This window comes from Lactobacillus gigeriorum DSM 23908 = CRBIP 24.85 (assembly GCF_000296855.1).
GTDB classification, from domain to species: domain Bacteria; phylum Bacillota; class Bacilli; order Lactobacillales; family Lactobacillaceae; genus Lactobacillus; species Lactobacillus gigeriorum.
On record NZ_CAKC01000095.1, the window covers coordinates 1 to 57,671 of the forward strand.

General features: G+C 36.8%; 59 protein-coding genes, 11 tRNA genes, 1 other RNA gene and 1 other annotated feature (1 of these 72 running past the window's edge). Of the genes, 67 read left to right on the top strand and 4 right to left on the bottom strand.

Annotation, left to right across the window (positions count from 1 at the left end; genetic code table 11):
- Positions 1-59: 59 nt before the first annotated feature.
- Positions 60-209, bottom strand: a complete 150-nt coding sequence (locus BN52_RS09990; RefSeq protein WP_008474286.1) for a helix-turn-helix domain-containing protein — start codon at positions 207-209, stop codon at positions 60-62.
- A gap of 289 nt (positions 210-498) precedes the next feature.
- Here BN52_RS09990 and BN52_RS09165 point away from each other — a divergent pair.
- From BN52_RS09165 to BN52_RS09255, 19 genes are all read left to right on the top strand, one after another.
- Positions 499-570 (top strand) — tRNA-Glu (locus BN52_RS09165).
- Between the two features lie 26 nt (positions 571-596).
- A tRNA-Ser gene (locus tag BN52_RS09170) sits at positions 597-685 on the top strand.
- A 10-nt stretch (positions 686-695) separates the two neighbouring features.
- Positions 696-769 (top strand) — tRNA-Met (locus tag BN52_RS09175).
- A gap of 3 nt (positions 770-772) precedes the next feature.
- Positions 773-846, top strand: a tRNA-Asp gene (locus BN52_RS09180).
- A gap of 6 nt (positions 847-852) precedes the next feature.
- Positions 853-925: transfer RNA gene (locus tag BN52_RS09185), tRNA-Phe, on the top strand.
- 6 nt (positions 926-931) lie between these two features.
- A tRNA-Tyr gene (locus tag BN52_RS09190) sits at positions 932-1,013 on the top strand.
- Between the two features lie 5 nt (positions 1,014-1,018).
- Positions 1,019-1,089 (top strand) — tRNA-Trp (locus BN52_RS09195).
- 13 nt (positions 1,090-1,102) lie between these two features.
- Positions 1,103-1,175: transfer RNA gene (locus tag BN52_RS09200), tRNA-His, on the top strand.
- 7 nt (positions 1,176-1,182) lie between these two features.
- Positions 1,183-1,254: transfer RNA gene (locus BN52_RS09205), tRNA-Gln, on the top strand.
- A 20-nt stretch (positions 1,255-1,274) separates the two neighbouring features.
- A tRNA-Cys gene (locus BN52_RS09210) sits at positions 1,275-1,345 on the top strand.
- A gap of 42 nt (positions 1,346-1,387) precedes the next feature.
- Positions 1,388-1,472 (top strand) — tRNA-Leu (locus BN52_RS09215).
- A gap of 121 nt (positions 1,473-1,593) precedes the next feature.
- The gene (locus BN52_RS09220) at positions 1,594-2,766 is read left to right on the top strand and encodes a glycosyltransferase family 4 protein (protein WP_008474288.1); all 1,173 of its coding nucleotides are present in this window, start codon (positions 1,594-1,596) and stop codon (positions 2,764-2,766) included.
- Entirely contained in the window at positions 2,759-3,802 is a 1,044-nt protein-coding gene (locus tag BN52_RS09225; protein WP_040473535.1) for a glycosyltransferase family 4 protein, read from the top strand. The genes BN52_RS09220 and BN52_RS09225 overlap by 8 nt, the downstream gene beginning before the upstream one ends.
- A gap of 4 nt (positions 3,803-3,806) precedes the next feature.
- Positions 3,807-4,832 carry a lysylphosphatidylglycerol synthase transmembrane domain-containing protein gene (locus BN52_RS09230; protein ID WP_008474290.1) on the top strand — a complete coding sequence of 342 codons (1,026 nt, stop codon included), beginning with the start codon at positions 3,807-3,809 and terminating at the stop codon, positions 4,830-4,832.
- A 70-nt stretch (positions 4,833-4,902) separates the two neighbouring features.
- Positions 4,903-6,966, top strand: coding sequence for an LTA synthase family protein (locus BN52_RS09235; protein ID WP_008474291.1), 2,064 nt, complete (start codon positions 4,903-4,905; stop codon positions 6,964-6,966).
- Positions 6,967-7,034: 68 nt separating this feature from the next.
- On the top strand, positions 7,035-7,268 hold the full coding sequence (gene secG, locus BN52_RS09240) for a preprotein translocase subunit SecG (RefSeq protein WP_008474292.1): 234 nt from the start codon (positions 7,035-7,037) through the stop codon (positions 7,266-7,268).
- A gap of 79 nt (positions 7,269-7,347) precedes the next feature.
- Entirely contained in the window at positions 7,348-9,675 is a 2,328-nt protein-coding gene (gene rnr, locus BN52_RS09245; protein WP_008474293.1) for a ribonuclease R, read from the top strand.
- 11 nt (positions 9,676-9,686) lie between these two features.
- Entirely contained in the window at positions 9,687-10,145 is a 459-nt protein-coding gene (gene smpB / locus BN52_RS09250) for an SsrA-binding protein SmpB (RefSeq protein WP_008474294.1), read from the top strand.
- Positions 10,146-10,286: 141 nt separating this feature from the next.
- Entirely contained in the window at positions 10,287-11,222 is a 936-nt protein-coding gene (locus BN52_RS09255; RefSeq protein WP_008474295.1) for an AAA family ATPase, read from the top strand.
- A gap of 70 nt (positions 11,223-11,292) precedes the next feature.
- Here the strand turns inward: BN52_RS09255 and pepC are convergent, their stop codons facing one another.
- Both pepC and BN52_RS09265 read right to left on the bottom strand, forming a co-directional pair.
- Positions 11,293-12,642, bottom strand: a complete 1,350-nt coding sequence (gene pepC, locus BN52_RS09260; RefSeq protein WP_008474296.1) for an aminopeptidase C — start codon at positions 12,640-12,642, stop codon at positions 11,293-11,295.
- A gap of 63 nt (positions 12,643-12,705) precedes the next feature.
- Positions 12,706-13,014, bottom strand: a complete 309-nt coding sequence (locus BN52_RS09265; protein ID WP_008474298.1) for a hypothetical protein — start codon at positions 13,012-13,014, stop codon at positions 12,706-12,708.
- A gap of 95 nt (positions 13,015-13,109) precedes the next feature.
- Here BN52_RS09265 and BN52_RS09270 point away from each other — a divergent pair, with 95 nt between their 5' ends.
- The 32 genes from BN52_RS09270 to BN52_RS09415 all read left to right on the top strand — a co-directional run bounded on the left by BN52_RS09270 (position 13,110) and on the right by BN52_RS09415 (position 36,014).
- On the top strand, positions 13,110-13,661 hold the full coding sequence (locus BN52_RS09270) for a dCTP deaminase/dUTPase family protein (RefSeq protein ID WP_008474300.1): 552 nt from the start codon (positions 13,110-13,112) through the stop codon (positions 13,659-13,661).
- On the top strand, positions 13,661-15,037 hold the full coding sequence (radA, locus tag BN52_RS09275) for a DNA repair protein RadA (RefSeq protein ID WP_008474301.1): 1,377 nt from the start codon (positions 13,661-13,663) through the stop codon (positions 15,035-15,037). Before BN52_RS09270 ends, radA begins: the two co-directional genes overlap by 1 nt.
- A gap of 73 nt (positions 15,038-15,110) precedes the next feature.
- Positions 15,111-16,598 (top strand): glutamate--tRNA ligase, encoded by a 1,488-nt coding sequence (gene gltX, locus BN52_RS09280; protein WP_008474302.1) that lies wholly within the window; start codon positions 15,111-15,113, stop codon positions 16,596-16,598.
- A gap of 90 nt (positions 16,599-16,688) precedes the next feature.
- On the top strand, positions 16,689-18,113 hold the full coding sequence (gene cysS, locus BN52_RS09285; protein WP_008474303.1) for a cysteine--tRNA ligase: 1,425 nt from the start codon (positions 16,689-16,691) through the stop codon (positions 18,111-18,113).
- Positions 18,106-18,549, top strand: coding sequence for a Mini-ribonuclease 3 (locus BN52_RS09290; RefSeq protein WP_040473536.1), 444 nt, complete (start codon positions 18,106-18,108; stop codon positions 18,547-18,549). Before cysS ends, BN52_RS09290 begins: the two co-directional genes overlap by 8 nt.
- Positions 18,536-19,285 (top strand): 23S rRNA (guanosine(2251)-2'-O)-methyltransferase RlmB, encoded by a 750-nt coding sequence (gene rlmB / locus BN52_RS09295; protein WP_008474305.1) that lies wholly within the window; start codon positions 18,536-18,538, stop codon positions 19,283-19,285. Before BN52_RS09290 ends, rlmB begins: the two co-directional genes overlap by 14 nt.
- A 155-nt stretch (positions 19,286-19,440) precedes the next feature.
- Positions 19,441-20,007 (top strand): sigma-70 family RNA polymerase sigma factor, encoded by a 567-nt coding sequence (locus BN52_RS09300; RefSeq protein ID WP_008474306.1) that lies wholly within the window; start codon positions 19,441-19,443, stop codon positions 20,005-20,007.
- A 56-nt stretch (positions 20,008-20,063) separates the two neighbouring features.
- A complete protein-coding gene (locus tag BN52_RS09305; RefSeq protein ID WP_008474307.1) occupies positions 20,064-20,282 on the top strand; it encodes a P8 family protein in 219 nt (72 codons plus the stop codon).
- 135 nt (positions 20,283-20,417) lie between these two features.
- A complete protein-coding gene (rpmG, locus tag BN52_RS09995; protein WP_009559759.1) occupies positions 20,418-20,567 on the top strand; it encodes a 50S ribosomal protein L33 in 150 nt (49 codons plus the stop codon).
- Positions 20,568-20,574: 7 nt separating this feature from the next.
- Positions 20,575-20,745, top strand: a complete 171-nt coding sequence (secE, locus tag BN52_RS09310; RefSeq protein ID WP_008474308.1) for a preprotein translocase subunit SecE — start codon at positions 20,575-20,577, stop codon at positions 20,743-20,745.
- 108 nt (positions 20,746-20,853) lie between these two features.
- Positions 20,854-21,408: a transcription termination/antitermination protein NusG gene (gene nusG, locus BN52_RS09315; protein WP_008474309.1), complete on the top strand. Its 555-nt coding sequence runs from the start codon at positions 20,854-20,856 to the stop codon at positions 21,406-21,408.
- 121 nt (positions 21,409-21,529) lie between these two features.
- The gene (rplK, locus tag BN52_RS09320) at positions 21,530-21,955 is read left to right on the top strand and encodes a 50S ribosomal protein L11 (RefSeq protein WP_008474310.1); all 426 of its coding nucleotides are present in this window, start codon (positions 21,530-21,532) and stop codon (positions 21,953-21,955) included.
- Between the two features lie 78 nt (positions 21,956-22,033).
- The gene (gene rplA, locus BN52_RS09325) at positions 22,034-22,726 is read left to right on the top strand and encodes a 50S ribosomal protein L1 (protein ID WP_008474311.1); all 693 of its coding nucleotides are present in this window, start codon (positions 22,034-22,036) and stop codon (positions 22,724-22,726) included.
- A gap of 70 nt (positions 22,727-22,796) precedes the next feature.
- Positions 22,797-22,919 (top strand) — a sequence feature (ribosomal protein L10 leader region).
- A gap of 36 nt (positions 22,920-22,955) precedes the next feature.
- Entirely contained in the window at positions 22,956-23,465 is a 510-nt protein-coding gene (gene rplJ, locus BN52_RS09330) for a 50S ribosomal protein L10 (RefSeq protein WP_008474312.1), read from the top strand.
- Between the two features lie 49 nt (positions 23,466-23,514).
- The gene (rplL, locus tag BN52_RS09335) at positions 23,515-23,877 is read left to right on the top strand and encodes a 50S ribosomal protein L7/L12 (protein ID WP_008474314.1); all 363 of its coding nucleotides are present in this window, start codon (positions 23,515-23,517) and stop codon (positions 23,875-23,877) included.
- Between the two features lie 75 nt (positions 23,878-23,952).
- A complete protein-coding gene (locus BN52_RS09340; protein ID WP_008474315.1) occupies positions 23,953-24,579 on the top strand; it encodes a class I SAM-dependent methyltransferase in 627 nt (208 codons plus the stop codon).
- The gene (gene tadA, locus BN52_RS09345; RefSeq protein ID WP_040473537.1) at positions 24,580-25,092 is read left to right on the top strand and encodes a tRNA adenosine(34) deaminase TadA; all 513 of its coding nucleotides are present in this window, start codon (positions 24,580-24,582) and stop codon (positions 25,090-25,092) included.
- A gap of 9 nt (positions 25,093-25,101) precedes the next feature.
- An RNA gene (gene ffs / locus BN52_RS10000) (signal recognition particle sRNA small type) lies at positions 25,102-25,200 on the top strand.
- A gap of 55 nt (positions 25,201-25,255) precedes the next feature.
- Positions 25,256-26,977 (top strand): DNA polymerase III subunit gamma/tau, encoded by a 1,722-nt coding sequence (gene dnaX, locus BN52_RS09350; protein ID WP_008474317.1) that lies wholly within the window; start codon positions 25,256-25,258, stop codon positions 26,975-26,977.
- A gap of 25 nt (positions 26,978-27,002) precedes the next feature.
- Positions 27,003-27,332 (top strand): YbaB/EbfC family nucleoid-associated protein, encoded by a 330-nt coding sequence (locus tag BN52_RS09355; RefSeq protein WP_008474318.1) that lies wholly within the window; start codon positions 27,003-27,005, stop codon positions 27,330-27,332.
- Positions 27,333-27,932 (top strand): recombination mediator RecR, encoded by a 600-nt coding sequence (gene recR / locus BN52_RS09360; RefSeq protein WP_008474319.1) that lies wholly within the window; start codon positions 27,333-27,335, stop codon positions 27,930-27,932.
- 10 nt (positions 27,933-27,942) lie between these two features.
- On the top strand, positions 27,943-28,176 hold the full coding sequence (locus BN52_RS09365) for a YaaL family protein (RefSeq protein ID WP_008474321.1): 234 nt from the start codon (positions 27,943-27,945) through the stop codon (positions 28,174-28,176).
- A 103-nt stretch (positions 28,177-28,279) separates the two neighbouring features.
- Entirely contained in the window at positions 28,280-28,918 is a 639-nt protein-coding gene (tmk, locus tag BN52_RS09370; protein ID WP_008474322.1) for a dTMP kinase, read from the top strand.
- A gap of 14 nt (positions 28,919-28,932) precedes the next feature.
- On the top strand, positions 28,933-29,253 hold the full coding sequence (locus BN52_RS09375) for a cyclic-di-AMP receptor (protein ID WP_008474323.1): 321 nt from the start codon (positions 28,933-28,935) through the stop codon (positions 29,251-29,253).
- Positions 29,253-30,113, top strand: a complete 861-nt coding sequence (locus BN52_RS09380) for a DNA polymerase III subunit delta (protein WP_008474324.1) — start codon at positions 29,253-29,255, stop codon at positions 30,111-30,113. The genes BN52_RS09375 and BN52_RS09380 overlap by 1 nt, the downstream gene beginning before the upstream one ends.
- Before the next feature lie 11 nt (positions 30,114-30,124).
- The gene (gene yabA, locus BN52_RS09385) at positions 30,125-30,466 is read left to right on the top strand and encodes a DNA replication initiation control protein YabA (RefSeq protein ID WP_008474325.1); all 342 of its coding nucleotides are present in this window, start codon (positions 30,125-30,127) and stop codon (positions 30,464-30,466) included.
- A 1-nt stretch (position 30,467) separates the two neighbouring features.
- Complete coding sequence (gene rsmI, locus BN52_RS09390) at positions 30,468-31,322, top strand: 16S rRNA (cytidine(1402)-2'-O)-methyltransferase (RefSeq protein WP_008474326.1); 855 nt, start codon at positions 30,468-30,470, stop codon at positions 31,320-31,322.
- Positions 31,323-31,325: 3 nt separating this feature from the next.
- On the top strand, positions 31,326-32,069 hold the full coding sequence (locus BN52_RS09395; RefSeq protein ID WP_008474328.1) for an acyl-[acyl-carrier-protein] thioesterase: 744 nt from the start codon (positions 31,326-31,328) through the stop codon (positions 32,067-32,069).
- Positions 32,070-32,077: 8 nt separating this feature from the next.
- Complete coding sequence (gene tsaB, locus BN52_RS09400; RefSeq protein WP_008474329.1) at positions 32,078-32,815, top strand: tRNA (adenosine(37)-N6)-threonylcarbamoyltransferase complex dimerization subunit type 1 TsaB; 738 nt, start codon at positions 32,078-32,080, stop codon at positions 32,813-32,815.
- Positions 32,799-33,371: a ribosomal protein S18-alanine N-acetyltransferase gene (gene rimI / locus BN52_RS09405; protein ID WP_040473539.1), complete on the top strand. Its 573-nt coding sequence runs from the start codon at positions 32,799-32,801 to the stop codon at positions 33,369-33,371. The genes tsaB and rimI overlap by 17 nt, the downstream gene beginning before the upstream one ends.
- Position 33,372: 1 nt before the next feature.
- Positions 33,373-34,416: a tRNA (adenosine(37)-N6)-threonylcarbamoyltransferase complex transferase subunit TsaD gene (gene tsaD, locus BN52_RS09410; RefSeq protein WP_008474331.1), complete on the top strand. Its 1,044-nt coding sequence runs from the start codon at positions 33,373-33,375 to the stop codon at positions 34,414-34,416.
- A gap of 110 nt (positions 34,417-34,526) precedes the next feature.
- Positions 34,527-36,014 (top strand): glycoside hydrolase family 1 protein, encoded by a 1,488-nt coding sequence (locus tag BN52_RS09415; RefSeq protein WP_008474332.1) that lies wholly within the window; start codon positions 34,527-34,529, stop codon positions 36,012-36,014.
- A gap of 80 nt (positions 36,015-36,094) precedes the next feature.
- Here the strand turns inward: BN52_RS09415 and BN52_RS09420 are convergent, their stop codons facing one another.
- Positions 36,095-38,026, bottom strand: coding sequence for an ABC-F family ATP-binding cassette domain-containing protein (locus BN52_RS09420; RefSeq protein ID WP_008474333.1), 1,932 nt, complete (start codon positions 38,024-38,026; stop codon positions 36,095-36,097).
- A 177-nt stretch (positions 38,027-38,203) separates the two neighbouring features.
- Here BN52_RS09420 and BN52_RS09425 point away from each other — a divergent pair, with 177 nt between their 5' ends.
- The 16 genes from BN52_RS09425 to alaS all read left to right on the top strand — a co-directional run.
- Positions 38,204-38,851 carry a redox-sensing transcriptional repressor Rex gene (locus tag BN52_RS09425; RefSeq protein ID WP_008474334.1) on the top strand — a complete coding sequence of 216 codons (648 nt, stop codon included), beginning with the start codon at positions 38,204-38,206 and terminating at the stop codon, positions 38,849-38,851.
- A gap of 156 nt (positions 38,852-39,007) precedes the next feature.
- Complete coding sequence (locus BN52_RS09430; protein ID WP_008474336.1) at positions 39,008-39,466, top strand: LytTR family DNA-binding domain-containing protein; 459 nt, start codon at positions 39,008-39,010, stop codon at positions 39,464-39,466.
- Positions 39,463-40,197: a LiaF transmembrane domain-containing protein gene (locus BN52_RS09435; RefSeq protein WP_008474337.1), complete on the top strand. Its 735-nt coding sequence runs from the start codon at positions 39,463-39,465 to the stop codon at positions 40,195-40,197. Before BN52_RS09430 ends, BN52_RS09435 begins: the two co-directional genes overlap by 4 nt.
- Before the next feature lie 26 nt (positions 40,198-40,223).
- Complete coding sequence (locus BN52_RS09440) at positions 40,224-41,504, top strand: MFS transporter (RefSeq protein ID WP_008474338.1); 1,281 nt, start codon at positions 40,224-40,226, stop codon at positions 41,502-41,504.
- A 170-nt stretch (positions 41,505-41,674) separates the two neighbouring features.
- Positions 41,675-41,959, top strand: coding sequence for a co-chaperone GroES (groES, locus tag BN52_RS09445; protein WP_008474339.1), 285 nt, complete (start codon positions 41,675-41,677; stop codon positions 41,957-41,959).
- Between the two features lie 29 nt (positions 41,960-41,988).
- Positions 41,989-43,611, top strand: a complete 1,623-nt coding sequence (gene groL / locus BN52_RS09450) for a chaperonin GroEL (protein WP_008474340.1) — start codon at positions 41,989-41,991, stop codon at positions 43,609-43,611.
- A 162-nt stretch (positions 43,612-43,773) separates the two neighbouring features.
- Positions 43,774-46,356, top strand: coding sequence for a DNA mismatch repair protein MutS (mutS, locus tag BN52_RS09455; RefSeq protein WP_094777124.1), 2,583 nt, complete (start codon positions 43,774-43,776; stop codon positions 46,354-46,356).
- Entirely contained in the window at positions 46,356-48,248 is a 1,893-nt protein-coding gene (gene mutL, locus BN52_RS09460; RefSeq protein WP_008474343.1) for a DNA mismatch repair endonuclease MutL, read from the top strand. Before mutS ends, mutL begins: the two co-directional genes overlap by 1 nt.
- Complete coding sequence (gene ruvA, locus BN52_RS09465) at positions 48,241-48,831, top strand: Holliday junction branch migration protein RuvA (protein WP_008474344.1); 591 nt, start codon at positions 48,241-48,243, stop codon at positions 48,829-48,831. Before mutL ends, ruvA begins: the two co-directional genes overlap by 8 nt.
- 26 nt (positions 48,832-48,857) lie before the next feature.
- Complete coding sequence (ruvB, locus tag BN52_RS09470) at positions 48,858-49,871, top strand: Holliday junction branch migration DNA helicase RuvB (protein WP_008474345.1); 1,014 nt, start codon at positions 48,858-48,860, stop codon at positions 49,869-49,871.
- Between the two features lie 63 nt (positions 49,872-49,934).
- Positions 49,935-50,321: a preprotein translocase subunit YajC gene (gene yajC / locus BN52_RS09475; RefSeq protein ID WP_008474346.1), complete on the top strand. Its 387-nt coding sequence runs from the start codon at positions 49,935-49,937 to the stop codon at positions 50,319-50,321.
- Positions 50,322-50,405: 84 nt separating this feature from the next.
- Positions 50,406-51,857, top strand: coding sequence for a glucose-6-phosphate dehydrogenase (gene zwf / locus BN52_RS09480; protein WP_008474347.1), 1,452 nt, complete (start codon positions 50,406-50,408; stop codon positions 51,855-51,857).
- Positions 51,850-52,977, top strand: a complete 1,128-nt coding sequence (gene dinB, locus BN52_RS09485; protein ID WP_008474348.1) for a DNA polymerase IV — start codon at positions 51,850-51,852, stop codon at positions 52,975-52,977. Before zwf ends, dinB begins: the two co-directional genes overlap by 8 nt.
- A 59-nt stretch (positions 52,978-53,036) precedes the next feature.
- Positions 53,037-53,999 carry a DHH family phosphoesterase gene (locus tag BN52_RS09490; RefSeq protein ID WP_008474350.1) on the top strand — a complete coding sequence of 321 codons (963 nt, stop codon included), beginning with the start codon at positions 53,037-53,039 and terminating at the stop codon, positions 53,997-53,999.
- Positions 53,992-55,353 carry a DEAD/DEAH box helicase gene (locus BN52_RS09495; protein ID WP_008474352.1) on the top strand — a complete coding sequence of 454 codons (1,362 nt, stop codon included), beginning with the start codon at positions 53,992-53,994 and terminating at the stop codon, positions 55,351-55,353. The genes BN52_RS09490 and BN52_RS09495 overlap by 8 nt, the downstream gene beginning before the upstream one ends.
- Before the next feature lie 233 nt (positions 55,354-55,586).
- On the top strand, positions 55,587-57,671 hold the 5' portion of the coding sequence (gene alaS, locus BN52_RS09500; protein WP_008474353.1) for an alanine--tRNA ligase. 555 nt of this gene lie beyond the right edge of the window; 2,085 of the gene's 2,640 nt are visible here — the first part of the coding sequence; the start codon lies at positions 55,587-55,589; its stop codon lies beyond the right edge, outside the window.

The window sequence follows — 57,671 nt, forward strand, 5'->3', positions numbered from 1 at the left end:
ATTACAAATGTAGCGCCGGATACGGAACCGTACGTCCGGTGCAATGAGAGGGGCGAGAATTAAACTCCCTCTACTCTATTGTCCTGATACTGCTTGATCCTGCGATTGACCTGTCTAACGGATATGCCTAGCTTAAGGGCGGCTCTTTTCTTGTTGCCATGATGATCTACTAGGTCTTTAATAACTTGATACTGCTTATCGTATTTCATGCTTAAACTGATCCTCTTCACTTTGACCATAACCTCCAATAACAGAGATTATGCCATAATCAATTTCAAATAGGACATTTTACTAAGTTAACAGATAAGACATTATCACTTGTTAATCACAAAAATCAAAAAAATACAAAAAAGGACTTGCAAGCTTCTAAAAAATAATGTAATATCTAATATGTTCTGTTAAAGAACAAGTAACTCAAAAAAGAAATAAAAAAGGTTCTTGACAACCTCATATAAATAAGATATGATAATTAAGTACTTTTGATTGAGTAACAAATATGACCCGTTGGTCAAGCGGTTAAGACACGGCCCTTTCACGGCCGTAACATGGGTTCAAATCCCGTACGGGTCATTGCCTTAGTTGGCATTATATAATATGGAGGATTACCCAAGTGGCTTAAGGGAACGGTCTTGAAAACCGTCAGGCGGGTTCTGCTCGCGCGTGGGTTCAAATCCCACATCCTCCTTAATAATTATCGCGGGATGGAGCAGTCTGGTAGCTCGTCGGGCTCATAACCCGAAGGTCGTTGGTTCAAATCCAGCTCCCGCAATATGGTCCATTGGAGTAGTGGTCAATCTCGCCTCCCTGTCACGGAGGAGATCGCGGGTTCAAATCCCGCATGGACCGTAAGATGGCTCGGTAGCTCAGTTGGTAGAGCAAAGGATTGAAGCTCCTTGTGTCGGCGGTTCGATTCCGTCCCGCGCCATCAACCGGAGGAGTAGCGAAGTGGCTAAACGCGACGGTCTGTAAAATCGTTCTCTCTGAGTTCGGCGGTTCGAATCCACCCTCCTCCATTAATAGGGACATCGTATAATGGTAGTACATCGGTCTCCAAAACCGCTAATGTGGGTTCAATTCCTACTGTCCCTGTTTAAACTTCACGGCGGAATTGGTGAAGGGGTTAACACACCGGTTTGTGGATCCGGCATACATGGGTTCGAATCCCATATTCCGCCCTAACATTGGGATATAGCCAAGTGGTAAGGCATTAGACTTTGACTCTAACATGCACTGGTTCGAATCCAGTTATCCCAATTGTTTATATAAATACTCATGGCGGTGTAGCCAAGTGGTAAGGCAGAGGTCTGCAAAACCTTAATCGTCGGTTCGAATCCGATCCCCGCCTTACTCTTGACAGACGTTGGAGAGTATAACTTAATATTAATATGGCGGTGTGGCGGAATTGGCAGACGCGTCAGACTCAAAATCTGGTGTCCATTACGGACGTATCGGTTCGACCCCGATCACCGCTATTAAGAATGAAAGATCTAGCTTCGGCTGGATCTTTTTTTGTTAAATAATAAACAATTTTGATGTCTGAAATTGCAAGTAGTACTAGTAAACTTTATAATGCTAAAAGGAGGTATATATTCGATGAATATAGGCATTTTTACTGATACGTATTTCCCACAAATTAGTGGTGTTGCTACATCAATTAAAACTTTAAAAGAAGCGCTTGAAAAGCAAGGGCATAATGTGTTCATTTTTACTACCACTGATCCACACCTAGAAAAGGGCACAATTGAGCCGAATATTTTTCGCTTTAGCAGTGTACCATTTATATCATTTACAGACCGCAGAATAGCTTTTAGGGGCTTTTTTGAAGCGACTAAGGTTGCTAAAGAAGTTCAATTGGATATTGTTCATACTCAAACTGAGTTCGCCCTAGGTATAATGGGGAAATATGTTGCTCATCAGTTAAAAATACCGGCTATCCATACCTACCATACAATGTATGAAGATTATTTGCATTACGTTTTGAATGGCCACTTGTTACGTCCATATCATGTAAAACAATTTACTAAGACGTACTTGAAAAATATGGATGGCGTAATTGCTCCAAGTAAACGGGTAGAGAACTTACTTACACGCTATGGTGTTGATATTCCAATCAAGATTGTACCCACTGGAGTAGATATCGATAGTATTAATAATGATCCAAATCGAGACGTTCGCAAAGAACTTGGAATTAGTGAGGATAGCCAAGTTATTTTGACTTTAAGTAGAATTGCGGCGGAGAAAAAAATAGATCATATTTTGAATTCAATGTCCCAAATCATTGAAGATTTTCCTAAGGTCAAATTAGTTATTGCCGGCGATGGACCCGATGTAGATCAACTTAAAGATCAAGTTGAGCGGTTAACGCTTGAGGATTATGTAATTTTTACCGGTGATGTAGATCATAATGAAGTAGGAATTTATTACCGGATGGCAGACCTGTTCGTCTCGGCAAGTGATACCGAAACGCAAGGATTAACTTACATTGAGGCTTTAGCAGCAGGGACGAAGTGTGTAGTATATGATACTGACTATACTGAAGGGGTTTTTGATCAACCTGAATTCGGTAAAGTATTTACTACTCAAAAGGAAATGACAACAGAAATTATCGATTACTTAGCTGAAGGAAGAAAACCAATCCCTGAGGCAGCATTAAAACAAAAAATGATCCAAATTTCAGCTGATACCTTTGCAACTGAAGTATGTGACTTTTATCAAATGGCAATAGATAATTATCAAGAAAAGCAAGAAGAGGATTTAAATGATTAGAATAAATATGTTCTCCCAAGCAGATTCTGTTAAAGGGCAGGGAGTGGGCTCTGCATATAATGAATTGGTAAATTTAATGCGTACTAAATTAGTTGATGAGTTTTATATGACTATCAACAAATATGGTTCAACTGATTTGACGCACTATCATACGATCAATCCAACCTATTTTGCTAATAGTTTTTCACCTGCAAGAGGACGAAAAATCGGATACGTGCATTTTTTACCCAATACGCTTCAAGGTTCAATTAAATTGCCTGGTTTTGCTCAAGATGCCTTCGCAGACTATGTGATCAAATTCTATCGTCGAATGGACCAGATAGTGGTAGTCAATCCAATTTTTATCGATAAATTGGTCGAATATGGAATTAGCAGGGAAAAAGTAAAATATATTCCTAACTTTGTTTCTAAGAAAGAATTTTATCCTCAAAGCTTAGCTCAAAAAAATGCTTTTAGAAATGAATTAGGCATACCGCATGATAAGTTTGTGGTTTTTGGTGATGGACAAGTTCAAGAACGCAAAGGCGTAGATGATTTTGCTAAACTTGCAGAAGCAAACCCAGATGTACAATTCATCTGGGCTGGTGGCTTTTCTTTTGGAAAAATCACTGATGGTTATGATCATTACAAAGAATTAGTTGACCATGGACCAGCTAATTTGACCTTTACTGGAATAATTGATCGCGAAAAATTAGTTAATTATTTGAACATTGCTGATTTGTTTTTGCTACCTTCATTTGATGAGCTCTTCCCAATGTCGGTATTGGAAGCCTTCAGTTGTGGTACACCTGTATTGCTTAGAGATCTTGATTTATATAAAGCAATTATCGATGGCTACTACATGCATGGAGATGATTTTGAAGAATTAAATGCCCAATTACATCAAATCATTGCCGATCCTAGTCTACTTACGAAGTATCGTGAGCTTTCGCTTCAAGCAAGCGAACAATATTCTGAGGATCATTTAGCAGATATTTGGAATGAGTTCTATCATGAACAATATGATCTTGGTAGAAAGTTAGGACAAATTCGCTAAAGTTATGAAGAAAAAATATTTTTGGAGTATTGTCGTAGTTTTAGCAATTACTGGCTATATTTTATATATCGATTTAAAAGCAACCCCAATAAAGCAACTTGAAGTTGCAGCTCAAGGGTTAAATTGGACTATGTTAGGACTAGTTGTTGGTTTGATGATCAGCTCATATTTTTGTGAAGCGATGATTTTAAAGATTTTAGCTCAAAGAAAAGATGAACCTAAAAGATCATTTTGGTCATACTTCAGAGTGCCGATTATTCAAACTCTCTTTAATGCTATCACGCCAATGTCTACTGGGGGTCAACCAGCGCAATTAGCTGCTTTGATTCAAGTTGGAATTGAGGGTGGAAGAGCAACCTCGCTATTGTTGATGAAGTTTATTATTTATCAAATAGTTGTTTTTGCAGCTTATTTATCAACAATTATTTTTGGCTTCCATTTAGTAGTAACTAAGTTTGCTACATTGTCATTTTTTATTGTTATCGGATTAACGATTCATGTGGTTTCAACCTTGTTTTTATTAGCAATTATGTTTGCTTATAATTCGACAAAAAAGGCAACCAATAAGTTGCTTGATTTTTTAGTTCGGTTTATCAAAACTGATAAAATTGAACATTTAAGACAAAATATGATAACTAAAATCGATACTTTTTATGGAGAAAGTCAAAAGCTGAAGCAAGAAAAGTCCAAGCTAATAAAAGTGATTTTATTGACGGTTTTACAGCTTTTGTTTTTCTATTCAATTCCATATGGCATTTTGTTGGCGCTAAATATTAAAGCTTCATGGTTAGCAGTAACCCAAATGAATATCATGATTATTATGTTCATGGCAATTATCCCTTTGCCTGGTGCTAGTGGTGGTGCTGAATATAGTTTTCAGACCTTATTCTCTACTTTTATTTTAAATAGTGGAGGATTAGTGTTAGGGATGTTTATTTGGCGCTTTGTAACGTACTTTTTAGGAATTATGTTGGGGCTAGTTGGTTGGATTATTAAACCAGCAAAAAAACAAAATACAAGAAAAGGTTAATTTGATTTGAAAATACTGTACCTATTGGCTCTTCGTAGTATGATAGTTAGCGTAATGAAAGGAGCAAAAGATGGCACGTACCAAATCTTTTCTACAATGGCTAACTCATGACAAGTTAGGGTTCTTTACCATTGTTTTGACGCTATTTTGGTTGAAAACCTACTTTATCTATTTAACAAAGTTCAATTTGGGTGCTGTAGGCCCAATGCAACAATTCTTGTTATTGCTTAATCCGATCCCTGCAGGGATGTTGTTGTTAGGGATTGGACTATTTTTTAAAGGTAGAAAATCTTATTGGATCATCGTAATAATTGATTTTCTTTTAACCTTATGGCTATTTTCGAATATTCTTTATTATCGCGAGTTTTCGAACTTCTTGTCTTTCTCAATTATCAAAACTTCAGGTTCAACGTCAGATAATTTAGGAAAAAGTATTGTTGGTATTACTTTGGCTAGTGATTTCTTAGCTTTTTTGGATATTGGAATCATTATTGCGCTACTTGCTACCAAAGTAATAAGAATTGATGTTCGCCCGTTGAGATTAAAGCTGTTAAGTCTAATTGAACTGTTGGCTGTTTGCTTAATGGGATTAGACTTAATGATGGCTCAAAAAGATCGCTCAGGATTGTTAACCAGAACTTTTGATAACAACTACATCGTTAAGTATTTGGGAATCAATGAGTATGCTTTGTACGATGGCTACAAGACGGCACAAACGTCAGCTCAGATGGCTAATGCTAATGTTTCTGATTTAAAGTCAGTTCAAAAGTATCTAAAGGCAACATATGTGAAGCCTAATAAGTCATATACTGGTGTAGCTAAGGGCAAAAATGTTTTGATTATCCATTTGGAAAGTTTTCAGCAATTTTTGATTGGCTATAAATGGAAAGGCAAAGCAGTAACGCCAAATCTGAATAAAATATTTCATGCTAAAGATACCATCAGTTTTGACAATTTTTTCAATCAAGTAGGTCAAGGAAAAACTTCCGATGCCGAAATGATGTTGGAAAATTCACTTTATGGTTTACAGTCTGGATCAGCTATGTCAAGTTATGGTACGTCTAATACCTTTGAAAGTGCACCTGCTATTTTACATCAAAGTGGAGGCTATACTACTGCGGTAATGCATGGTGGAGAAGGTTCTTTCTGGAATCGTAATAATGCCTATAAATCATTTGGTTATCAATACTTTATGCCTTTGTCCTATTACCAAAATAAACCAGGCTACTACATTGGTTATGGTTTGAAGGATAAGCTTTTCTTTAAGCAATCAATAAAGTATATTGAGCGCTTGCCTCAGCCGTTTTACTTGAAGATGATCACAGTTACTAATCACTACCCATATCAACTGGATAAGGCTAATCAGTCAATTGATAAGACTGATACTGGTGATGAAACTGTTGATGGCTATGTGCAAACAGCTCATTATCTAGATCAAGCTATCGGAGAATTGATGGCTTGGATGAAGAAAACTGGTTTGGATAAGAATACTTTGCTGGTATTTTATGGTGATCACTATGGAATATCAGGTAATCACCACAAAGCTTCGGCAGAATTGTTAGGAAAAGACGAATTCAACGATTTTGATAATTTGAATTTCCAAAGAGTACCATTGATGTTCCATATGAAGGGATTAAAGGGTAAAATTGATCACACTTATGGTGGAGAAATCGATGTCTTGCCAACTTTGTTGAATTTATTAGGAATTAGCGATAAAAATACGATTCAGTTTGGTCATGATCTTTTAAGCAAGAATGCACCACAAATCGTAGCTCAACGTAATGGTGATTTTATCACTCCTGAATATGCCAAAGTCTCAGGTGATTATTATTACACCAAGACGGGAGAAGAAATTTCTCATCCAGATAAAAAATTGAAGTCAGAATTGGCATCAATTTCTAACCGAGTAACGACTCAGCTGTCTTTATCTGATAGAGTAATAAATGGTAATTTGCTTCGATTCTATAGGCCTAAATGGTTTAAAAAAGTTCAAATCAAGGATTATGACTACAATAAGAAGGTAAGTTTGGAAAAATTGAAAGATTCTAATGTTAAGACTTCTTTGTGGTATAGGAATCATAAAAAATCAACAGAGTCTAAATTTAAGACTGATGCACCAGAGTTAAAAAAATAATCTGTAAAAAACTTGATTTTTGTGATAAAATTTATCAGTAATCGTATCAGAATATTGGAGGCAGCGCATTGTACAATATATTTATGACATTATTAATCATTGTTTCGATTTTAATTGTTATTGCAACAATGATGCAGCCGCAAAAACAACAAGATGCATTGAACGCCTTGTCAGGCGGTGCAGTTTTTAGTGGTCAAACAAAAAAACGTGGCTTTGAAGCGTTTATGGAAAAAGTTACTTCAGTTTTGTTAGTATTATTTTTCGCATTAGCTATTGTTTTGGCATATATGTCATCTAAGTAATAGCTTTACCTCCCGATCATTGATGATGGGAGGATTTTTTTTAATATTTTTTAGGACTAAAAAAGAATGGAGAGACTCTATGGCACAAAATGAAAAGGTTTTGGCCGGCGTTTTAGAAATTTTTCGCCAAAATCCTCAAAGAAGGTTCAGAGTAGATCAAATTGAACGAATTGCACGTCATGATCGATTGGGAACTTTTACTGAATTGATTAAGGCACTTTCATTTTTAGAGCATGAAAAGAAAATCATTACAGATGGTCGAGGACAATATCAATTACAATTAGAAAATACGATTGTTGAAGGGGTATTTCGTGCTAATGATAAAGGCTTTGGCTTTGTTAAGTTAGATGATGAGAATGCAGATGACATTTTTATCCCTCGCGATTTTACAAATTATGCAATCAATAACGACCGTGTTAAGGTGAAGATTACGGTTGGTGGCAATCCATGGAATAATCGTAGTGCTGATGGTGAAGTTCTTGAGGTTTTGGAACATGAAACCGAAACTATAGTGGGCGAATTTACGCCATTGAGTGACGAACAAGTTAAAATCAGTCATTTCATAGGATATGTAGTAAGTAGCAATAAGAAGTTGCATAACTATCGAGTTTTTGTTGATGAAAATGGCTTGATCCCACAAATGGGGGATATGGTAAAAGTTTCGATCAAGAATTATCCTAATGAAGAAAATCCTGATTCAATGACTGGGGTTGTTATCGAAGTAATTGGTAATAAGAATGATCCAGGCGTTGATATCATGTCAATTGTATCAGCGCATGACGTACGTGTGGAATGGCCTAAAGAAGCAATGGCACAGGCTAATAATATTCCCGATCACGTAACCGAATCTGATAAAGCAGGGCGAGTTGATATTACTGATCAACCTGTAGTTACTATCGATGGGGATGATTCCAAAGACTTTGATGATGCCGTGGTTCTTTGGAAATTACCAAATGGCAACTACCATCTAGGGGTTCATATTGCGGACGTTGCACATTATGTTAAGGAAAAGACTCCATTAGATCAGGAAGCTTTTGCACGTGGTAATAGTACTTATCTGGTAGATCGAGTAATTCCTATGTTACCATTCCGTCTTTCTAACGGTATTTGTTCTTTAAATGAGGGTGTTGAAAGATTAGTTTTATCCTGCGATATGGAAATCACCCCTGAAGGGGAAAGAGTAAGCTACAAGATTTATCCAGCGGTTATAAAGAGTCATGGACGAATGACTTATAATAAGGTAAATCAAGTATTGTCTGGCGATATGACAGGTCTTGAGGATAAATATGTTAAATTGCAAGACATGCTACGGGAGATGGCAGATTTACATGATATTCTTTATCGTAAACGTCATGAACGTGGTGCAATTGATTTTGAAGAACCTGAAGCAAAAATTATTGTTGATGAACAAGGCAAGCCGGTAGATATCGTTTTACATGAACGAGGAATAGCTGAAAAGATGATTGAATCGTTCATGTTAATTGCCAATGAAACAGTTGCAGAAGACTACTACCGTAAGCATGTTCCTTTCTTATATCGGGTACATGAGACCCCAGATGGTGAAAGAATCAAGAGCTTTTTTGAATTTTGTAGTGCCTTTGGTTTAAATATCAAAGCTGATCCTAACAAAGTTAAGCCTGTCGATTTGCAAAAAGTGGTTACAAAAACTCTTGGAACTCCTGAAGAGGCAGTGGTGCAAACAATTATGTTGCGTAGCTTGAAGCAGGCACATTATTCTGAAAAGGCTCTAGGACATTTTGGCTTGGCCGCTAAGTACTACACTCACTTTACCTCACCAATTAGAAGATATTCAGATTTGATGGTTCACCGGATGATCCATGAATATGCAGATAATAATTTTGATGAGGAGATTCAAAAGCATTTTGCTGATCAATTGCCAGAAGCTGCTGAACAGACCTCAACTCAGGAAAGAAGATCAATCGATACTGAACGAGAAGTTAATGATTTGAAGATGACGGAATTCATGGCCGATCGTGTAGGTGATCATTTTGATGCAGTAGTATCATCAGTAACAAGTTTTGGCATGTTCATTCAACTTCCAAATACCGTTGAAGGATTGATTCATATTACTAATCTAGATGATGACTTCTATAGTTTTAATGAAAAGACCTTAACATTGACAGGTCGAGGTACCCATCGGCAATTCAAGATCGGAATGCCAATTAAGGTAACTTTGATTAATGCTAATGTTGATCAACATCAGTTAGATTTTGAATTGTATGATCCTAATGCACCAAAGCATGAACGAAGTGAAAGAAATGATCGTTTCAAGAGAAGAAATTCTAGAAATAATGCCTCATTCGGTCGTCGACCATATCGAGGTCAAAATAATCGCAATGATCGTAATGGTCGTCGAAACAATCGAGGCAGAGGTTTTAAACATTAAGGCTGATAGCAATGAAAAAAGAAAAAAGCGAGAATGTTCTAGCTCAAAATCGTAAAGCTAATCATGATTACTTTATCAAAGAAACATATGAAGCTGGAATTGCGTTGACTGGTACGGAAATCAAATCAGTTCGTGCTAGAAAAATCACTTTGCGAGATGGGTATGTGCAGATTCACAATGGCTCTGCTTTTCTTGAAAATGTGCATATAAGTGAGTACACTCACGGTAACAGATATAATCATGATCCTTTGCGTTCCAGAAGACTGCTTCTGCATAAAACGGAATTACGTCATTTAGCCAAGGCTCAGGAAGAGCGAGGAATAGCTATTATTCCATTGAAAGTTTATCTAAAAAAGGGTTTTGCAAAAATCTTAATTGGCGTGGGTCAAGGTAAAAAGCAGTACGATAAGCGTGAAACGATTAAAAAGCGTGATCAAGAGCGAGAGCTACGTAGAAAATATCGAGTATAAAGGTATGCATTTATTACTTACTGATAGTAATAGATGCTTTTTTTGTATAAAATTAATCCTCAGAGGCGGGAATTACGTTTATCTATGGTAAAATTTATTACGATAATTAAGAATTAATTTCTAGTTTGGAGTTTTATAGGCATGCGTAAAATATTTTTATTACGAGGTGCACCTGGCTCTGGAAAATCTTCTTTTATAGCACGCCATCATTTGCAACCATATGCTATTAGTCGTGACCAAATTCGACTTTTATTGGCGGACTTAACAGTATATTATCAAGAAGAAGCTGATTATTTACACCAGGTTATTCCTCGACATGTGACAGTTCAGACTCAAAAAATGGTCGACAATCTTGTTGAACATAAGATGTCATATGGAGAAACTGTAATTGTTGATGGTACTCATGTTTTGCCTAGTGCAATTGAGCATTTTAAGCCATGGGTAGACAAGTATCATTATGAATTGTTTGTAGTAGATCTAATGCAACATAATACGCTTGAAAATTTGCTTAAGCGTAATCAAACAAGAATGCATTATGATTGGGTAAAACCAGAAGTTGTTAAACAAATGTACTATGAGTATGAAGCTCATCCAGAAGTTCCAGAATGGGCTCATAAAATTTTACCTAATCAAATGGATAAAGCGTTATCGCAACGAGAAAGCAATTTAGATCGCTTTGCCCATGTGATCGCAGTGCCAGACCAAGTTGAGGAAAAGGATTTTCCTCATGTACATATTTCTAACTTCTACTTCTCCTTCAATAAAAAATTTACTGAGAAATATGGCTCTTATCGAAATGTAGTCACTATTGGTAAAAATAAGGAAGAAGTAGTTGAAGAATTTAAATTGCCATACTTTGCTTTTAAGTTCCATCACAAGCATTTTATTATTTCGGCTTATCCGATTAGAAATGAAATGTTGGATCCAATTAGGAAAGTAAAAGGTGTATGGACTTATTCAACAGGGTTGTTTAATGTTGCCGATTTCGTTAGAGAATTTCCAGAAAATAAGCAACAACATGTTCATCAATTTAATCTAAGTAAGTTAGATCCAACCAGATTGCTTCATATTTGGTAAAAATAAAATACCTAGTTAACTCAAGTAAAGAGTTTCCTAGGTATTTTTTGTTATGTATTAGTTTTTATTATTAATAATCAAAAGCTAGAGCACCCATTGGATCCCATGGCAATAATTGAATTGGATCTTTTTTTCCAGCTTCATATGCTTCCTTAAGTTCATCAGGCAAGAATTTGGTGTTGATAACTGCTTGGTAAACAAAGCTATCAAACCACTTGTCACTCATAACGAAGTAGCCCTTGAAACCTGCTTTTTCGCCCCATGAGTTCTCAATCTTCCATTTAGTTGGCTTGCCATCGACAAGATCAACCCCAGTAATTACCATTGCGTGGTCCATCATGCTTTCGCCGGAATCAAGCTTTTCAGCTTTCGACATTGAGAAGTCAACATCAAATAATTCATCACGTTTGTATAGTTCTGTATCAAGCAAACCGGCACGACGTTCGGAATCCTTAACAACGTTAGAACCAAACCAAACTACTTCACTAGCTTCGAGTTGCTTAATGATTAATGACTTCATTTCTTCAACTTGGAGGTTAAGGTGACGAACTTGACGACCACCTTCAACATTTCCTAAGTATTCTACAGAAAATACTTTGTGGAATGGTTTATCTTGAGTTGGTGCATTAATTGTGGAAATATGGTTTTCAAGATCCATGTTAACGTATTTCTTGAAGAATTCTTGTGGTGTTAAATCACGATCAATATGGTATTCTTTGTCATCATCACGATATTCAAAGTCAAACTTCTTTGGTGGAACGCCTAAAGAAATTGCTAGGACACGGAAAACATCATTTAACATTTCTGACTTGCGTGCTTGAACTTCTTCTTCGCTTTTACCAGCATTAACTAATTTGCGTAATTCCAAACCATCTTTGCGTAAAAGGGTGTTTAAAGTATCATTCAAAGCGCTTGAATTAGTTGCATTAGCTGTTTCTGGATAAACGCTCTTTGGTACGATACCATATTTTTCAATGATACCGCACAACATATCCCATTGACCACCATCTTGTTGTGGAGTAGTAAACAAGAAAGCTACCTTACGATCGCCTAAAGGTTTGTCAGCTGAAGAAATTACATTTTCAAAGAACCAATTTGATTTTTCAAACTTATCCCAGAAGTTAGTGTAATTTTGAGATAATTCAAAGTCTTTGATCTTGTAGTCTTTTTGTAAAGGATGACGCATAGTGTTCAAAGCAGAGAACATCCAGCAACGTCCGGATTGTTTTTGGTTTGAAGGCTTACCAGTTTCAATTTCTATTGAAAAAGTAGGTGCTAAGTCAATTTTAGTTTGTAAATTTTGACTTGCTTTAAAAATGCCGTTTTCTTGGGCTGCACGACTGGCTACATTGAATGCAGGATGATTTGCTAGATCTTGTTTAAATTGTTCAATTGCATCATAGGAAATTTCTTTTGTCATAATTAATGCCTTTCTTTTTAATATTTTTATTAATATTTTAAATCATTTATACCATTTAGTCTATTATTGCTTTGCAGGTTGATGATACCAGTACGCTTTTAATTCTTCATCAGCATTGAGCTCAAAATAATCAATTACCAGCGGATCTAAAGGCCAGATTGGTAATTCTTGTTGAACAATAAATGATCTTAAGGCTGTGATTGCGTGTTCAAATATCGCTTTTTGGTCATAATCAGGATTAAGAAAAAGGTGGTTCATTACCCATATTTTTTTGCCTTGACGCTTAATGAGCTCCATCGTCCAGCGGTAGATGGGAGTACCATTTTCATTGAGTTGTTCAAAGGTTTTAGTAGTTGTTGTTTGCTTTGTCATAAAAAATCTTCCTAAACTTAATAAAAAAATCCGTAGAATTACAATTCTTATTGTAAAATATGGATCAAGTGATTTAAAAGATTTTAGGTGAATTTATGAAAATACGTGGATTTGAAGTCGTCTCAAAATATGCTGATCAGGGAATCGAATTACCTAGAAGACAAACCTTAGCCAGTGCAGGCTATGACTTAGCTTCAGCGGTTGATATGGTTATCCCTAGTATTTGGCGATTGAATTTTGTAAGAATTTTTCGCTTAATCAGAAATGGCCACCAATTATATGAACGTGATTATGAAATGAGTGAAGATATTTTAAAACCAATTTTAGTGCCAACAGGCATAAAAGCGTATATGCCTGAAGATGAAGTCTTAATTTTGGCTAATCGGTCTTCAAATACTTTTAAAAAGAATTTGGCATTGCCTAATGGAATTGGGGTGATCGATGCCGATTATTATAACAATTCCAAAAATGAAGGCGAAATTTTTGTTCAAGTGCTTAATTATGGCGTTCGACCATTGCATATTCACAAGGGTGATCGAATCGCTCAAGGAATATTTATCAAGTATCTAAAAACAGATAGTGATGATCCAGTATCAAGAGAACGTGTTAGTGGTTTTGGATCAACTAATGAGAAAGGAAAGATGTAATGGCACGTACTTCAGTTAGATATAAGTGTCGTTCATGTGGTTATATTTCGGCTAGTTATTTAGGACGCTGTCCTAATTGTGGTGCCTGGAATCAATTTGAAGAGGAAACCCAAGAAACTAGAAAGCGATCAGGCAAGCAGCCAGTTAGTCAATTGATTCAGAGTACTGGTATTAATGAACCGGTAAAACTAGGTGAGGTTAAGGCAAAAAAGGAAGAACGAATTACTACTGATTTTAGTGAATTAAATCGAGTACTCGGTGGAGGAATCGTTCCAGGCTCATTAATCTTAATTGGTGGTGATCCGGGTATTGGAAAATCTACCTTAATGTTACAAGTTATGAGCAATCTTGCTAACAAATATAAAGTTTTATATGTTTCTGGGGAAGAATCGGCAAGTCAAATTAAGTTGCGAGCTGATCGATTAGGGATTGGCGACAACAATATGTTGCTTTATCCAGAAACAGATATGGAACGAATTAGAGATCAAATTGCTGAGGTTAAACCTGACTTCTTAGTCATTGATTCGATTCAAACCATGAATGAACCTAGTTTGGATTCAGTAACCGGCTCGGCATCACAAGTTAGAGAAGTAACTAGCGAATTGATGAAAATTGCTAAACTGGATGCCATAACTGTTTTTGTAATAGGACACGTAACTAAGGAAGGTGCTATTGCGGGTCCTAAGATTTTAGAACATATGGTAGATACGGTGCTGTATTTTGAAGGTGATGAGCATCATTCTTATCGGATACTTCACTCAGTAAAAAATCGTTTTGGAGCAGCAAATGAAATTGGCATGTTTGAAATGATTAATGAAGGATTGCGCGAGGTGTCCAATCCCTCAGCAATTTTTCTTGATCAACGTTTACCTAATTCAACTGGCTCGGCAGTAGTCGTATCCTTAGAAGGAACAAGACCGTTGCTTGCAGAAATTCAAGCTTTAGTTACTCCAACTGCTTTTGGTTATGCTAAACGCACTACTTCAGGCATTGACTACAATCGAGCCGCTTTGTTGTTAGCTGTTTTAGAAAAACGTGGTAACTTGATGCTCCAAAATCAAGATGTCTATCTTACCGCAACTGGTGGGATTAAATTAAATGAGCCCGCAATTGATTTGGCAATTGTGATGGCGGTGGCATCTAGTTATACTAATAAAGAAATTTCTTCTACAGATTGTTTTGTAGGAGAAGTTGGTTTAACTGGTGAGATACGGAGAGTAAATAAGATCGAATCTCGTGTGAAAGAGGCTGGTAAGGTAGGGTTTAAGCGAATTTTTATTCCTAAGCATAATTACCAGTCTGATCTTGCTAATCTTGGGATTGAAGTTATTCCAATTGCAAGTATTCCTCAAGCTTTGAAATTAGTTTTCGGCTAGGAATTGAACTTTTTATTTAATACAGTTAAACTAAGATTGTTTAAGTTTACTATTTTTGAAAGAGGCATGAATATTGGCTAAAGAAAAAATTCGTGTAAGATATGCTCCAAGTCCAACAGGACACTTGCATATTGGTAATGCACGTACTGCATTGTTTAATTATTTATTTGCTCGTCATAACAAGGGTACTTTTGTTTTAAGAATTGAAGATACTGACCAAAAGCGTAATGTTGAAGGTGGATCAGAATCACAAATGGAAAACCTTCACTGGTTAGGTATCGATTGGGACGAAGGTCCAGATAAGGGTGGAGAATACGGCCCTTACCGCCAATCTGAAAGAAAAGATATTTACAATAAATACATTCAACAATTGCTTGATGAAGGTAAAGCCTACTATTCATACAAGACTGAAGAGGAACTTGAAGCTCAACGTGAAGAACAACGCGCAATGGGAATTGCTCCTCACTATACTTATGAATATGAAGGCATGACTGCTGAAGAAATCAAGCAAAAGCAAGCAGAAGCAGAAGCTAAAGGCTTGAAGCCAGTTGTTAGAATTCACATTCCAGAAATGGAAACCTATGAATGGGATGATATTGTTAAAGGTCATTTGAGTTTTGAATCTGATACCATTGGTGGGGACTTCGTTATTCAAAAGCGTGATGGAATGCCTACTTACAACTTTGCCGTAGTTGTTGATGACCACTTGATGGAAATTACCCACGTTCTTCGTGGTGACGACCACGTTTCAAATACGCCAAAGCAATTAGTAGTATATGAAGCATTAGGTTGGGAACCACCTAAGTTCGGTCATATGACTTTGATTATTAACGCTGCTACTGGTAAAAAACTTTCTAAGCGTGATGAATCTGTTTTACAATTCATCGAACAATATCGTGAATTAGGCTATTTGCCAGATGCAATGTTTAATTTCATTACTTTGCTTGGTTGGTCACCTATTGGTGAAAATGAAATTTTCTCACAACGAGAATTCATTAAGCAATTTGATCCAAAACGTTTGTCTAAGTCACCAGCTGCTTTTGATCAAAAGAAACTTGAATGGGTTAACAACCAATATATTAAGCAAGCTGATCGTGATACATTGCTTGATTTAGCTTTGAATAACCTTCAAGAAGCAGGCTTAGTTGAAAAGACACCAACTCCTGAGAAGATGGAATGGATCCGTCAATTGGTAAATATTTATGCAGTTCAAATGTCATATACTCAACAAATCGTTGATATGACTAAGATCTTCTTTGAAGATGCTAAGAATCTGACTGAAGAAGAATTAGCGGAATTAAAGAATGATGATGGTCGTGCTGTCATTGAGGAATTCAGAAAACAATTGGAACTCATTCCAAGATTTACTTCAGCTCAAATTATGAGTGCAATTCAAGCAACTCGTCGTGAAACTGGAGTTAAGGGAAGAAAATTGTTTATGCCAATTAGAATTGCAACTACTAGATCGATGGTAGGACCTGGAATTGGTGAAGCAATGGAATTATTAGGCAAAGAACGTGTCTTAGAACATTTGGACTTAACATTGAAGCAAATGCAATAATGACGGTTAACTCAAAAACTAGAAAATGGCAATCAGCTATTTTCTAGTTTTTTTGTTAAAATGAAAGCAAGCATAGAAAGGATCCCGATTATGCAAATTTATAATACGTTGACGCGAAAAAAGGAAGAATTTAAGCCATTGGTTCCAGGAAAAGTAAGTATGTATGTTTGTGGACCAACGGTTTATAACTATATTCATATTGGAAATGCGCGTAGTGCAATTGCTTTTGATACGATTCGGAGATATCTCGAATATCGAGGTTATGATGTTAAGTATGTATCTAACTTTACTGATGTTGATGACAAGATGATCAATGAAGCTCGGGCGGAAGGAATTACCGTTGGTCAGTTGGCAGAAAAGTTTATTGCTGCTTATTTGGAGGATACGACAGCGTTAAATATTAAACCAGCTAGTTTACATCCACGAGCTACAGAAGAAATTGCTAACATTATTGCTTTTATCGAAAAATTGATCGACCAAGGCTATGCTTATGAAGCAGAAGGCGATGTTTATTATCGCGCAAAGAAATTTAAAGCTTACGGTCAATTAAGTGATCAAAATATCAATCAATTGGAGGAAGGTGCTTCGCAACATATTAATATAGAAGAACAGAATAGAAAAGAAGATCCAATTGATTTTGCACTTTGGAAAGCACAAAAAGCCGCTGATGAAATTGCTTGGGACTCACCTTGGGGAAAGGGAAGACCAGGATGGCATATTGAATGTTCTGTAATGGCTACGGAGCATTTGGGAGAAACGATCGATATTCATGGTGGGGGTCAAGATTTGGAATTTCCTCATCATGAAAATGAGATTGCTCAAAGTGAAGCTAAGACAGGAAAGAAATTTGTTAATTATTGGATGCATAATGGTTTTGTCACTGTCGGTAAGGACGAAGAAAAGATGTCGAAATCATTGCATAATTTCGTGACTGTGCATGACATCATTAAGGAAATAGATCCACAAGTCTTACGCTTCTTTATGGCAAGTGTCCATTATCGAAGACAAATAAATTATTCTACTGAAAACTTAGAACAGGCTGCTAAAATTTTAGAGCGGTTCAAAAATATCTTGAATAATCTTGACTTTAGATTAAATGACCAAATTGCAAGTAAGATATCTAATGCTGTTCGTAAAGCTCTTATACAGACTAAGGAAAAATTCATTGCTGCAATGGATGATGATTTCAATGTACAAAATGCTTTGACAGCGATTTATGATTTGTTGCCAATAGTTAATGCAAATCTTAATGACGAAAACGTTGATAAGGAAGCCCTAACCGATTTCAAACAATCTTTGACTGGATGGCTTGAAATTTTTGGAATTGATGTAACTAAATTGGTCGCTAATAATGCTGGTCAAGATGATCAAGAAATTGAGGCTTTAGTTCAAGCAAGAGATGAGGCAAGAAAAGCCAAAGACTGGGCAAAAAGTGATCAAATTCGTGATGAATTGAAAGCAATGGGAGTAATAATACAAGATACTCCTCAAGGAACAAGGTGGACTCGTGAATAAAATGCGAAAGTTGATAGAATCTAAGCTAGATGCCAATGTTTTGAGTGGGCAAACTTTGGCGTATTATGGGGATGCAGTTTATGAGGTTTTTATCCGTAGACATCTAATTAAAGCGGGGATAGTTAAACCGCAAGTTTTGCAAAGAGAAGCTACCCATTATGTCTCTGCTAAAGCTCAAGCAGCACTTATCACAAAAATGCAAGATGACAATTATTTAGCTGAAGCTGAATTAACAGCTTTTAAACGTGGACGCAATGCTAAGACTTATACTAAAGCTAAGAATACTAGTCTAAGAACATATCAATTATCAACTGGATTTGAAGCTATGATAGGATATTTAGCTTTAGATGACCAAGATGATAGAGTAAGTGAAATTTGTAAATGGTGTATTGAAAAGGTAGAGGATGGTAGCTTAGATGGTTATGACTTCGAATAATAGTGAATTTGTTTTTGGTCGTCATGCAGGGATTGATTTTTTAAAAACTCAGGGTGCCAATCGGATTAATAAAGTATTTTTACAGCAAGGGGTACAACAGGAATTTGCTAATCAGGTAGTTGCCCTTGCTAAAAGCAAAGGCTTAATCATCCAAAATGTACCTAAAAATAAATTGGATCGTTTAGTTGATGGTGGTAATCATCAGGGATTAGTTCTTGCCGTAGCTAGTTTTGATTATGCTGATTTAGACACTCTTCTTGATAAATTTGAACAAGAGAATCATGAACCGTTTATTTTGATGTTGGATTCAATCGAAGATCCACATAATTTAGGTTCAATCTTAAGATCTGCTGATGCAACTGGAGTTGATTTAGTAATTATTCCTAAGCGTCATGCTACAGGGCTGACATCTGTTGTTGCTAAAACATCAACTGGAGCCATTGATTATATTCCGGTTGCAAGAGTAAATAATTTGGTGCAAACAACTACCATGCTCAAAAAAAGAGGCTTTTGGATCTTCGGCACTGATATGAAGGGCACTGATTACCGACAATGGAATGCTAAAGGCAAGACAGTTTTAGTTATTGGTAATGAGGGAAAAGGAATCGCACCATTATTGAAAAAGCAAATGGATCAAATGTTGACTTTGCCAATGGTTGGTCATGTTCAATCGTTAAATGCAAGTGTTGCAACAGGTGTTTTGCTCTATCAAATGTTAACCAGTAGAGAAAAATAATTTTTTATTTTGCAAATATGAAACAAAGTCGATGCAATATATCTGAATTGCTAGATAAATTGTGTGATTATGTTCCATTTACTGGATTAAGATATTTAATTCCACTGAGTAAGCTCATAAGATAAATACAAGTTTATCTATAACGAGGTGGAAGAGTGCAATACTCAAAGGATGAGGAACAATTAATAAAAGAAATAAGTGAGGGTAATGATGAATCATTAGCGGAACTTTTTCAAATGTATCAGCCAATTGTCAGAAAAGCTAAGAAAAAATATTGTATTTATGGCTATGATGATAAAGATCTTATGCAAGAAGCAAGGATTACTTGTTATGAGTCGGCTAAGATTTTTCAAAAAAAGCGCGGAAAGTTCGGACCATATTTTAGAATTCGACTACATAATCGGCTAAAATCATTAATTCGGTTTCAAATGGCAGAACGTCGTTTGGAGGAACGAATGCATACTTCGTTCGATGAATTAGTCGTTGAAAATCCCGAAGAATTAGATCATTTAGTTTGCGAATCTGAATTACTTGATATTAGTATGGACGAAATAGGGCGTAAGTTTGTCCCCAAGCTATCAAAAATTGAGTTAATTGCTTTTTTGGTTTTTGTTGGAAAATTAACTGATGAAGAAGCGATAAAAAATTATCAAATAAATCTAGGTCAGTTGAAAAGTGCGCGTAATCGAGTTTACAAAAAGTTTCTTAAAGCGTTGCGTTAGCAGGATGAAAAAGTTGTATAATAAAAGCGTAGAATGATTTTAGGAGGTAATTTAAGATGGCAGACGAAGTAATTAAGACTGCAGTGTTAGACCGTCAAATGAAGGAAGTTTTTGATTGGAGCGACTCAACTAACCCAGTTAGAGATGAACTCTGGGACTACTTCATGGAAAAGAATGGTAAAGATACCTTGAAGACGGAGGAAGCAATGCTTCCGTTCTTAAAAGACTCTGATGAAAAGATTGAAGCTTTCGTCAACGAAAATCTTAAGAAGTAATTCTAAAAATATTCTACGCACAGTGATCACGCATTGATTGATCACCAAGACAGTCATGATCTTCATGGCTGTCTTTTTTAGATTGCCTTTCTAGATAAATCCTGGTAGAATTAACAACAGTTTGGAAGTGAAATTATGGCAGTGAAAAAAGCAGCTTTGGCCTGCACGGTTTGTGGGTCACGCAACTACTCAATCACCGCAAATAATAATCGGACGCAGAGACTTGAACTTAACAAGTTCTGCAAGCATTGCGGTAAGAAAACGTTACATAAGGAAACGAGGTAAGAATTAAATGATTAAGTTCTTCAAAAGCGTAGCTAAGGAAATGAAATTAGTTACTTGGCCTACTTTTAAGCAAAATAGACGCGATACTAGCGTGGTTATTGTTAGTTCAATCTTATTTGCTGCTTATTTAGGTCTTTTAGATTGGGCATTTAGTTCTTTGACACAAATAGTAATGTAATTAAAATACTTAATAGCCAAAGAATGATTTTCCGTGTTATAATCATTCTTGATGAAAAGCAAAACCTCATAGCGAGGTTTTTTTGTTTGCCAAAAAAGGAGAAAAGTAATGGTAGAAACTGCGCAAAAGAAATGGTATGTGCTTCATACATACTCAGGATATGAAGATAAGGTAAAGTCTGACTTGCTTTCAAGAGCTCAAAGTATGGGGATGCAAGACTACATTTTCAGAGTAATGGTTCCTGAAGAAAAGAAGACTGAAACTGTACGTGGTAAAAAACAAGATATCGATGAAAAGATTTTCCCAGGATACGTTTTAGTTGAAATGGTAATGACTGATGAAAGTTGGTTTATTGTAAGAAATACTCCAAACGTAACGGGTTTTGTTGGTTCACACGGTGGTGGTTCTAAGCCGTCTCCATTATTAGAGGAAGAAGTTGAACGTCTGTTGAACTTAGAAGAAAAATCAACTCAAAAGCCAACAATTGACTTTAATATTGGAGATACGGTAACCATTACTGAAGGACCATTTAGTGGAATGGTTGGTAAGATTACTGACATTCAAGCTGATAAGGCTAAGGTTTATGTTTCAATCGACATGTTTGGTCGTGCAACTACCGCTGAATTGGATTACGATCAAGTAAAAGATTATGATGGAGAGTAATTTAGACTTGTAATTGCTCATAAACGATGATAAGATAATTGACGTATCTTTATTACTGTGGGAGGAGAATTAGGTAAATTCTCCATTTTAACCGCATCACGGAATCAAGGAGGTTTTGACCGTGGCAAAGAAAGTTATTAACGTTGTTAAATTACAAATCCCAGCTGGTGCTGCAACACCTGCACCTCCAGTTGGTCCTGCATTGGGTCAAGCAGGTATTAACATTGTAGGTTTTACTAAGGACTTCAATGCTAGAACTGCTGATCAAAAGGGCATGATTATCCCTGTTGTTATTACTGTATATGAAGATCGTTCATTCGAATTCATTACTAAAACTCCACCAGCACCAGTATTGCTTAAGCAAGCTGCTAAGATCGACAAGGCTTCTGGTGAACCTAACACCAAGAAAGTTGGTAAGGTAACCAAGGCTCAAGTCAAGGAAATTGCCGAGACTAAGATGCAAGACCTTAACGCTGCTGACATTGAGGCTGCTATGCGCATGGTTGAAGGTACCGCTAGAAGTATGGGTATCGAAGTCGAAGACTAATCCTGTTATTTAGGTAACATATTAGGTGGGAGAGCTTAGAGAGAGCTCGTCTGACCACATATACAAGGAGGAAATCACATGCCAAAGCATGGTAAGAAATATTTAGAAGCTGCAAAAAAGGTAGATTCAACTAAGTTGTACAGTGTAGACGAAGCTATGAAGCTTGTTAAAGAAACTTCATACGCAAACTTTGATGCTTCAGTTGAAGTTTCATACAACTTGAGCGTTGATCCAAAGCAAGCTGACCAACAAATTCGTGGTTCACTTGTTTTGCCAAACGGTACTGGTAAGTCACAAAAGGTTATCGTATTTGCTGAAGGCCCACAAGCTGAACAAGCTAAAGCTGCAGGTGCAGATGAAGTCGGTTCAGATGAATTGGTAGAAAAAGTTCAAAACGGTTACTTGGACTTTGACGTTGTTGTTGCAACTCCAATGATGATGGCTAAAGTAGGTCGTTTGGGTCGTGTTCTTGGACCTAAAGGTTTAATGCCAAACCCTAAGACTGGTACTGTAACTATGGACGTTGAAAAGGCTGTTAAGAATGTTAAGGCTGGTCAAGTAGAATACCGTGTTGACCGTCAAGCTTCTATTCACGCTGCTATCGGTAAGGTATCATTTACTGAAGAACAATTGGCTGAAAACTTTAAGGCTTTGCGCGACGTTATTGTTCGTGCACGTCCTGCTGCTGCTAAGGGTCAATACATTAAGAGTGTAGCTGTTGCTGCAACTTTTGGCCCTGGTATCAAGCTTAACCCATTAGATTTAGACTAATAAATTAATATCGACCTTTTGGTCGATATTTTTATTTTCTTCTTGCATCTAGTGAAAAGAGTTGCTATACTAATTAAAGTAAATTCTACCTAAGACTCGGGTGGCGTGATGCCTCAAAATCCCGCCGAGGCCAGAAGATAATGAAGATTTCAATGCTCCATGTCTTTCGGCATGGAGTTTTAATTAGGCCTTATAGAATTTATCAATGTAATCGTGGAGGTGAAATCGAGTGAGTAAAGCTGCTATTGCTGAAAAGGAAAAGTTCGTTAACGCTTTTGCTGAAGAACTTAAAAGTGCTAAGGCTATCTTGATCATTAACTACTTAGGTTTGACTGTTGAAGAAGTAACCAACATGCGTAAGGACCTTCGTGATAATGATGTTAAGATGAAGGTTGTTAAGAACACTTACTTAAGACGTGCTGCTGCTAAGGCTGGTATTGAAGGCCTTGAAGATACTTTTGTAGGTCCTACTGCTGTTGTTTACACTGACAACGCTGACGACATTACTGAACCTGCACGTATCGTTTCTAAGTACGAAGATGATTTTGAAGCTATCGAAATCAAGGGTGGTGTACTTGAAGGCAAGTTAACTTCTAAAGAACAAATTAAGGAACTTGCTGCTATTCCTGGTCGCGAAGGATTACTTTCAATGCTTGTTTCTGTATTGCAAGCTCCTGTACGTGACTTCGCTTATGCTGTTAAGGCTGTTGCTGAAAAAGAAGAAGGCTCAGCTGAATAGTTTTTATTGTTATTGATATCTAAATTCTAAATTTTCGGAGGATACTTAAATGGCTTTAGATACTGCTAAGATTATTGAAGACTTGAAGGGCGCTACAATTCTTGAATTGAACGACCTTGTAAAGGCTATTGAAGAAGAATTTGATGTTACTGCTGCTGCTCCAGTTGCTGCTGCAGGTGCTGGTGCTGCTGCTGAAGCTAAGACTTCATTTGATGTAGAATTGACTGAAGCAGGTCAAGAAAAGGTTAAGGTTATTAAGGTTGTTCGTGACATTACTGGACTTGGCCTTAAGGACTCAAAGGACCTTGTTGATGGTGCTCCTAAGAACGTTAAGGAAGGCGTTTCAGAAGACGAAGCTAACGACATCAAGGCTAAGCTTGAAGAAGTTGGTGCTACTGTAACTGTTAAATAGTTATAGCTAACGCCTAAAAGCAGACTGGATTACCAGCCTGCTTTTTTGTTTTAATTGCAAAAAATTGAGGAAACTATGTCTGAAAAGAAGAATCAAATGTATTTTGCAGTTGCCCCAGATGCAAAACATGATATTCATGAAATTAATTATCAAATTTCAAATACTAATTTGCATTTTTTAACTGATGCTGGTGTATTTTCGAAAATGCGAGTAGATTATGGTTCAACAGTTTTGATCAAGGCTATGCAAACAGTGCCTTTCCCAAGTCAAAATATATTAGATGTGGGTACTGGTTATGGTCCAATTGGTTTATTCGCCGCTAAATTTTGGCCTGATCAAACAGTTGATATGATTGACGTTAATACACGTGGATTAGAATTGGCAAAACAAAATGCAGAAAAAAATGCAATTTCTAATGTAAATATCTATAGTTCTGATTGTTATGATCAAGTCGTTGGTAAATTTGGCTTGATTTTAACTAATCCCCCTATTAGAGCCGGGAAGAAAGTCGTTTCTAAGATTATTGCTGAAGCTAAGAACCATCTTGTTGAAGATGGAAAATTATTAGTTGTTATCCAAAAGAAGCAGGGAGAGCCAAGTGCTCGAAAATTGATGGAAAGTGTTTATGGCAATTGTACAATTTTAACTAGAGACAAGGGCTATTATATTTTGCAAGCAAGCAATAATAACGGGGAAAGATAATTGTTTTCAAGTGAAGCAAAAAAAATGTACATGCAAGCTACTTTTCAAGAGGCGGCTAAAGCTGAGGCTCAGAACGAAGTACCTATTGGAGCTATAGTAGTTGATCCAAATGGAGAAATAATCGGTAGAGGATATAATCGCCGTGAACTGGATCAAGACGCTACACAACATGCAGAAATGATTGCTATTAGACAAGCCTGTGACAAACTGGGTACTTGGCGCTTGATTGATTGTAGTTTATTTATAACTTTAGAGCCATGTCCTATGTGTGCAGGTGCAATCATTAATTCACGAATAAAAACGGTTTATTTTGGAGCGCTTGATCCTAAAGCTGGTGCGGCTGGTAGTGTAATTGATTTATTTACTGTGAAAAAATTTAATCATCATCCACAAGTTATCAGAGGGCTTTACGGCAAAGAAGCTGGAGAGTTATTAACAAATTTTTTTAGAAAGATACGCGCTGAGCAAAAAAAGATTAAATTGATGGCCAAAGATGGTGGCAAAAAAGGCTAAAATACGTTATCATAGTTGTTGGGCAATGTTTGACCTCTGAATTGTGTCAGAACCGGAAGGTAGCAGCACTAAGGTTGTTCAGGCATGTGCCTTTTTTGAGAGAATTACAAAACTCTTAACTCTTTTAAAGAGTTAGGAGTTTTTTTACTAGGGAAGGGACTTTATGGCTTATCAAGCACTATATAGAAAATGGCGTCCACGCACTTTTGATAGTGTAATCGGTCAGGAGGCCATAACAGAGACTCTAAAGAATGCGCTTGTGCGCGATACGATTTCCCATGCATTTTTGTTTGCAGGACCTAGAGGAACTGGTAAAACCTCATGTGCCAAGATACTTGCTAAAGCTTTGAATTGTACAAATTTACAGGATGGGGAACCATGTAATGAGTGTCCTAACTGTTTGGCTGCAGATAAAGGTGCTTTAGCCGATATCATTGAAATTGATGCAGCTTCTAACAATGGGGTTGATGAAATTCGCGAAATTCGCGATAAAGTAAAATATGCGCCAACACAGGGGAAATATAAAGTTTATATTATCGATGAGGTTCATATGCTCTCGATGGGTGCCTTTAATGCATTGCTTAAAACATTAGAAGAACCTCCTGCTCATGTAGTGTTTATTTTAGCAACTACAGAACTCCAAAAAGTACCAGCTACGATTATTTCACGGACACAGCGGTATAATTTTAAAAGGATTTCAAAAGCTGACTTAGAGAAGCGAATGAAATTTATTCTTGAACAGGAACAGATTTCATATGAAGATGATGCAATTGCAGTAATCGCACAAGTAGCAGATGGGGGAATGAGAGATGCGTTAAGCATCCTCGATCAATTACTGAGCTATGAGCAAAAGAGTGTCAAATATACTGATGCTTTACAAATTACTGGTTTTGCTGCTAAAGAGAAAATTGAACAGCTTTTGCTGAAAATTTTGTCAGCTAACAGTGGTGAAGCACTTAAGCAAGCAAAAGAATTGCAAGATGAGGGTGCCACTGCAAAAAATATTTTAGATGAATTAATAGATTTAACTACAAAGGCATTAATAGCTAAACAAACGCAGCAAGAACAGGCAAACGAATTTATTACTAAAGATTTCCTTACTCAAATTGGAAACTATGAATTAGAACAGCTGTTTAAACTTGTTGATTTGGCAAACGCTGCCTTAAATGATTTGCGTTATACTAATCAGCAGCAAATTCCACTAGAAGTATTTTTAGTACAAGCCAGTATTTATCGACCAATTTCACTTAATACTGGGAATAGTGATTTAAGCGATGAAATTGGTCAATTACGACAGCAAATAGAATCTTTGCAAAAGCAAGTTCAGGAATTAAAGAAACGTCCAGCAGCAAATGCTAATGTCGCTAGTGGTAAACAAGCCACCCCTAGTCAGCATGACATACCAAAACCAGCTACTTCGATTAACAATAATCGTAAACAAGTGTATCATGTGCTTGAGAATGCTACTAAAAATGATTTAGCGACGATCAAGGATGTATGGCCAGATTTGCAATCGGTACTTGAAGTTTCTCAACGGGCATTATTAGATGTGCTTGAGCCAGTTGCAGCTAGCCATGATCAAGTAGTTATGAAGTGTAAATATACGTTGTGGTTCGAAAAAGCAAGTGCAGATGATGATTTACTTGCCAAGCTGACGTCGTATATTGAACAATTTACTAAACACACGTATGATATTGTTTTGGTACCAGACGATGATTGGCTTGATGTTAGAAATGAATATGTCAAAACCCATCGTCAGCAATTAATTGCCAAAAAGCGTCAACAAATTGAAGAAGATGAAACGGTAAATAGCAATGAGGCTGATCAAAAAGTTGTTGCGAAAGCCAAAGAATTATTCGGAGATTTGGCGGAAATAAAAGATTAAATAGAATAGTAGAGGATTGAAAATTATGAGTAGAAGACCAAATTTTGGAGCTATGGGTGGAATGAATATGCAACAAATGATGAAGCAAGCTCAAAAGTTGCAAAAACAAATGCAAGAAGAACAAGAAAATATTACTAAACAAGAATTTGTAGGTAAATCAGCTGATGATTTAGTTGTTGCTACTTTTACTGGTGATCGAAAATTAAAAGAAATTACAATTGATCCTGAAGCGATTGATCCTGAAGATTCAGATATGCTTCAAGATTTAATTATTGATGCAGTTAATAAAGGAATGTCAGAAATTGACAGTGCAACTCAACAAAGTCTAGGAAAATATACGAAAGGTTTGATCTAATTGCAATATCCATTGCCAATTGCTCAACTAATTGATTCTTATATGAAATTGCCAGGTATTGGTGAAAAAACAGCTACACGCTTGGCGTTTTATACGCTTGATATGCCTGAACAAGATGTTCATGATTTTGCTAATGCTTTAGTAAATGTGCAGACTAAGTTGCACCAATGCTCTATTTGTGGAAATATTACTGAACAGGATCCATGTGCAATTTGTCAGAATTCTGCTCGAGACCAAAGTACGATTATGGTGGTTGAACAACCTAAGGATCTGATGGCTTTTGAGGAAATGGGAGAATATGATGGTTTGTATCATGTTCTTCATGGCGTGCTTTCACCAATGGATGGAATTGGACCTGAAGAGGTAAACATTAAGTCGTTGATTGTACGTTTGCAAAAGCAAAGCAAAGTTAAGGAAGTAATCATTGCATTGAACTCAACCCCAGAAGGAGAGTCTACCGCAATGTATATCAGTAAATTGATTAAGCCTTCGGGCATAAAAGTTACGCGATTAGCAGCTGGACTAGCTGTTGGTAGCGATATTGAATACGCAAATTCAATTACTTTGAAACGTGCTGTTCAAGGGAGAACGTCGTTGTAGGCTAAGAATTATGAAAAAAACAGATAAAATTAAAGAAGAGGGCGATCAAAAGCTGGTCGCTTTAGTAGAAAAACTGCAGAATCAAATTTCGTTCCAGCAGGGCTTAGATCAGACAACTTTGGATATGTCTGATGATAATTTGGTTGCCAGCAAAATTTTACGAGCAAAATATAGTTTTTTATATAATGAAGCTCGTCATCGACACACAAGATTTAGTGGTATTACTAATGCCATTACTCAGTAAAAGTTCACAGCTCGTGAACTTTTTTATTTTATCCTAAAGTGATTGTGGTAAATTACTGTTAATCTTTTCTAAAGTTCTGTAGAATAGACACATGGAGGATTTTATGAAGGGTAAGTTTATTAGCTTTGAAGGTCCCGATGGTGCGGGAAAAAGTACGGTAATGAAGAAAGTTTTGGAGCAACTTGAACCAGAACTTAAACCACAATATCTTGTGACTAGAGAGCCCGGTGGGTCGAAAATTGCAGAAAAAATTCGTAAATTGATCCTTGATCCAGAAAATGATCAAATGTCCGCAAGAACAGAAGCATTGTTATATGCTTCATCAAGAAGCCAATTGATTCAAGAAGTCATTAAGCCGGCTTTAAATTCAGGGATATTAGTATTTTCTGATCGATTCGTTGATAGTTCACTTGCCTATCAAGGTGCAGGACGCGAATTAGGAATCAGCGAGGTTGCAGCGATAAATCGTTTTGCGACCGAAGGAATAAGTCCAGACCTAACTTTATTTTTTGACATTGCACCAGAAAAAGGGTTAGCAAGAATTAAAAAAGTTAGACCAGATGATGAGGATCGCTTGGAACGTGAAAAATTAGCTTTTCACCAAAGAGTGTATGCTGGCTATCAAGAGATTATTAAACGGTATCCTGAACGAATTGTGGTAATAAAGGCTGATCGACCAGTAGAGGAAGTAACTGAGGAAGCTATTGCAACGATTAAGAATAGATTACCAGAGATATTCTAGAAAGAGTGATTTTGATGAAACTTATTGTAGCAATTGTTCAAAAAGAAGATTCTAACAAATTACAACGCGCTTTTATCAAGGAAAATATTCGTGCAACTAAATTAGCAACTACAGGTGGCTTTTTAAGCGAGGGAAATACTACTTTCTTGATTGGTACGCAAGATGAACAAGTTGATCATGTTTTATCAGTAATTAAAGAAAAATCTCAAGCTAGAGAAGAATATGTTCAACCTAATATTATTTCATCTGGATTGGAAATGTCGCAGATGGTTAAAGTAACTGTTGGTGGGGCAACATGTTTTGTTGTTCCAGTAGATGAATTTAAGCAATTCTAATGATAAATTTACAACACATCGATCAAAAGCAAACTCAAATCTTGCGTCAGGCTGTGGATAGTGGGCAAATGGCGCACAGTTATCTTTTTGTAGCTAATGATCCAGCAATTGCTCGTAATACGGCATATTGGCTAGCATGTTATTACAATTGCCAAGGCACAGATAAGCCGGATGGAAACTGCCAGAATTGTCAGCAAATCTTATCGGGAAATCATCCTGATCTTTTAGCTGTTACCTTAGAAGATCGTCAAAGTATTAGTATTGATCAAATTAGACCTCTTAAGGAAGAATTGGCGAAGAGTCCAGTTGAAAGTACGATTCGCTTTTTCATTATAGAACAAGCTCAAAGTCTAACTTTATCGGCCGCTAATGCCTTACTTAATTTGCTAGAAGAGCCAGTAGCCCCAGTAGTGACGATTTTATTAACCAATAATGTTGATCAGATTTTGCCAACGATTCGTTCTAGAACACAGATTATCAAATTTACAGATAATAATGTCTTATCGGGAGATCAAGATAGTTTAATCGCCAATGGATTTTCTGAAGATGAGCTAGCCGAATTAGGCGATTTAAATCAGCTGAATCAACAAATTAAGTATTTCTATCAAGAAGTAACCGAAGGCAATGATCTAGCGCTTGTGAGTGCTCATAAACTAGCAATGCAAGTAACTGGTAAGACTGGACAAAATTATGTTTTGCTTCGGCTTAAGTATTTGGCTGAGTCTGATTTTCAACAGGAAAGTACCAGATTAAATGGCTTGCATATGCTAAAATACATAATGGAACTTGACAAAATGCGCATGAGCAATGTTAATCTTCGTAATTTACTGGATTATTTAGCCTTACAGATAAAGAGGTAGGTGTGTTTTAAGTGGATCCATATTCAAAGTTGCAGCAACTGCATAATTCAATGCAAAAGATGACGCAAACCATCGAAAGTCTTGAAAATGATATTCTTGAGATCTTAAAGGAAAGTACTGAGCTCAAGGTTGAAAATCAATTATTGCGTGAAAAACTCGATAAATTGACGGCAAAAAAGGGAACTATTGTCAAAACTCAGAGTGGTTTGGAATCGTTGAAGAAGATCTATAATTCTGGATATCACATTTGTAATATGTATTATGGATCTCATCGTGATATCAATTCAGATTGTATGTTTTGCTTAGATATCCTTGATAATTTTGGCGTTAAGAAAAAGAGAAAAAGGAATTAAAATGCAACGACAAAGTAGTTATGCAGATGATGGTGGCAAGTTATATTTGGTACCAACTCCAATTGGAAATTTAGAAGATATTACTATTCGTGCCAAAAAAATCTTAATGCAGGCAGATTATGTAGCTGCTGAAGATACAAGAACAAGTGGGATTTTACTTGAAAAATTGGGCATTAAGAATCAAATGATCTCTTTTCATAAGTATAATTCGAAGAAAAAGGCACCTGAGCTAGTAGAAATGATGAAATCAGGAAAAGTGATTGCTGAAATAAGCGATGCAGGGATGCCAGTAATTTCTGATCCAGGATTTATTTTAGTTCAAGAATGTATCAAAAATGATATTCCAGTCGTACCCCTTCCAGGACCTTCAGCTTTTGCTACAGCACTAATAGCTTCTGGTTTTGATGCCCAACCATTCACATATTATGGCTTCTTACCTCGAAAGGCGTCTGAACAAAGACAATACTTTGAAGCAATGAAACTTGCGCCTGCTACTTCGATTTTCTATGAAGCACCTCATCGTTTAGTGAAAACCCTACATAATATGGTTGAAGTCTTAGGGGAACAACGTGAAATTGTTGCAGCAAGAGAACTAACGAAAATTCACGAGGAATTTGTTCGTGGTACTTGTAGTGAACTTCTGGAACATTTTGACCAAAATGCTCCAAAAGGAGAATTTGTCTTATTGGTTTCGCCAGCGACTAATACTGAGGTTGAACTTGACTGGGATGACTTGGTAGCCCAAGTAAATCAAGCAGTTGATTCAGGTGCTAGCAAAAAAGATGCGATTAAACAAATAGCTGAAAAAAATAATGTTTCTAAGAATGAACTTTACGATTATTATCATCGAGATTGATTAATGAAATATACTGAAAACAGAAAAATTGAATATAACGAATGCGATGAATGTGGCCAGCTTAAGCTAACAGCAATGATGGATTTGCTGATGCAAGTTTCTGAGCGTCAATTGCAGCTTGCCCAAGCAAGTGCCAGTGATTTGGTTGGACGTGGTTTAGGATGGGTAGTTACGCAATATCATATTGAAGTGACGCGATTACCTAAACCATTGGAAGAAGTAATAATCGGTACGGAAGCGATTGGATACAATCGCTTTTTGGCTTATCGTGATTTCTGGATTGCTGATCAAGCTGGCGAAAAACTAATAACAGTAAATAGTCAATGGGTTTTATTTGATTTGGAAAAACGAAAAATGGTACCAACTGATGAAACCTTGATGCAAAATATTAAGGCACCACTGTTAAAAAAGATGCCACGTTTTCCAAGACTCCGGCCACTTGAACAATATGATCGTGGGCAAACTTATCGCGTTACTTATTACGATTTGGATACTAACCATCATCTGACTAATAGTCATTATTTTAACTGGTTGATAGATTTGTTGGATCGTGAGTTTTTACATCAATATACAGTAAAAACTATTGATTTAAAATTTGATCAAGAATTAAAATACGGTATGTGTCCAGAATCGTTGATAAAACTTGAACAGCAAGATCAAATTGTGATTTCCCATCATGTAATAAAAAATGATGCTAATGAAGCTGCAGTTTGTCGAATTGAATGGCAAAATCTAGATAAGGAATAGGGTTAGAATTGAAAATATTAAGTGTAACAACTGCCACCAATCATTTAAGTGTGGCTTTAAATGACGGCTTAACGGTTATAAGTGAAAAAAATGAAGAAGATCAACGCAATCATAGTGAACATTTAGATCCAATGATTGCTGAGATTTTAAGAGAAAATGATTTAGCCTTAGCTGATATTGACCGTTTTGCAGTAGCGATTGGACCAGGCTCATATACAGGTCTAAGAATAGGCATTACAACTATTAAGATGTTTGGTAGTATTTTGAACAAAGAAGTAGTAGGAATTTCTACTTTAGCAGCATTGGCCAAAGGCGCTAAGAATGATGGCTTAATTATTACGGCTCTGGATGCGCGTAATGATAATTATTTTGCTGGGGGCTATTTTAAGCAAGGTGAAAAATTAACCGAAGTTATACCAGATGGGCACTATCACTTAGATCGATTAATAGAAGTAATTAAAACTTATATTGATGAGCAAAAGCTTGAAGTAATTACAGTAGTTGGAACAGGAGTTCAGGACAAAGCAGAAGTTTTTGCTGATTTGCCAGTAACGGTTAGCTTTGGCAGTCAAAGTGAAAATGAAATTCATGCTGGTTTTATTGGTAAGTTAGCAATGAATGAAGTACCAGTAGATCCTGATGTGCTTTTACCGCGCTATTTGAGACGTACTCAAGCTGAAGTTGATTGGCATAAACGAACTGGGAAGCCATTTGGTCAAGATAGTGATTATGTTGAAGAAGTTTAAACAACTTAACAATTTTTTTCATCCACTAAAAACTGATTTAGGATTTGAATTTACCCCATTTGTTGCGACTATTAATGATCAAATTTTCCAGGTAATGGAGGCTACAGAAGAAGATATTCCAACTTTAATGGCTTTTGAGACCGAGGTCTATCATGGCGTAGCTACTTGGAGCATAGGAAAATTTAGAAGCGAACTAAGAAAAGATAATTCACTTTATCTATTGGTTTATCACGAATCGCAATTAGTTGCCCTTATTGGAGCAAGATTTTATTTAAAAGAAACCCATATTACTAATCTGTCAGTTGTTCCAGATTTTCAAAATCAAGGAATTGGCACGTGGCTAATGGAGCTAATGATTGATTTGGCCCGTCAAAAAAGCAGTGAATTAGTAAGCTTGGAAGTAAGAATTGACAACGAAAAAGCTAAACAGCTTTATAAGAAATTAGGTTTTGAAGCCTTATTTATTCGTAAAAATTATTATTGTGATTTACAACTTGATGCAATTAATATGGTGCTGTGGTTAAAACCGCATCGATTGAAGAAGAGGGAAAAGTAATTTGAAGCAAGAAAAAGATGTACGCATTTTGGCTTATGAAAGTTCATGTGATGAAACTTCAACGGCTGTTATCAAAAACGGTAGAGAAATTGAAAGTTTAATCGTTGCTACCCAAATTAAAAGTCACCAACGATTTGGAGGCGTAGTTCCTGAGGTTGCAAGTCGCCACCATATTGAAGTAATCAGCCAAATTACTAAAGAAGCGTTGAGCGAAGCCGAAGTTAGTTGGCAAGATATTGATGCAATTGCAGTAACTTCTGGACCAGGCTTAGTTGGAGCGCTATTGATTGGAGTAAGTGCAGCCAAAGCTGCATCAATGGCAACAGGACTTCCGCTAATTGGAGTTGACCACATTATGGGTCATATTATGGCGGCTCAATTGAAAGATGAAATTGAATATCCTGCCCTTGCATTGCAAGTATCAGGTGGCCATACTGAGATTGTCTTGATGAAAGATCCGATTCATTTTGAAATCATTGGTGATACTCGTGATGATGCGGCTGGTGAGGCCTATGATAAAATTGGTCGCGTGCTAGGAGTTAACTATCCAGCTGGTAAAACTATTGATCAGTGGGCACATAAGGGAAAAGATACTTTTAATTTCCCAAGAGCAATGATGGAAGACGATGATTATGATTTTTCTTTCTCTGGTCTAAAGAGTGCTTTTATTAATACTTGCCATCATGCAGATCAGATCCATCAAGAATTGGATAAATACGATTTGGCAGCTAGTTTCCAAGCTGCTGTGGTCGATGTTTTAGCTTATAAAACAATTAGAGCAATTAAGGCATATAAACCTAAAACTTTCATTCTAGGCGGTGGAGTGGCTGCCAATCAAGGATTAAGAGAAAGAATGGCTGGTGAGATCGAAAAATTGGCTGATAAGCCAAAAGTTATTTTGCCGGAATTAAAGTTATGTGGAGACAATGCAGCAATGATTGGAGCTGCTGCTTATAATTTATATCAAGCTGGAAAATTTGCTGACTTGTCATTAAATGCAGATCCATCAATGGAATTACCATATGCAGAAACAATGTTGAATTAAAAGACTTGTATAGGGCTCAAGCTGAAAGGCTTGGGCTTTTTTGATCTTACCAATGAAAGCCTTTTCTATTATAATTAATTTAAAAAGTACAATTAATGGGGAGAAAAATTATGGCTAAGTTTCCAAAAGAATTTTTATGGGGTGGCGCAACCGCTGCTAATCAATACGAAGGTGCATATTTAGAAGGTGGAAAGGGTCTTTCGACTTCTGATGTTTTAACGAATGGCTCGCACACTGAACCTCGTCGTGTTACATGGAAGAATCCTGATACTGGTGAAACAGGAACGACATCTTTCTTTGAAATTGGGCAAAAGGGACTCCCAAACGGAGCGGTTCCAGCAGTTCTAGATGGTTACTATTATCCATCACATGAAGCTACCGATTTTTATCACCATTATCAAGAAGATATTAAGTTAATGGCTGAAATGGGCTTTAAGACTTTCAGATTATCAATCAATTGGGCCAGAATTTTTCCTAATGGCGATGATCAAAAGCCGAATGAAGAAGGCTTGGCTTTCTATGAAAAAGTTTTCCAAGAATTGAAAAAGTATGGAATTGAACCGTTAGTTACCTTATCTCACTATGAAACGCCACTTGCTTTAGCTATTAACTATGGTGGTTGGGTAGATCGTAGCTTGATCGACTTCTTTGTTAACTATGCAACAACAGTTATGAAGCGTTATAAAGGATTAGTAAAGTATTATTTGACCTTTAACGAAATTAACTGCATGGAATTTATGCCATTTATGGCTGGTGGCGTAACCGATCCCACACCACAAAACAAAGCGCAAGCAGCTCATAATCAATTTGTTGCTTCAAGTTTAACAGTTAAGGCAGCTAGGGAAATTGATCCTGAGATCAAGGTTGGGCAAATGCTAGCATATGGTCCACGCTATACCTATACTTGTGATCCTAAAGATCAATTGCTTGTCATGGAAGAAATGCAAGATACTTTCTTCTACTCAGACGTTCAAACGGGTGGATATTATCCAAATTATCGTTTGAAATATTATGAACGTGAAGGAATTAAGTTAGATGATCGTCCAGAAGATTATGATTTAATCAAAAATTATTCTGCAGACTTCTTGTCCTTCTCGTGTTATGGCTCAACAACTGTTACGACTCATGAAGTTGATGGCAATGATGGTGGAAACTTCATTATGGGCGTTAAGAACCCTTATTTGAAGACTAATGCCTGGGGTTGGGCTACTGACCCTGCAGTCTTACGCTTAGCATTGAACACTTTATATGATCGTTATCGCAAGCCACTTTGGATCGTAGAAAATGGTATTGGCTGGGCTGATCAAGTATCGGAAGATGGTAAGATTCACGATGATTATCGGATTGAATATCTTCAAGAAAATATTTCTTCAATGAGAGATGCTATTACCATTGATGGTGTTGATCTTATGGGATATACCATGTGGGGATGCATTGATCTAGTTAGTGCAGGTACTGGAGAGATGCGCAAACGGTATGGCTTCGTTTATGTCGATAAAGATGATGAGGGTAAAGGTACGTTGGCTCGTACACCAAAAGATTCATTCTATTGGTACAAGAAAGTCATTGCCAGCCAAGGAGAAGATTTAACTAACTAAAATCTTTTTTGCTAAAAATAATCCAAAGTAAAAACACCAAACTATTAAAAAGCATGGTTTGGTGTTTTTATCTTGTAAAATTATTCAAAATCTTCTAGTTCAAGCATGGCCTCTTCCCATTCAGAATTTGCTTGTTCTAGTTCTTTCTGCTTTGCTGAAAGTTCTTCCTGAAGAGGTCCTAATTTATCAAAGTTAGTAGCAATTTCTGGGTTTGCCATTTCATTTTGAATATTAGAAATTTTTTCTTCTAGTTCGCCAATTAATTTTTCAGCACTCTCGACTCTACGTTCTAGCTTTCGTTTTTGGGAATCACGTAGCTTTTGTTCTTGATACGATAGCTTTTGTTGCGAAACAGGTTTCTTGTTTTCTTCAACTACATCGTCGTTGGCTACCTCACTAGGTGTTAAACCAGCTGCTTGCTTAGCTTTTTCATCTAAGTAGTAGGAATAGTTACCTTCATAAATTTTCGCATGTCCTGAGCGAACAGAGACTATCTTGTTTGCCAATTGATTAATGAAGTAACGGTCGTGAGAGACGAACAAAATCGTGCCGTCGTAGTCTCTCAGAGCATCTTCTAAAACTTCCTTAGCTTCGATATCTAAGTGGTTTGTTGGTTCGTCCATCAACAAGAAATTGTTGTGTTCAAGCGAGAGAACCGTTAAAGTAAGACGAGCTTTTTGACCACCAGATAATTGCCCAACCGTCTTGTCAATATCTTTAGCAGTAAATAAGAAGCTGGCTAAAATTGAGCGAACATCACGTTCAGGCATAGTTTTGTGACGATTCCAGATAGTATCTAAGACGGTTTCTTTAGGATCAAGACTTTGAAGTTCTTGGTCATAGTAACCAATATCAAGAGCTGCGCCGTATTTAATCGTGCCATGTTTGATTGGAAGCTGCTTCATAATTGTCTTTAATAAGGTAGATTTTCCAATCCCATTAGGACCAATGATCGCGACGCGGTCTCCTTGATTTACTTGGAAAGAAATATCTTCAATCATGGTTTTCTCGGGATAACCAATCGACAAATCATTTAGAATTAAAACTTCTTTTCCTGAGGGATGATCACTACTAAAATGAATCTTAACCTTAGCTTGATGTTTTGGAGGATCGATTCGCTCTAATTTTTCTAATCGTTTACGCCGACTCTGGGCACGGTTAGTAGTAGAGGCCCGAACCAGGTTCTTTTGAATAAATTCTTCTTCCTTTTTAATTTCTTCTTGTTGCTTCTCGTAGGCAGCTTCTTGTTGGCGATCGCGCAATTCACGCTCAGCCTGATATTGGGAATAATTTCCCTTAAAGGTTGTTAATTTACCAAATTGCAATTCAAAAATTTGCGTAGCTAAATGATCAAGGAAATACTGGTCGTGAGAAACCACTAAAATTGCTCCAGGATAATTCTTGAGAAAGCCTTCTAGCCAATCTAACGTATCCATATCCAAGTAGTTAGTTGGCTCGTCCAATAAAAGCAATGGTGGTTTTTGCAACAGGAGCTTTACAAAAGCCAAACGAGTTTTTTCACCACCAGATAGCGATAAAATTTGTTTCTGCCAAGTATTTTCGGAAAATTTGAAGCCATTCAAAATACTTTTAATATCAGCTTGATAGGTATAACCGCCAGCCTGTTCAAAATCAAACTGCAATTGATCATATTGTTTCAATAGTTCCTGATCTTCAGGATGATCAGCAATTTGTTGCTGTAATGCAGTTACTTTCTTACCTTTGGTAATTAATCCAGCGAACACGTCGTTCATTTCATCCCAAATGGTTTTATCTTCGTTGAGGGCATTTTCCTGAGCAATATATCCAACTTGAATCCCACGGTTAACGGTAAATTCACCTTTGGTAGGCTCTTCAATTCCCATCATCATTTTCAAAAGGGTGGTTTTTCCCACACCATTAGGACCAACTAGTCCGATTCGCGCATTTGAATCAATTGAAAAACTTACATTTTTAAATAAAGTTGTGGCACCGAATTGTTTTTCTAGTTCGTGCCCTTGTGCAATAATCATAATTCTTCACCTGTACTAATTTTACCAAAGTTTTTTTGCCAGTCTAAAGAATGTTCTTAAAAAGTGGTAAAAATATTGTGATTGTGAAAAAAATTCTTGCAAAAATACATAAATTATAGGTAACATATATGTGCATGATTATACAATCACAAAGTTAAATTAATTAGGGGCGCAATAATGGATAAACTAAAAATACCTAAGGCAACAGCTAAACGCTTGCCTTTATATTATCGATACTTAATGATTTTAAATGAAGAAGGAAAAGATAAGGTTTCCTCAACGGAACTATCTGAAGCGGTGCAAGTCGATAGTGCATCAATTAGACGTGATTTTTCTTATTTTGGTGCATTAGGCAAGCGCGGATATGGTTATGACGTTAAGAACCTATTGTCTTTCTTTAAAAAAATCTTGAATCAAGATACTTTGACTAATGTCGCACTTGTTGGTGTGGGTAACTTAGGACGAGCTTTGTTAAACTACAATTTCAAGCGTAGCAACAATATTCGCATTTCTTGTGCATTTGATATTAATAAAGAAATTACAGGACGTATTCTAAGTGGAGTTCCTGTTTATGATATGGAAGAGCTAAAAAAGCAATTAAGTGATCAACAAATCTCAATTGCAATTTTGACAGTTCCTTCTGCTCAAGCACAAAAGACTACTAATGATATGATCGAAGCTGGTATTAAGGGAATTATGAACTTTACGCCAATTCGTCTATCTGCGCCAGCTAACGTAAGAGTGCAAAATGTTGATTTAGCAACGGAATTGCAGACATTGATTTATTTCTTAGATTCAGATAAATTAAGCGATGAAAAACTATAATCGATAGACATACTATATGAAAAGCCTAGCTCAAGTGAGTTAGGCTCTTTTTTATTCCAGTTAGTTGGTAAAAATGACCGCTTAGTAATAATTACTGTAAATTAATCTAAAATTTTGGTTAAATTAATTTAACAAGAAAAGAAGGAGGCGACTAAGGTGAAAATAAAAATGGAAATCGATCCTAGTTGTGACGAACCGGAAATAGTGCTAAAAGCACCAGAGATAACCGAAGAAGTTGAAGCAGTCTATAAGCAACTATTAGGACGGCAAAATAAAATATTGCAATTAGAAGTTGAGAAAGACAATGTCTCATATTATTTGAAACTTAGCGAGATCCTTTTCTTTGAAACGGACAGCAAACTGGTAATGGCACATACTAAAAATGAAGCATTCAAAGTTAACTATAAATTATATGAGCTTGAAGAAATCTTAGGAGCCAACTTTATGAGGGTAGCGAAATCGACGATTATCAACCTAGATCAGATTTATTCATTGACTCGGTCGATTTCTAATTGTGAGGTTACTTTTCAAGAATCATATAAGAAAGTTTACGTTTCTCGTCGCTATTATCGGGCGGTTAGAACAAAATTAGATGAAAGAAGACGAGTATCATGAGAAAAACATTTTCAAGAATTTTATGGGCAATATTCTTTTTGGCTTGCGCAGCTCTGTTGGTTGCCAGCAAAATGGGCGTAGTTTCAGTTAAAATTGGTTTCTGGTTATTTGCAGGAACAGTAATTTTCGCAAGTAGTTTGCTCTATAGTTTATTAAAGCTGAATATCACAGGAGCAATTTTTTCAATTGCTTTTCTGTTAATATTGTACGCCGATCCATTGGGAATTACGCGTTTAAGTCCTTGGACGATTTTAATTGCAGCAACCTTAATTAGTGTGGGTCTGAACTTATTATTCGGGAAAAAAATCCATCCAAATATTTCAATAACTCGCGTTGCGGATTTAGGCTCTAAAGATAAGGTGCTTGATGGTAATTTTTCAACTAGTAGTCAAAATGACGCTGGTTCACATGTTAGAATAGATCAAACAATGTCTGATACGTCTCGCTATGTTCACTCAAAAGATCTTGAAACGATTGAATTGAACTCTAAGCTTAGTGATGTGTATCTATATTTAGATGATGCAGAAGCTGCTGGAGAACAAGTATTTCTTGATTTAAATGTTACTATGAGCGATGTCGTAATTTATTTGCCACGATCATGGCGCGTAAGCAATACACTATCACCACTTTTGAGTGAAGTAGATGTTAAGGGAGTGTCCGAAGGTAGTGGTCCAACACTAATAGTGCGAGGTCAAGTTTCTCTTAGTGAGGTAGCAATTAAATATGTTTAATTACAAATAGAAAGTAGGAAACCATTATGCATGAATACCTAAAAAATAAGGGCTATCGTGCGATAATCAATGCGAGCTTGCTCAGTGGCATTGGAGACAGTTTATACAACATTGTATTTATTATTTATGCAAGTTCTGTTCCTAACAAAAAATTGGCAGTGTCTTTAGCTTCGGTTGCGACCTTGATCCCAGGCTTATTAGCGGTTGTTACTGGGGCTTTGGCTGATAAAACTAAGCACAAGGTTTACAGTTCTATTATTGTTAGATTCATTCAATGTGCTTTATTCATACTTTTAGCAGTGCTAATAGGAGTTCAGAGTTCATTTCCGATCTTCCTAGTTTTGTTATTGATTAATATCATATCGGATACCTTAGGATCTTTTGGAAATGGCTTAGGAATGCCTCTATTACAAAAATTGTTGCCTGCGGAGGAATTGAATAGTGGGCTAGGATTAATGTCTGCTGCTGGTACAACGGTCCAAATAATTTTTCAAGCGGTTGGTGCAAGCATGATCGTAGCACTTAGTTATAATTATCCTGTTTTTGGCTTGGTAAATGCGGTCACGTTTATGGTGGCTGGATTAATCCTATTATGGAATCGCCAACATTTATTAGTTGCCGAGAAAAAAATGACTATCAATAATTCAAGCGAACATGATCATCGAAGCATGCGGGATCAAATAAAAACAGCTATTAGAAACTTTCGTCAAAATAATTTTTTACTTAGGTTCACATGCTTAGCGATGATGGTTAATTTTTTAGGCGTTTCAATGAGTGGTATGATCAATTTATCATTGTTAACGTATAAAGAAATTTGGTTAGGAAATTATGGCTATTCAATTGTGTTGTACGATATGAGTTTTTCAATCGGCATTATTTTAGGAAGTCTCTTTATGAATGATTTTTTGAAAAAAGCTAAAACTCTTACAATTACTACTTTATGTATGTTAGCTTTAGTTGGGGTAGGTCTAGGCTTCGCTTGGCATAAATCAATTGTTATGATTGTGGCTTTCATTTTGTTAGCAAGCTATTTAATTGGAAAAATCAATCCACGGGTTTCTGCTTTGGTTATGACCAGTGTTGATGACGATCAGATTGCAGCGACAAGTGGCGTACTTAATTTATTAGCTCTTTGCGTTGCTCCACTGGGGCAAGCGTTATTCTTAACGATTGCTGGAAAAACTAGTCCGGTATATAGCTGGATATTGTTTACTGGTTTGAGTTTGATAGTAGCAATGATTAGTAGTTACTGGGGTCATAAAGTAGTCGAACCAGAAATTAAAAATCAGGAAGAAGTAGCAATTTAATAATAATTATCACTGATTAGCACTTTTTTGATATGAGTGCTAATTTTTTCTTGCTTTTTTTCTGGAAAGAGGTTATTATCATACATGTAAGTTAGCACTTATAATTAATGAGTGCTAACTTGAGCTAAAAATCGAAATAAAGAATTTTAAAAATCATAGGAGGGACAAACGTGTTACAACCAATTGGTGATCGTGTGATCGTAAAAGTTAAAGATGAAGAAGAAAAGACTGTTGGTGGCATCGTCCTTGCTTCAAATGCCAAGGAAAAGCCAACTGAAGGTGAAGTAGTAGCTGTTGGTGAAGGAGCTTTTGCTACTAATGGTGATAAGTTGCCAATGACTGTTAAAGTTGGCGACACTGTTTTATACGATAAGTACTCTGGTACTAATGTTAAGTACGAAGGTGAAAAGTACTTAGTCCTTCATGAAAAAGACATTTTAGCAATCGTTAAATAATCAGTTTGAATAAGGAGCATAGATAATCTATGGCAAAAGATATTAAATTTTCAGAAAATGCTAGACGTTCACTTATTAAGGGTGTAGATAAGTTGGCTGATACTGTTAAGACTACTATTGGTCCTAAGGGTAGAAATGTTGTTTTGGAACAAACTTACGGTAATCCAGATATTACTAATGATGGTGTTACCATTGCTAAGGCAATCGAATTAAAGGATCATTTTGAAAATATGGGTGCTAAGCTAGTTGCTGAAGCTGCCCAAAAGACTAATGATATTGCTGGTGACGGTACTACTACTGCTACTGTTTTGACTCAAGCAATCGTTAAAGAAGGTATGAAGAACGTTACTGCTGGTGCTAACCCAGTTGGTATTCGTCGCGGTATTGAAAAGGCTACTAAAGTAGCTGTTGAAGAATTACATAAGATTAGCCACACTGTTTCTTCTAAAGCTCAAATTGCTCAAGTAGCGGCTGTTTCTTCAGCTTCACAAGAAGTCGGTGAATTAATTGCTGATGCCATGGAAAAGGTTGGTAACGATGGTGTTATTACGATTGAAGATTCTCGTGGTATCAACACTGAATTGTCAGTAGTTGAAGGGATGCAATTTGATCGTGGTTACTTATCACAATACATGGTAACTGATAACGACAAGATGGAAGCTGATCTTGATAATCCATACATTTTAATCACTGATAAGAAGATTTCAAATATTCAAGATATTTTGCCTTTGTTACAAGAAATCGTTCAACAAGGTAAGGCTTTATTGATCATTGCCGACGATGTAACTGGTGAAGCTCTTCCAACCCTTGTTTTGAACAAGATCCGTGGTACTTTCAATGTTGTAGCTGTTAAGGCTCCAGGCTTTGGTGATCGCCGTAAAGCTCAATTACAAGATATTGCTGCTCTTACTGGTGGTACTGTTATTACTGATGATCTTGGTCTTGAACTTAAGGACACTACAATTGAACAATTAGGTCAAGCACGTCGCGTAACTATTACTAAGGATTCAACTACTATTGTTGATGGTGCTGGTTCTAAAGACGCTATCAAGGAACGTGAAGACTCAATCAGAAAGCAAATTGAAGACACTTCTTCAGACTTTGACAAGAAGAAGTTGCAAGAACGTCTTGCTAAGCTTACTGGTGGTGTAGCTGTGATTCATGTTGGTGCTGCTACTGAAACAGAATTGAAGGAACGTAGATACCGTATCGAAGATGCTTTGAACTCAACTCGTGCTGCTGTTGATGAAGGTTATGTTGCTGGTGGTGGTACTGCTTTAGTAAATGTTGAAAGTGCTGTTCGTGAACTTAAGGGTGACACTCCTGATGAACAAACTGGTATTAACATTGTTCTTAAAGCTTTGAGTGCTCCAGTTCGTCAAATTGCTGAAAATGCTGGTAAAGATGGTTCAGTAATTTTGGATAAGTTGGAACATCAAGAAAATGAAGTTGGCTACAATGCAGCAACTGACAAGTGGGAAAACATGGTTGAAGCTGGTATCATTGACCCAACTAAGGTAACTCGTACTGCTTTACAAAACGCTGCTTCAATTGCTGCTTTGCTTCTTACCACTGAAGCTGTTGTGGCTGATATTCCTGAAGATAAGCCAGCTGCTCCTGCAGCAGGTGCTGGTGCTCCAGGTATGATGTAATTTGATTGATAATTTAAACTTATAAGATATACTGAATGAAACGTCGATAATTTTGTTGATTATCGACGTTTTTTTTGCAGTTTGGTTTGTCGTATAATGGAATTAATACAGTTATAAAAATAAGAAAGTGGTAACGTTTTGGTAAAAGCTAGCACGACTCCAATGATGGAGCAATATTATGAAATTAAAAAACAATATCCAGACGCATTTCTTTTTTATCGGGTTGGAGACTTTTATGAACTTTTTGAAGATGATGCCGTAAAGGGTGCCCAATTACTCGAATTAACTTTAACTCATCGTTCAAATAAGAGTGAAAATCCGGTACCTATGGCTGGAGTACCCCATCATGCAGTTGATACATATGTGAATACTTTGGTTGAAAAAGGCTATAAAGTAGCGATTTGTGAACAACTTGAAGATCCTAAAAAAGCTCAGGGGATGGTAAAGCGGGGAATCGTTCAGTTGATTACTCCTGGTACGATGATGTCAGAAGGACCGAATGAAGCTAAGGATTTTAATTATTTGACTTCAGTTGTTTCCACTGCGTCTGGGTTTGGGTTGGCCTACAGTGACTTATCAACTGGAGAAGTTTATGCAACTCATTTAAAGAGTTTTTCTGCGATTGCGAATGAGTTATTATCCTTACATACCAAGGAAGTTGTGTTTACAGGCGACTTGACAGAGGATCAAAAAGAGTATCTCCATAAAGCTAATATTATTGTTTCGCAAGCGGTTGAATTAGATGAGAAACATGCGGAAATATCATATGTAGAGCAGAACCTTGTTAATCGCTCAGAAAAGCTAGCTACCGAGCAACTTGTTAGTTATTTGTTAGCGACACAAAAACGGAGTCTAGCCCATTTACAGATTGCTAAAAGCTATGAAGTGAATCAGTATCTTCAAATGACGCATACTGTACAAAATAATTTGGAATTGGTAGCTTCAGCAAAAACGGGTAAAAAAATGGGTTCGCTATTTTGGGTCATTGACCAAACTCATACTGCGATGGGAGCTAGATTATTGAAGCAGTGGCTTGCTCGTCCTTTACTTAATTATGAGCAAATTTCTTATCGTCAAGAAATGGTTCAAGCTTTACTTGATGAATACTTTACCCGAGAGACGGTGATTGATTCCCTTAAAGGCGTATATGATTTAGAAAGATTGACTGGAAGAATTTCTTTTGGGAATGTTAATGCTAGGGAGTTGTTGCAATTAGCGCGTTCACTCAATTCTGTGCCTGCAATTTTGCAGGCGTTAACTGATAGTAATAACGATGTTTTAAAAAACTTCGCTAAAGAGATTAATCCATTAACTGGAGTAGCAGAACAAATTACTTCTACCATTGTTGCTGATCCACCGGTTTTAACAACAGAGGGTGGATTAATTCAAACGGGAGTCAACTCTCAACTTGACCGTTATCGCGATGCAATGAATAATGGTAAAAAATGGCTGGCTGAAATGGAAGCTGATGAACGAGCTAAGACCGGCATTGATAATTTGAAAGTAGGTTATAACAAAGTATTTGGTTACTATATCCAGGTAAGCAATGGTAATAAAAATAAAGTCCCGTTGGATCGGTTTACACGTAAACAAACGCTAACTAATGCAGAGCGTTATATTACTCCAGAATTAAAGGAGCACGAGAATTTAATTATGGAGGCACAAACGCGCTCGACGGATTTGGAACATGGCATTTTTGTCAACTTGCGTGATGAAATTAAAAAATATATTCCTGAACTTCAAAAATTAGGCGGACAGCTGGCTGCTTTGGATATTTTTGCTGGCTTTGCTCAAGTTGCCGAACAAAATAATTATTGTCGACCAATTTTTCACCGAGGTCGTCACGATATTAAGGTGGTTGCTGGGCGTCATCCGGTAGTAGAAAAAGTAATGCCAGCCGGATCATACATTCCAAATGATATTGAAATGGATGAAGATACGAATATCTATTTAATTACCGGTCCTAATATGTCAGGTAAAAGTACCTATATGAGACAAATGGCTCTAATTGCTGTAATGGCACAAGTAGGATCATTTGTTCCAGCTGATGAAGCGGAACTACCAATTTTTGATCAAATATTTACTCGAATTGGGGCTGCTGATGATCTTATTTCGGGTCAGAGTACTTTCATGGTAGAAATGAGTGAAGCAAATGAAGCTTTACAGTACGCAACAAATCGGAGCTTGGTACTATTTGATGAAATTGGACGCGGAACTGCAACTTATGATGGTATGGCTTTGGCAGGTGCAATTGTCAAATATCTTCATGATAAAGTAGGAGCCAAGACATTGTTTGCGACCCATTTTCACGAATTGACTGGACTAGAAACTAGTTTAATTAAATTGAAAAATATCCATGTTGGGGCAACAGAAGAAAATGGTAAATTGATTTTCTTACATAAAATTTTGCCAGGACCTGCAGATCAAAGTTATGGAATTCACGTAGCTCAATTGGCTGGTTTACCTAATAAGGTTTTGCGGGAAGCAGAGAAATTATTGAAACGATTAGAGGCTCAAGGTGCAAGTGAATTAACGCAAGCTAGTGAGCAATTGAATTTATTTGCAACATCAGTTGACGAGACTGAACCTCTTCAAAAGGATGCTCCTGCCAAGCATGAATTGACTGAAGCTGAACAAAATGTTTTGCAAGCACTTAGTGAGGTTTATTTGGCTGATAAAACTCCACTTGAAGTGATGCAATTAGTCGCTAATTGGCAACAAGATTTGAAGGATGAAGACAATTAATGGCAAAAATTCATGAACTTTCGGAAACTTTAACTAATCAAATAGCTGCTGGAGAGGTAATTGAACGTCCAGCTAGTGTGGTTAAAGAATTAATTGAAAATTCAATCGATGCTGGTGCAAGTCGAATTAGAATTGATTTTACTGAAGCAGGATTGAAACAAATTGTGGTACAAGATAATGGTAGTGGCATTGAAGCGGATCAAATTGATTTAGCTTTTATGCGTCATGCAACTAGTAAAATCAATAATGAGCGCGATTTGTTTCGAGTTGCTACTTTGGGGTTTCGAGGAGAAGCACTAGCTTCTATTGCGGCGGTTAGTCAAGTTGAGATTTTAACCAGAGCGTCTGGAGTTAAGGGAACTCGAGCAGAATTTTCGGGTGGTCAAAAAAAGTTACAGGAAGATGCGGCTGCTCAAAAGGGAACACAAATCATAGTTAATAATCTATTTTTCAATACGCCAGCTCGTTTGAAATATTTACGAAGCCCGCGAACGGAAATGACTAAAATTATTGATATTGTCAATCGAGTAGCATTAGGTTATTCAAAAATAGCTTTTACTTTAACTAATAATGGAAAGGTCCTTTTTAGAACTGCTGGAAATGGTAATCTGCAGCAAACGGTAGCTAATATCTATGGTCGACCAGTAGCCGAAAAAATGCTGCCAATTAAAATGGAAAATGCAGATTTTAAAATTAATGGGTTAATTTCACGACCAGAATTAACAAGATCTACCCGAAATTTCATCTCCATTTTGCTAAATGGGAGATACATTCGTAATTATCAATTAAATGCCGCTATCATGGATGGATATGCTAATAAGATGGATAGCCGCCATTATCCTGTTGCTGTAATTGCTATTAAAGTTGACCCATTCTTGGTAGATGTCAATGTTCATCCAACTAAACAAGAAGTAAGACTTTCAAAGGAAAAAGAACTAGGTCGTTTAATTAGTCAGGCAATTTCTGAAGCAATCATGGAAAAACAAGATTCTTTGAATACTTTTTCAGAAATAAGCAATACTGATAAGCCAACTTTAGTAGATCAGTTGCAATTCAACCTAAATAAAAATGTAGTTGATACTAGCCGGAAAATTCCAGAGACAAATGCACTCGAAGCCAAAAATATTGAAGTGGCAGAACAAGCACCGGAATTTGTAGACCTTAATACCCCACGCAGTGACAAGCGCTATCATATAACGAGCACCTGGGATAAAAATGTCCGGCTTCAAGCACAACTGACTCCTTTTGGTGATACCAAGCCAAAAACCAATAAACAGGAGTTGCTTTCTTCAGGGGATGCAACTTTAAGCAAAACTATGCCAGAACTTAAGCTTGTGGGTATGACTAATGAATTGCTTGTTGCTGAGCATGAACAAGATCTATATCTAGTAGATCAGCTTAGATTAAGACGGAAGCTACAGTATTATAAGATTTTGAGGGATATTAATAATCCTCAAGTTGTAAAGCAAACTCTTCTTACTCCCATAGTATTAGAATTTGGACAAGTTGATTTTTTAAAACTTAAAGATAAGATAGCTGAGCTTACTAAAATTGGCATCGAACTTGAAGAATTTGGGGACAATAGTTATCTTGTGCGAAATTATCCAGTGTGGCTTCAGGGAGATATTGAACGGAGTTTGCATCAAATTTTAGATCAATTTTTGGATTCAGAAATGAGCAAAAGCTCAAGAATTATATCTTGGATAGCTAATGAGGAAGCTAAAAAGCAAGTAACACAACGAATTAAGCTGTCGCAAATTGAAGCTAGCGATTTATTGAAGCAGTTAAGCACTTTGCCTGACCCATATTATGATCAAGATGGGCAGAGAATTTTTGTTCGATTAACTGCTACAGATATAAATAAATTATTTAAGGGGAAAAATAATGTTTGAGTATTTAGAAGGAACGATCACCGAAATTACGCCAGCTTACATTGTTGTTGACGTAAATGGCATTGGTTACAAGGTATTCAGTCCAACACCTTTTGCTTATCGAGTTAATGAGGAAGCTAAAGTTTTTGTAGAACAGATTTTTAGTGAAAACAACGGTTTTACTTTGTATGGTTTTGAAAGTCGTCTAGCTAAAGGCTTGTTTTTAAAACTTCTTAGTGTTAGTGGTATTGGACCCAAATCAGCCTTGGCCATTATGGCTGCCGAAGATAGTGATTCACTTGCAGAAGCAATCGAACAAGGTGAAGTTAAGTACTTAACAAGATTTCCAGGCGTTGGTAAAAAAACTGCATCGCAAATTGTGCTTGATTTAAAAGGAAAGCTTGGAGATTATGTAAGTCGGCTTGATCGTAAAAGTGAAAGTAGTGATGTTAGTCCCGCTTTACATGATGCTTTGCTTGCCCTGCTTGCGTTAGGATATACCCAAAAAGAAGTAGATCGAATCACACCTAAATTAAGTGAATTGAATTATGATTCTGCTGATCAGTATATCAAGAAGGGCTTGGCTTTGTTATTAAAGAAGTAAAATAGATTCAGTAGGGAAGTGAAGAGATGAAAAATCAAGACGAGATAACCTCAAGTTCAACAAGTGATCAAGTTGAGCAAGCAATGGAAGTTTCTTTGCGACCACAATCTTTAAAAGATTATCTCGGTCAGGAGAAAGTTAAACGCGAATTAGCAATTTATATTAAAGCTGCCAAGCAACGCGATGAGGCATTAGACCATGTACTTTTATATGGTCCTCCAGGTTTAGGTAAGACTACGTTAGCCTTTGTTATTGCTAATGAACTAGGGGTTCATTTGAAAAGTACTAGTGGACCAGCAATTGAAAAGGCTGGGGATCTAGTTGCGTTATTATCAGATCTTGAACCAGGGGACGTACTTTTCATTGATGAAATCCATCGACTAGCTAAGCCAATCGAAGAAGTTTTATATTCCGCAATGGAAGATTATTATGTAGATATCGTTATTGGCGAAGGTGAAACGACGCACGCAGTGCATGTGCCATTACCACCATTTACCTTGGTTGGGGCCACCACTTTGGCTGGTCAATTATCTGCACCTTTACGTGATAGGTTTGGGATTGTAGAACACATGGAATACTATACGGTCGATGAATTAGAACAGATCGTTGAACGATCAAGTGAAGTATTCCATGCTACGATTGCAGATGATGCTGCTCATGAGCTGGCTAGAAGATCAAGAGGAACGCCTAGAGTAGCAAACCGTTTGCTAAAACGAGTTCGTGATTTTGCACAAGTTAAAGGCGAACAAACGATTTCTTACGAAACTACTAAAAATGCCTTGCATCAACTACAAGTTGATGACGAAGGATTAAATCAAACTGATCGTAAATTATTACGCACCATTATTGAAGGCTATGGTGGAGGTCCGGTGGGGATTAGGACTTTAGCTGCTAATGTTGGCGAGGACATTGAAACCATTGGCTCATTGTATGAACCATATTTATTGCAACATGGATTTATTTTATTAACGCCACGCGGTAGAATAGCTACAGAAAAAGCCTATCTGCAACTTGGATTTCCAATTCCTCATCGTGATTAGTAGATATTTAGCTTTTTTTCGGTATAATTAGAGTATTAACAAGTTTTATGAGGTGAACTAAATTTGAATACATTATTTTTAGCAACTAATGCTACCGGTTCTGGTGCAGGTGGCAATATTATGATGATTGCTTTGTTGATTTTTGCTGGTGCATTTATGTATTTTGGTGCTATTAGACCACAAAAGAAGCAACAACAACAAAGAATGGCCATGATGGACAAGCTTAAAAAGGGTGATAAAGTAGTATTGGTTGACGGCTTACATGCCAAAATCGACTCGATCAATGAAGCTGATAAAACAGTTGTAGTTGACGCAGATGGTATTTATTTAACGTTTAGTAGAATGGCTGTTAGACAAGTTCTTGAACCAAGTTCTACTGAAGTTAAAGCTGAAGATACTACTGAAACAGCAGAAGCTGATAGCAAAGAAGAAACTACTAAAGAAGATTAGGAAGAAGCGCCAAAAGGCGCTTTTTTGTATGGGATGCTGTAAAATAGATAATGGTATTTTGAAATGACAGAAAGGATGGACAAGATGGCAAGTAATATTCCTGTGATAATGGTAATTTTTGGTGGTAGTGGAGATTTAGCTCACCGTAAACTTTATCCATCTTTGTTTAATTTGTATCGTCAAGGATTAATTCACGATAATTTTGCAGTAATTGGAACAGCTAGAAGACCATGGACCAATGAATACTTACGTGAACAAGTTAATGATGCAATTCATGAAACTTTTACTGAAGTAAATGAAAATGATGTCAAAAATTTTGTTGAGCACTTTTATTACTTATCGCATGATGTAACTAATGTTGAACATTATGTAAGTCTGAAGGAATTAGCACAAGAATTAGATGATCGTTATAGTGCACAAGGCAACAGGTTGTTCTACATGGCAATGGCTCCACGCTTTTTCGGTACAATTGCTACCCACATTAATGATCAAAAGTTAAACGGAACAGGTTTTAATCGAATTGTTGTGGAAAAACCTTTTGGTCGAGATCTAGCATCTGCTAAAGAGTTAAATGAACAAATTACTACAAGTTTTGCTGAAGAAGACATTTTTAGAATTGATCATTACCTAGGTAAGGAAATGATTCAAAATATCATGCCTTTGAGATTCACTAACCCATTGTTTAAGAGTGTGTGGGATAAAGAACATATCAAAAATATTCAGGTTACTTTGGCTGAGCGACTTGGAGTTGAGGCTAGAGGTGGGTATTATGAAACTTCTGGAGCATTAAGAGATATGGTTCAAAATCATATTTTCCAAATTATCACTCTTCTGGCGATGCCCGAGCCTAGGGATATTTCAGCTACTAGTGTTCATCAAGCTAAACAAGAATTGCTTGATAGCTTGATTATTCCAGACGAGGAAATGCTCAAACAGCATTTTGTTAGAGGACAATATGCTGGTAGTGATACCACCTTTGCTTACCGTCAAGAACCTAATGTTGCTAGCGATTCTAAAACGGAAACGTATGCGGCAGGTGAAGTTAAATTTACTGCTGGTCCATTAGCAGGAGTACCAATTTATTTCCGAACTGGAAAAGAATTTAAAGAGAAAAAGAGTCGAATTGACATTGTCTTTAAGCACAGTTCAACGCCATATGGTAGTGTCCATTCTAACAATCTTACAATTGAAATCGATCCACGTAACCGTATTTATTTACGGATAAATGGTAAAAACATTTTTGAGTCAGGTATTAGAGAAGAAAAATTGACCTATGCTTTAACTGATGAGGAAATGGCGAAAATTCCAGATGGTTATGAGCGATTATTGCACGACGTTTTTGTTAATGATTCAACTAACTTCACTCATTGGAGTGAATTGGAGCGTTACTGGCAATTTATTGATAAAGTAGAAAATTATTGGGAAAAGGAAAATCAGGACATTTCTGAAATAATTCAATATCCACCATATCGAATGGGGCCTAAAGAAGCTAACCAAATTTTTGAGAGTCCTACTGAACATTGGATTTATGGATAAAGGATTAGAGTTACTACCTAAAAATGACACGCATCGTCGGATAATTCATTTGGATATGGATGCTTTTTATGCTTCTGTTGAGATGAGGGATCATCCAGAGTATCGGCATAAGGCACTTGTAGTTGCACGGGATCCGCGTGAACATCATGGACATGGTGTGATTACAACAGCTAATTATCTCGCTCGAAAATATGGAGTGGGTAGTGCTATGCCTGCTATTAGAGCAGTTAAGCAAGTTCCAGAAGAATTATTGGTTTTTGTTGCACCAAATTTTGACAAGTATCGGCAAGTTTCTGACCAAATTCACGAAATAATGCATGAACTGACAGATCAAATCGAAACTGTTTCCCTTGATGAAGCATATTTGGATGTGACCCAAAATAAATTAGGTAATTATTCTGTAATTTATTTGGCTAACTATATGCAAGAACAAATATATCGTCAATTGCATTTAACTTCGTCTTTTGGCATTAGCTACAATAAATTTTTAGCTAAAATTGGGTCGGATTATGCTAAGCCATTTGGTAAGACTTTGATTTTACCAGATGAAGCCCTTGATTTTTTAGCTAATCAAGATATCAGTAAATATCCTGGGATTGGTAAAAAAACACAGGAAATATTACGCGGGATGAATATAAATACTGGAGCTGATTTACAGGCACAACCTGTCAGCAATCTAGTTAATCAATTTAAGAAGGCTGGCTATTATATGGCCATGCATGCCCATGGGATTGATCTACGACCAGTTGAAAGCCAACGACAACGGAAGTCTATTGGTAAGGAACGAACTTTTGATCCGGCAATTTACCACCAACAGGAAGCAATGGGAATTTTGCGCCATTTTTGTATTGAAGTTGCTAAAGAATTAAAGAAGCGAAATCTCAAAACAACATGTGTAGTATTGAAAATTCGCGATCTTGATTTTCAAACGTTTACTCGTAGGAAACTTTTAAAAGTTGCAACTCAAGATGAGATTGAATTGTATCAAGCAGTTTTGCCACTATTTCATGAAGTAGAATCATTATTGCTTAATGGGGTAAGGTTGCTCGGTGTCTCAGTAACTAATTTGGCTAATCAAATTTATGTTGAGACTGATTTATTTATTACCGATGATTATTAATAATTGTGATTTTTTCTGTTAAACTAAAGGATAAACAAAAAGCAGATTGGAGCTAAAAGATGAAAAACAGTACTTTTGAAGAAATTTATGAAAAGATCAAGGCATATCCAACCATCATTTTGCATCGTCATACAAGTCCAGATCCTGATGCAATTGGTTCACAAGCTGGTTTAGCAAGAAGCTTGCGTTTGCAATTCCCAGACAAGCGAATTTTATGTGCTGGTGAAAATGACGAAGGAGATCTTGCTTGGATCAATACTATGGATGAAGTCAAGCCTGAGGATTATCAAGGCGCTTTGGTAATTACAACTGATACTGCTAATACTCCTAGAATTTCAAACAAAAACTATAATAAGGGTGACTTTTTGATTAAGATAGATCATCACCCAGATGTTGATCCATATGCAGATATGAGCTATGTCGATCCTGATGCTCCAGCTGCTTCTGAAATTGTAGCTGATTTCATCATGCAAATGAACATGCCATTGACTAAAGAAGTTGCTGCTGCTTTGTATGCTGGGATTGTAGGGGACAGTGGTCGTTTTATGTATCCTGAAACCTCAGTTCATACCTTCGAAGTTGCTGCTAAGCTTGCTAATACTGGTATCGATCTTACGCAAATTGCACGTAATATTAGCGATGTAACATTCGCTCAAGCTAAGTTACAAGCTGCAGTTTTAGACTATATGACGGTTGATCCATGTGGTGCAGCTTATGCAGTTTTGATGCAAGCAGATCTAAAGAAGTTGGGTATTAGCGATGATCAAGCTTCAGTGACAGTTTCTACGCCAGGTAGAATCAAAGACATTAAAGCTTGGAATGTTTTTGTTGAAAAACCAGATGGAACTTATCGTGTACATTACCGATCAAAGGGTCCAGTTATTAACCATTTAGCTGAAAAGCATAATGGTGGTGGACATGCACTAGCTTCTGGCGCTAACGCAAAAGATCTTGAAGAAGTTAAGCAAATTTTTGCTGAAGTTGTAGAAGTAACAAAGAAATTTAATGAAGAACATGAATAATATTTTTGAAGATTCACGAATTAGACCTGAACTTCAAACAGGATTAAAGGCAATCAATTTCGTTAATCCAACCGAAGTTCAGAAAAAAGTTATTCCGGCTTTGCTTTCAGAAGAAAATGTAGTGGTACAAGCTGCGACTGGTTCAGGGAAAACCCATGCATATTTGATTCCGATTTTTAATCAAATAGATGTTACTGCTGATTATGTTCAGGCTGTAATTACAGCTCCCAGTCGTGAATTGGCTGATCAATTATATCAAGTAGCAAAGACACTTAGAAAAGCTTCAGGATTACCACTTACAATAGCTCACTTAGCGGGTGGGACTGATCGTGAGCGTCAGATTAGTCGGTTACAGGCTAAGCGTCCACAGCTGATCATTGCTACTCCCGGAAGATTGCTTGATTTTGTAGAGAAAAAAATTTTTCCAATTGATCAAGTTAAGACTTTTGTAATTGATGAGGCTGACATGACCTTGGATATGGGGTTCTTGGCTGATATTGACAAGGTCGCAAGTCGTTTGCCTAAACAAGTTCTCTTTGCTGCCTTTTCAGCTACAATTCCAGTTAAGTTAGCTAACTTTTTACGTAAATATATGGCACACCCAGAAGAAATCATTATTGATAATCCAGCGGTCATTAGTCCGACTATTAAAAATGATTTACTCGATGTTGGCTCTAAAAGTAAGAAACAAGTTTTATATCAATTGTTAACTTTAGGTCAACCATATTTGGCCTTGGTATTTGCTAATACAAAACAAAAAGTTGATGAAATTACTAGTTTTTTGCAAGCTCAAAATTTAAAAGTTGCTAAGATCCATGGTGGAATTACTGAGCGTGAACGTAAACGGACATTGCGCCAAGTTGAACAAGGTCAATTTCAGTATGTGGTAGCTAGTGATTTGGCTGCAAGAGGGTTAGATATTGATGGCGTAAGTTTAGTTATTAACTATGAAATCCCACGAGATTTAGAATTTGTAATTCATCGTATTGGACGTACTGGTAGAAATGGCCTTCCTGGACACGCTATTACGTTGATGCGTGAAGAAGAAATGCCTTCTATTGAACAACTCGAGAATTTAGGTATTAAGTTCGATTTTGTTGAATTGAAGAATGGCCAACTACAGGCACGTAAACACCATCATTATCGTGAAAACCGCCAAGCTAAACAAGGAAAATTGGATACTCGCTTAGTCGGTTACGTAAGAAAAGAAAAACGCAAGCGTAAGCCAGGCTATAAGAAAAAGATTCAACGTGCTATTCAAGAAGATAATCGTAAAAAACGTAAACTTGAACAACGTCACGAGATTCGAAAAGCTAAACGATTACGTAAGCGTAAACGCGAGCAAGGTCGTTGACAAACGCCCAACATGTAGTAAAATAATTGTCAGCTTGAGATATGTTTTTTATCACTAAATTTCAAAGAGAGAGTCGAAGGGTGAGAAAGACTTAATTTAGGTTAAAAAATGCTCCTTAAGTTCATAAATTAAGAAAATAAAGAGGTAACAAACACTGTTGCAATCAAGGTGGTACCGCGTGAATAGCGTCCTTGAAAAAGCAACGGTGTTTTTATTGTTTTAGGGAGATAAAAATGAAACAGTTATCTAGTTCAGAATTTCGGCAAATGTTCTTGGACTTCTTTAAAGAACATGGCCACATGATTATGCCATCAGCATCATTAGTACCAAAAGACGATCCAACTCTTTTATGGATTAACTCTGGTGTTGCTACGATGAAGAAGTATTTTGATGGGTCAGTTGTTCCTAAGAACCGTCGGATTACTAGCTCACAAAAGTCAATCAGAACCAACGATATTGAAAATGTTGGTAAGACTGCTCGTCACCAAACCTTCTTTGAAATGCTCGGTAACTTCTCTGTAGGTGATTACTTTAGAGAAGATGCCATTCCTTGGGCTTGGGAATTTTTAACTAGTCCTAAATGGCTTGGCCTTGACAAAGAAAAGTTATATTGTACTGTTTACCCTAAAGATACTGATTCATTCAGAATCTGGCAAGAAGCAGGGATGCCAGCTGATCATATTGTTAAATTAGAAGATAATTTCTGGGACATTGGTGAAGGCCCATGTGGTCCTGATACGGAAATCTTCTATGATCGTGGTCAAGAAAATAATGATGTCGCTGAAGATGATCCTGAAAATTATCCTGGTGGTGAAAATGCTCGTTACCTTGAAATTTGGAACATCGTATTCTCACAATACAATCACTTGCCAGATGGTACATATGTTGATCAACCTCATAAGAATATCGATACTGGTATGGGTCTTGAACGGGTATTATCAATTTTACAAGATGCACCAACCAACTTTGAAACCGACTTGTTTATGCCAATTATTCGTGCAACTGAAGAAATGAGTGCTGGCAAGAAGTATGGTGAAAATGCTGCTGATACAGTTTCATTTAAGATTATTGCTGATCACGTACGTGCAGTCAGCTTTGCAATTGGTGATGGTGCTTTGCCATCAAACTCAGGTCGTGGTTATGTTTTAAGAAGATTGATTCGTCGTGCTGATTTAAACGGTCAACGTTTAGGTATCAAGGGTGCATTCTTGTACAAGTTGGTTAAAGTGGTTGGCGAAATTATGAAGAGCCACTATCCAGAAGTTTTGAATCAAGAAAAATTCATTGCCAAAGTAATTAAAAACGAAGAAGATCGTTTCCAAGCAACTCTTGATAGTGGTTTGACTTTATTGGACGACTTGATTGAAAAGGCTAAAGACTCAGATAGCAAGACAATTTCAGGAAAAGATGCATTCAAGTTATTTGATACTTATGGATTCCCATATGAATTAACTTTTGAATCAGCTCAAGATGAAGGCTTGAAAGTTGACAAAGCTGGTTTTGACAAAGAGATGGAAGCTCAAAAGGAACGTGCTCGTAAGGCCCGTGGTAACCTTCAATCAATGGGTTCACAAGACGAGACTTTAATGAACATCAAGGATTCTTCAGAATTTGAGTATGGTGTATATGAAGAAAAGCATGCTAAATTAATCGATATCGTAGTTAATGACGAATTAGTTGATCATGCTGACGGCGAAGAAGCTATTTTGGTCTTCGATAAGACTCCATTTTATGCAGAACGTGGTGGACAAGTAGCTGATCATGGTAACATTTACAATCAAGATGGTGAATTAGTTGCTACTGTAAATGATGTTCAACATGCGCCAAATGATCAAAACTTACACTATGTAGAATTGGTTTTACCTATGGAAAAGGGCCAAGAGTATGTATTGAAGATTGATCGTGAACGTCGTGAAGGACTTCGTCACTCACACTCAGCTACTCACTTGTTGCATTCTGCACTGCGTGAAGTTTTAGGTGAACACACACATCAAGCTGGTTCTTTGGTTGATCCTGATTACTTAAGATTTGACTTTACCGCTATTGATCCGATGACACCGGCTGAAATTAAATCGGTTGAACAATTGGTTAACCAAAAGATTTGGGAAGCAATTCAAGTTAAGACAACCATCACTGATCCAGATACTGGGCTTAAGATGGGTGCGCTTGCTTTATTTGATGGTAAATATGGTGAGAAAGTTCGTGTTGTTCAAATGAGCGACTTCTCAACGGAATTCTGTGGCGGTACTCACTGTGACAACACTAACCAAATTGGTATTTTCAAGATTATTTCTGAATCAGCCATTGGAGCAGGGATG

Coding starts and splice junctions, on each gene's coding strand:
- BN52_RS09990 (WP_008474286.1), bottom strand. CDS start 209: ATGAAATACGATAAGCAGTATCAAGTTATTAAAGACCTAGTAGATCAT.
- BN52_RS09220 (WP_008474288.1), top strand. CDS start 1,594: ATGAATATAGGCATTTTTACTGATACGTATTTCCCACAAATTAGTGGT.
- BN52_RS09225 (WP_040473535.1), top strand. CDS start 2,759: ATGATTAGAATAAATATGTTCTCCCAAGCAGATTCTGTTAAAGGGCAG.
- BN52_RS09230 (WP_008474290.1), top strand. CDS start 3,807: ATGAAGAAAAAATATTTTTGGAGTATTGTCGTAGTTTTAGCAATTACT.
- BN52_RS09235 (WP_008474291.1), top strand. CDS start 4,903: ATGGCACGTACCAAATCTTTTCTACAATGGCTAACTCATGACAAGTTA.
- rnr (WP_008474293.1), top strand. CDS start 7,348: ATGGCACAAAATGAAAAGGTTTTGGCCGGCGTTTTAGAAATTTTTCGC.
- smpB (WP_008474294.1), top strand. CDS start 9,687: ATGAAAAAAGAAAAAAGCGAGAATGTTCTAGCTCAAAATCGTAAAGCT.
- BN52_RS09255 (WP_008474295.1), top strand. CDS start 10,287: ATGCGTAAAATATTTTTATTACGAGGTGCACCTGGCTCTGGAAAATCT.
- pepC (WP_008474296.1), bottom strand. CDS start 12,642: ATGACAAAAGAAATTTCCTATGATGCAATTGAACAATTTAAACAAGAT.
- BN52_RS09265 (WP_008474298.1), bottom strand. CDS start 13,014: ATGACAAAGCAAACAACAACTACTAAAACCTTTGAACAACTCAATGAA.
- BN52_RS09270 (WP_008474300.1), top strand. CDS start 13,110: ATGAAAATACGTGGATTTGAAGTCGTCTCAAAATATGCTGATCAGGGA.
- radA (WP_008474301.1), top strand. CDS start 13,661: ATGGCACGTACTTCAGTTAGATATAAGTGTCGTTCATGTGGTTATATT.
- cysS (WP_008474303.1), top strand. CDS start 16,689: ATGCAAATTTATAATACGTTGACGCGAAAAAAGGAAGAATTTAAGCCA.
- rlmB (WP_008474305.1), top strand. CDS start 18,536: ATGACTTCGAATAATAGTGAATTTGTTTTTGGTCGTCATGCAGGGATT.
- BN52_RS09305 (WP_008474307.1), top strand. CDS start 20,064: ATGGCAGACGAAGTAATTAAGACTGCAGTGTTAGACCGTCAAATGAAG.
- rpmG (WP_009559759.1), top strand. CDS start 20,418: ATGGCAGTGAAAAAAGCAGCTTTGGCCTGCACGGTTTGTGGGTCACGC.
- secE (WP_008474308.1), top strand. CDS start 20,575: ATGATTAAGTTCTTCAAAAGCGTAGCTAAGGAAATGAAATTAGTTACT.
- nusG (WP_008474309.1), top strand. CDS start 20,854: ATGGTAGAAACTGCGCAAAAGAAATGGTATGTGCTTCATACATACTCA.
- rplA (WP_008474311.1), top strand. CDS start 22,034: ATGCCAAAGCATGGTAAGAAATATTTAGAAGCTGCAAAAAAGGTAGAT.
- rplL (WP_008474314.1), top strand. CDS start 23,515: ATGGCTTTAGATACTGCTAAGATTATTGAAGACTTGAAGGGCGCTACA.
- BN52_RS09340 (WP_008474315.1), top strand. CDS start 23,953: ATGTCTGAAAAGAAGAATCAAATGTATTTTGCAGTTGCCCCAGATGCA.
- dnaX (WP_008474317.1), top strand. CDS start 25,256: ATGGCTTATCAAGCACTATATAGAAAATGGCGTCCACGCACTTTTGAT.
- BN52_RS09355 (WP_008474318.1), top strand. CDS start 27,003: ATGAGTAGAAGACCAAATTTTGGAGCTATGGGTGGAATGAATATGCAA.
- BN52_RS09365 (WP_008474321.1), top strand. CDS start 27,943: ATGAAAAAAACAGATAAAATTAAAGAAGAGGGCGATCAAAAGCTGGTC.
- tmk (WP_008474322.1), top strand. CDS start 28,280: ATGAAGGGTAAGTTTATTAGCTTTGAAGGTCCCGATGGTGCGGGAAAA.
- BN52_RS09375 (WP_008474323.1), top strand. CDS start 28,933: ATGAAACTTATTGTAGCAATTGTTCAAAAAGAAGATTCTAACAAATTA.
- BN52_RS09380 (WP_008474324.1), top strand. CDS start 29,253: ATGATAAATTTACAACACATCGATCAAAAGCAAACTCAAATCTTGCGT.
- rsmI (WP_008474326.1), top strand. CDS start 30,468: ATGCAACGACAAAGTAGTTATGCAGATGATGGTGGCAAGTTATATTTG.
- BN52_RS09395 (WP_008474328.1), top strand. CDS start 31,326: ATGAAATATACTGAAAACAGAAAAATTGAATATAACGAATGCGATGAA.
- rimI (WP_040473539.1), top strand. CDS start 32,799: ATGTTGAAGAAGTTTAAACAACTTAACAATTTTTTTCATCCACTAAAA.
- BN52_RS09415 (WP_008474332.1), top strand. CDS start 34,527: ATGGCTAAGTTTCCAAAAGAATTTTTATGGGGTGGCGCAACCGCTGCT.
- BN52_RS09420 (WP_008474333.1), bottom strand. CDS start 38,026: ATGATTATTGCACAAGGGCACGAACTAGAAAAACAATTCGGTGCCACA.
- BN52_RS09425 (WP_008474334.1), top strand. CDS start 38,204: ATGGATAAACTAAAAATACCTAAGGCAACAGCTAAACGCTTGCCTTTA.
- BN52_RS09435 (WP_008474337.1), top strand. CDS start 39,463: ATGAGAAAAACATTTTCAAGAATTTTATGGGCAATATTCTTTTTGGCT.
- BN52_RS09440 (WP_008474338.1), top strand. CDS start 40,224: ATGCATGAATACCTAAAAAATAAGGGCTATCGTGCGATAATCAATGCG.
- groL (WP_008474340.1), top strand. CDS start 41,989: ATGGCAAAAGATATTAAATTTTCAGAAAATGCTAGACGTTCACTTATT.
- mutS (WP_094777124.1), top strand. CDS start 43,774: ATGATGGAGCAATATTATGAAATTAAAAAACAATATCCAGACGCATTT.
- mutL (WP_008474343.1), top strand. CDS start 46,356: ATGGCAAAAATTCATGAACTTTCGGAAACTTTAACTAATCAAATAGCT.
- ruvA (WP_008474344.1), top strand. CDS start 48,241: ATGTTTGAGTATTTAGAAGGAACGATCACCGAAATTACGCCAGCTTAC.
- ruvB (WP_008474345.1), top strand. CDS start 48,858: ATGAAAAATCAAGACGAGATAACCTCAAGTTCAACAAGTGATCAAGTT.
- zwf (WP_008474347.1), top strand. CDS start 50,406: ATGGCAAGTAATATTCCTGTGATAATGGTAATTTTTGGTGGTAGTGGA.
- dinB (WP_008474348.1), top strand. CDS start 51,850: ATGGATAAAGGATTAGAGTTACTACCTAAAAATGACACGCATCGTCGG.
- BN52_RS09490 (WP_008474350.1), top strand. CDS start 53,037: ATGAAAAACAGTACTTTTGAAGAAATTTATGAAAAGATCAAGGCATAT.
- BN52_RS09495 (WP_008474352.1), top strand. CDS start 53,992: ATGAATAATATTTTTGAAGATTCACGAATTAGACCTGAACTTCAAACA.